We start from the raw sequence: 57671 nt of genomic DNA, 5'->3' as shown, positions 1-57671 counted from the left end.
TTGTTCTTGCCATCAATATTTTTCTCTTTTTTATGCTTTACCTCGCCTTCAGTGATTTCGGGAAACTCCGCATCGGGGGGCAAAGCGCAAAACCCGAGTTTAAGACCATGTCGTGGTTTGCCATGCTGTTCAGTGCGGGAATGGGAATAGGACTGCTCTTCTGGAGTGTTTCGGAGCCCATTTCTCATTTTGTTTCACCTCCGAAGGGTACAGGAAGCAGCGTCGGGGCGGCGCAGGAGGCCATGAACTTCACCTTTCTGCACTGGGGGTTGCACGCCTGGGGGGTCTATGCCCTGGTAGGGCTGGCACTGGCTTATTTTACCTACTCCAGGGGGCTCCCGCTTACCATCCGTTCGGTTTTTTATCCTTTCCTGGGAGACAAGGTCTACGGGATCATAGGAGATATTATCGATATTATTGCGGTGCTCGCCACAGTATTCGGGCTGGCTACTTCCCTCGGGTTGGGAGTACGGCAGATCGCCGGGGGGCTCAACCATGTTTTTGATGTCGCTGCGGGAATCCCCACACAGATGATACTCATCGCCGGGGTTACGCTTATCGCCACCATTTCGGTCGTTCTCGGGGTAGATAAGGGCGTAAAGTTTCTCAGCGAATGGAATATGCGCATTGCGGTATTGCTGCTGCTGCTAGTAGTGGTATTGGGGCCTACCCTGTATATCTTCCAGTCTTTCGTACAAAATACCGGGAGCTATTTTTATAATTTCCTGGATATTGCTACCTGGACGGAGGCCTATACCGGTACCCACTGGCAAAATGACTGGACTATTTTCTACTGGGGGTGGTGGATTGCCTGGGCGCCGTTTGTCGGTATTTTTATCGCCCGTATATCCAAGGGGCGTACGGTACGCGAATTTATTCTCGGGGTGTTGATCGTTCCTGCGCTGGTTACCTTTTTCTGGATCAATGCTTTCGGTAGTACGGCCATACAGGATGCCCTTGCCGGGAACATGGCCGTGGTGAACGAGGTAAAAGTAGACGAAGCCATTGCCATGTTTGTTTTCCTGGAAGATTTTCCCCTGCCCATGGTATTGAATATCATAGCCATTATCCTGGTCGCCGGGTTTTTTATCACCTCCTCCGATTCCGGGTCGCTGGTGGTAGACAGCATTACTTCGGGCGGAAAAATAGATTCCCCGGTGGGACAGCGAATATTCTGGGCGGTCATGGAAGGGGCCGTTGCCGCCGTACTGCTCGTCGGCGGGGGGCTCAAGGCCCTGCAGACCGCTGTCATTGTTTCCGGGCTGCCGTTTGCCATTATCCTGCTCGTCATGTGCTATTCGCTTTACAAGGGACTCCGTGAAGACCACCGCAAACTGCAGCGACGCCTGGAACAGAAAGAACTGGACAATTATAAGGATATCGTTTCCGATATCATGAAACGTAGACAACACAAAGAAAACAAATCATAAAAATCCCTCGAAATCATGATTACCGAAATAAAAAACATACTGGTAGCCCTCGACCTTTCGGAAATAGACGATACACTGATCTCTTATGCCGCTTTCCTGTCTGACGTACTGCAGGCCGACAAGGTTTATTTTGTACACAACATCAAAAAATACGAGATCGGCGAACTCTTTGAAGACGAACTGGCCGATATCAATATAGAAGAAAGCATAGGAGAAGAACTGAATGAAAAAGTAGCCTCGGACTTCAAGGGGAAGGCGGAATGGGAAGTGCTTATCTCCAACGACTCCTATACCGAGTCGCTGATTGCCTATATCGTGAACAAATACGCTATTCACCTCACCCTGGTAGGGAGCAAGAACAGGGTAAAAGGTACCGGGGTGGTAAGTGGTAAACTCCTTAGAATGCTCCGCTGCCATATTCTTTCCATTCCCAGGGAAACCGTACCGAAAATAGAGCACATCCGGGTGGGAACCGATTTTTCCAGTGCATCGAGGCGCAGTTTTTCGATGGCACAGGTGGTGGGGAAAGCCGCATCGGCCCCGGTAAGTGCCGTGCATGTTTATAACGTTCCGCTACAGTTCGCTCCCTACCTGCCCAAGGAAACCCTTGTTCCCGTGGTGGAAAAGCACACCGCGGAGAAGGGGAAGAAATTTATGAAAAAAGTCCCCGGCTCCGAAAATATTCCGCTGGAGATCGTCCCGGGAAGAAGTTCCAGCATTCCCGAAACCCTCACCGAATACGGAAAAAAGAAGCAAACAGACCTGTTTTTTGTGTCTGACAAAGGAGGCAATACCTTTTCTTCCCTTCTCGTGGGGAGTGTTACCGAAGAACTGTTTAATGAAGACATGCACTTTCCGCTATGGGTCTGCAAGTAGGGAAAGCCCGGCTGTTTATTCCAGCACCTCTTCCAGGAACATCAGGGTATGCTGCCAGGCCCTTTTGGCCATGGTTTCATTGTATTCCGGAGATGCCGGGTCGGTAAACGTATGGCCGCTGTCGGCATAAGTAATGATCTGCCAGTCGGCCTTGCCGTCTTTTAGTTCCTTTACCAGGGCGTCGTAGATCGCGGGAGTTACACTCCTGTCTTCAGCCGGGTTTTCGACAAGCACTTTGGTACTGATCGCCCCGTTAGGCCGGCTTTCGTCCTTGCCCAGCCCGCCGTGAATGCTTACCACGCCCTGTACGGGAAACCCCGCCCTCATCACTTCCAGGGCCCCGGTACCGCCGAAACAATAGCCGATCACCGCGATCTTATCCGTATCGGCCCCTGCTTTTTTCAGCTCGTCCAGGGCCAGCGATATCCGGTGCTGGTAGGCGTCGTAATTGGTCTTGTAGTACCCCGAGGTTTCAGCAGCCGAAGCATTGTCTCCGGGGATGTTCCCTTTACCGTAAATATCGGCTATAAAGGCGATATATCCTTCTTTTTCCAGTTCCAGCGCCGCGGTCCGGGCTTCGTCGTCGATCCCTTTCCAGGCCGGAAGGATCAGTACCCCGGGCAGGGTTTTACCCGCATTGGCAGTGACCAGTCCGTCCAGCTGCTGGTCGCCGTCTTTATAGGTTACAGGATCGAGGTTCTGGGAATGGCTGAGGTTTGTGAACATCATTACAGAAAACAGGATTAACAGTATATTTTTCATGGGAAGCAGTTTTTAATACTTCTAAAGATACTGCAAAATAATTTGCAGCGGAAACCGGAGGTGTTAAATCTGCATCGCTCCTCTGGCCAAAGTGCTCAGATTACCTCTTTATGACCACTCCGGAAATGGCACCGTAATGAAGCAGCCGAGGGGGCGCTCCGGGTTTCTGGTACACTATTGGACGGGAGATGACCGGTAAGCCTCACATCAGTTTAAGATAATCCGTAGATCCGTGCCAGTATACCGCGGTGCTTACCAGAAGGGCAAAGGCTATGGCCAGGGGCAGGGCATAACGGTTGTCCGCTCCCGCTACTTTCAGAAAAAGATATAACCGCAAAACCGAATGAAAGATAAACAGGCCCAATGAAGCCAACTCTTCCCCCGGTTCGTATCTGAGCAACATCATGATAATCCAGAAAACGAACAACAGGAAAAGGTATTCCGCGGCGATCACGACACCTGTCAACACCCGGTTTTTAACAAAAAGTAAAGGGATATAAAGCAGGAAGCCGCAAAACAGCCAGGCAAAGTCCCAGTCCATATCAGCGCTGGTAGCGGTCAGAAGGATGACAGTGAGTGCCGAAACGGCTATTAGGGTATAGAAATACGGGTGTAGTGTGTGCTGGTTTTCCATTCGGTGTCATTCATCTGCCTTACTGTATTTTCTTAACAGGACCTTTAAAGTATCGCGACCCATTCCCGGTTTCCACTTTATATCTACCGGTTTGTAACCGTCCTTTTCAAAACGCAATTTCATTCGCGGCCCGAGGGGGTTGTCGATCTTATAGTCCGAAAACCACCCCCGGCCATCTGTTTTCGGCGGCCGGATCACCCCGTAGGGGCCTATGGTATCGCACAATTCCTTTTTCCTGTCATACCGCCTGTACGCCGCCCCGGGGACGGCCTGCCCTGTTTCGGCATCGATCACATGGCCCTGCAGGCTTTGCATGCTATCGCAGCAAATTAAGCCTGAGCACAATGCGGGTAACAGCGACCACAGGCCGGCCCGGACTACCGTTTTCAGCAGCGCGGATACAGGTAATATACTTCTCAGCCTCTTGTTCATTGATAAGTGTCAGCTTAGTACTTGTGTAAACAAGCTCTTATACCTTTCTACAAAGGTAAATTTCGTATATGGAATAGAAGTCGTTGTTTTCAGGGGTTTTTCGCCATCTTTTAATTCCCGTGTTTTCTCTCTGTCTTTTTTTCCGGTTTTTTTATGGATTATTAATGGGCCGATACCGCTTTAAGCCCGACGATCGAAGCGATTAAGGTCGTGATAAAGAGTACCCGCAGAAAAGTGACCGGTTCCTTAAACACAAAAATACCGACCAGAACCGTCCCGACAGCACCAACTCCGGTCCAGACGGCATAAGCTGTTCCCAGTGGCAAGGTCTGGGTCGCCTTGATCAAAAGCCCCATACTCACCGTAAGGGATACCAGAAAACCCGCATACCACCAGTACATTTCACTTCCCGTTGCTTCTTTACCCTTGCCCAGGCAGAATGTAAAAGCTATTTCAAACAGCCCTGCAATAATTAAAATACCCCAGTTCATTTCTTTTTGTTTTTAATTCGTATTACTCACCATCTTCCAATAGTCCGATATTTTCATATCCCTTCTGACCGGCCATATCGCTTTTCATTGAAATAACCGCATCGCCCTCTTTCCCGGACCAAAACGTGATTTCATTAGCGTCGGTATGGGCAAAAGCACGTACCATACCTTTTTGGCAGCAACAATTTTATATTTCGTTCAGCCTGGCCTGTTCTTTAATCAGCTGCCTTATTGCTGCAGCCGGAACTTTTTGGTCAAACCTGATCTGTATTGTTTTTTTACCAGTTTTATACCCTTTTCCTTCCAGTATTCTGCGCACTTCCGCAGTTAGTGAATCTATACCGAAACTAACGTGTTTTTTAGCCAGGGAAAATCCTGCCAGAATACCGTGGTATTTATAAACGGGCACATTCCAGCTTATCCCGCCTTCTGCACGCGGTTCGGCAGCTTCGATCAGCGCTTTAAGCGCATACATGATTTCCTGTGATGCTTCCGGTGACGTCTTGATAAATTCGTCAATGGTTTCCGGTTTTTGATCTTTCATTATACGGGTTTTATCATTTTCTGCTCATGCCTGGCACTCGTTTGCAACGAGTGTCCAACTGTGCTGTCTTTGTATTTCAACAAAAGGCCTTCTAATTAATCTTCTAATTAATCTTCTAATTAATCTTCTAATTAATCTTTAGTAATTAGAACCCATCTGGGCATCTTAAATGTGCCATTATTTTTAATCCGTTGCTTTTTTCTCAATTCAGATAAAAGGTTATTTATTTTAATTTTCTTTTGCTTATCTTCCATCCATTCCGGAAGCTTGTTCCAAAGAAGTTCGTCAATATCCTTTCTGCTTAATTCTGTATGTTCAGTAATAGCTTTAACTATTAGATCGAGATAATATGTTTTATCAAATCCTTTATTTTTAGAATAAGCAGCTTTCTGACCTGTCTTCTGAGCGACTTTTAACCCTATGTAAAAATTTGGTTTTCTCCCTTCGATTAACTTTCTGCTTTTCAAATGTTTTTCTTCAGAATTCGTTAGGGGTAGCTTCTTCTGAACCTTGTCTAACATAATGATTTCTTCTAATGTCAGATTTTTGTTTTGTGCCAAAAGACGGGCATAATCCATATCCAGAATTTTACCTGAAATGGATACTTTTACTTTATCATCAGACAAATCATAATCGGGGAGAGGAAAAAAGCGGGCTCGCTGGAAATTGAAAATCTTTTTAATACCTCCTCCCGCAGTATCTACCATCTTCAGGTTGAACATAGCAGTAGCCAAAAATCTGTTTCGATAAAATTCTTCGGGAGCATCTTCAATAACCACTTTTTCTACACTACCCGGAATAAATGATCCCTGGTTTGTAAAAACCAGCTGATCCTGCATTTCTATGACATTGATACGGGCATTTTTAGTATAATCCTGATGGGCAATACAGTTATTGATTGCCTCGCGAATAGAGAAGGGTTCATATTGGGAAACTTCGGCGGGGAAAATTGTTCCTTCCTGCATATACCGGTATTTGATGTTCCGTATTTTGGCAAAGACCTTTTCAACAGAAATAATTAATGGTATCCCAAAAATTTCATAATCAATATCATTGTTATTTTCATCGACAAGTTTCCAGCGAATTTTTATCTCAGCAGGACTTAAAAAATGTTCCGACTCATCTTTACCTAAAAGAATTATAGCGGTCCTGGTCATCTTTCCTTTGATGGTCACTTTAGCTTTATTGAGAAAAGTAGTATCGTCCCACGTATTTACGTCTTTCACTTTATCAGGAAATTTGTTCTTAAAGTTTTTTCTTGCCAAAGCAATAGCGTCCTCATCCAAATCTTCAATTGTTGCTTCCTGTACAATGGCTGCGCTCCAGTCTTCCTTGGTTGCCTGTGCCCTTATTCTTTCTATTTTTTCAATATTTAAAGGGGCCAACTCTTCTCCGTCGCGCGCATAATAATGTCCATAAAAAGCTGTTGGAATACCTTTTGGAGCAGCCGGAATCTGAAACATAATTACACGACCTTTGGAAGAAGATACTTCATGAATATTGATAAACGAAATACGGTTGGTGGTTTTGTTTGCTATTTCCCCCTTCAGTTTATCCAGTTCTTTACGTATTGGCCGATATTGTGTACCTATAATTTCATGTTTCTTGTCTTTCACACCGAAGATTAACCAACCGTAAGGCTTACCACATAGGTTGGCTTCATTACTTATCGCAGAAAAATATCTCCCGAGTTTATCGAAATGGAAATTATTCTTTGCTTCTTTAAACTCCACAATTTCGTTTTCCGCTTCGAGATTACGGAGGTTGTCCAATATTTCCTGAAGTTGTTTTGCTGTCATTTCAATAGTTCAATTACTTTTTTGGGGGAACTACAGTTTCTTAACGATTTGTCACCATGATGCCAAGTCTGATTTTCACAATTGTTTGTGTTCTTTGGTTGAAGAAAGTCATCCGGTTTAAATGATTTACAATATGTAAATATACACAATCCTTTCTTCCCGTGATATCCTGGATTTTCTTCTGTTCACAGATGTTCGCAGAACAAAGTAGGGTAACTGTCAAAAAGGAATTCAGCTGTAATAAACCAGGTAGGAAGCCGTTAATAAAAATACATGCACACCACGATAAGATCCCTTTATAAAAGCGGCTTAACCTTGTTATGGCCCCTGATCATCACAGTTGTCCTTTCCGGTTTCACCAACCACAAGGCTTCCGGGCAAAGCATTACCCTGGAGGTTACGGCCATGGCGTATAATTCGGTTAAGAGCCAGACCAAGGCAGGAGACCCTGCGATAACCGCCTGGGGCGATAGGCTAAAGCCGGGGATGAAGGTCATTGCCGTTTCCCGCGACCTGATAAAGATGGGCCTCAGCCACAATACCGAAGTCAAGATCGAAGGCCTGGACGGCGTGTATGTGGTGAAAGACAAGATGAACAAACGCTGGAAGAAAAAAATAGACATCTATATGGGGCATGACGTAAAAGCCGCCCGCCGGTGGGGAAGGCGAAAAGTGACCATCACCTTTCGTCCCGATCCCGGCCCTTAGGAGAAGGTGCATCGGGAGTAAATTCCATTACAAAATGTTTGATACAAGAGACAGCTGTTTTTGACCTCTTCTTTTTGCATCCAAAATCAGAATGCCATGCTATACCAAAAAGATGTACTTGGACGGATGGATACGAATTGAGCTGGCCGAATGACGAGTAGCGTAATTATGCAATGTTCTATACGTTTTAACGTATCGGAATAAAGGTTTTTACTTATCTTTCTGCGGTTTGTATAAAACGGCCTGGCGATGGTAAGTTTTATTACACTATATACAGAGTTAAAAATGCAGTAAAAGTTATGAATAAACTATTCTTGTCTTTTTTAATGGCCATTTTTTGTGCGCAGGGAGTCATCGCGCAGGAACAACTTGGCGCGACCGAAAAGCTGGCGAGCACAGCTCGGATATGGGGCTTTTTGAAATACTACCATCCCAATGTGGCAGATGGAGCATACAATTGGGATGAGGAGCTCTTTAAAATCCTGCCAAGGGTTAAACAGGCTACAGACAAAGAAGCGTTATCGGAAGTCTACCTGGAATGGATTGAAAGTCTTGGACAAGTAAAACCCTGTGAACAATGCAAAGCCAATAAGGAAGGGGTGCTGTATTTTGATAAAAATTTCGATTTAAACTGGCTGGATGACGAGCAGTTGTTTACTAAGGAACTTTCCGAAAAACTCCGGTATGTCGAGGAGAACAGGCATCAGGGAGAAAAATATTACGCAAAGACAAGAGAGGGAGTAGGAGGGGGTGCCCTCGCTGTTGAAAATGAAATTGACTATGAAGACTTCGATTGGAATAACGAGAACCTACGGTTGTTATCGCTCTTTCGCTATTGGAATATCGTGGAGTATTTTTTCCCGTATAAATACCAGATGGATACGGATTGGGATGTTACCTTATCAGAGATGATCCCCCGGTTTTTAAACCCGGAATCGGAAGAGGATTTTTCGTTAGCTATGTTAGAACTGGTCATCAGCATAGATGACAGTCATGCCAATTTATTTACCAAAGGTACACTAAAGTATTTTGGCAGGTATTATCCTCCGTTTGGAATTAAGTTATTTGATGACGGGGCCGTGGTTACGGAGATTCTTAACGATTCTCTGGCAAAATCGGATGATATAAAAATCGGTGACATTATAACCGAAGTCAGCAATCGAAATATAGGAGATGTCTTTGAGGAAAGGAAAAAATATATAGCCGGGTCTAATATCTCAAGAAAAAGATTCAACGCCAAGTATTATATTTTTAATGGATCTGATGATTCGTTGAACCTTACGTATATAAGAAACGGTAAAAAGCAGGAGAAGACCATAAAAAGGCACTTAAACAAGGACATATGGGGCGCAGAGAAGAGCGACAATAAAAAAGAAGCTTATAAAATCTTCGATGGAAATATAGCCTATGTAGATCTGGCGTTATTGAAAGATATCAAAATTCAGGACATGATGGAGACCCTAAAAAATACCAGGGCCATTATTATCGATACAAGAGAGTCTTCTTCAGCATCTATTTATGATATTGTGAATTATATCACCTCTCCTGAAAAAGAATATTTCAAGATCATTTTACCTGATTTTGATTATCCGGGAAGATTTTTTTGGATGGAAGAAGGCTTGGGCAAAGGGGGTAGTAATAAAAAATTACAATATGAAGGTAAGGTGGTCGTATTGGTGAATGAACGTTGTCAAAGTCAATGTGAATTCAGGGTGATGTGTTTGCAGACTGGAAATAATGTCACCACTATAGGAAGCCAGACTTCCGGAGCAGATGGAAATGTCAGCAGGTTTAATATAGTAGGTGGTGTGGAAACGCAAATTACAGGTGTAGGGATATTCTATCCGGACGGTACCGAAACGCAGAGAAAAGGAGTTAAAATTGATATTGAAGTGGAGCCAACACTCCAGGGAACGGCTAATGGGGAAGATGAAATACTGGAGCAGGCTATTGAGTTTGCGAAACAGTAGGATGTATTACCGGAGGGCATCTGACCTTTTCAGGCTTATCCTTTCGTAGTGCTCGTTTGGATCATGTGGGTTGGAAACCGGAAATTTCGGAGAGCGGGGCATGTCTATTTTTTTTCCGGACAATGAAAGTTCTTTATGGTCTTCTGCCTGTATTCAAGCATTAATTGGTCTAAAAACCGGAAGAGATCAGCATTCATCTCCGTGAAGTCATTACTTCTGATCGCTTCAGGTTTTTGTACAAACCTGTGGGTCGTATTATGGGTCAGGAAGTCCTCATCTTCCGCAATCAGCAAGTCCACAACTTCCGGCGTCAGCTCCATATGACACTGAAATCCGTAAACCAAACCGGAATATGCAATTATTTGCCTGGGACAGCCGGTGCTTGAAGCCAGTATCCTGCTGTCAGCAGTGAGTCCCGGCATGTCGCTATGCCAATGCCCCACCGGTAATGACGGACCGAAATGTCGTATTTTCCCGTCTTTCAAACCATCGTCCGTCAATTTTACGGGAAAGACACCGATTTCCTTTTCAGGACTGCGTTCTGCTTTAGCTCCCAGGGCCTCTCCGATGAGTTGCGCGCCCAGGCAAACACCAAAAACGGCTTTCCCGGCCTCCATACATTTTTGAATGAAAGCCATTTCTGCCCTGGCGTCAAAATAAGAGCACTCTTTCCTGGAGGTCCGAGGGCTTTGCGGTCCGCCCATAACTACCAGCATATCCGTCCGGTCTGTCGATTGAGGCAGAGACTCATATTCAAACACCTTCGAAATGGTGGTATGGTAATTTCTCTCTTTTGCCCATTCTGAAATCGCCCCGGGTGCCTCAAAGACTTCGTGTTGTATAATATGGATGTTCATCATCGATCATTTTTAGAAAGGATTGAATAGTCATTAAGACTGCTGTAAAATCAGATAGCGAACCCGGCCAGGTTTTTTTAACAGACAGCGGAAAGCCTGATTTTATGCTTGCGGTTCTAAATAAAACATTCTGAAAACAAAGATAACGTCAACCTGCATTACATCCAAAATCTGACTACGACCTGAAAATGACTTTCTTAACCAAAATTATCCATTCGGATAACGATTTTAACTTTTTTTTGAATTTCGTTTTTTTTAATCAAAATTCGCTTTAAGGTCAAAAAAAACAATATATCATGCGGTTGTGTTGCAAAAAAGTACGTGTTTTAACAAAAATATTGATTTTTATATTGTGTTCTGTGTTTTCTTCATACGCGCAAAATAGTGCAGGAACTCATACCGGAGATGCCTTTGCGGTAAGACATGAGGCGGCACCAGAAGTAAACGGGCTTCCTTTACAGGGAGAGAGAAGCATCAGTATACACACCAGGGAAGGAACCTGGCTTGCCCTTGATGTAAGCCCCGATGGTAAACACCTTGTTTTCGCCATGTTGGGAGATCTTTACGAGTTACCGATAGCAGGAGGCAAAGCCCGGCAGCTGACCAGTGGCATCGCTTTTGACTGCCAGCCAAAGTACAGTCCGGATGGTACGCAAATAGCTTTTATTTCGGATAGGGATGGTGCGGAGAACATTCATCTCTACGATGTGGCTGAAGGAAAGGTGAAAGGGCAGTTAACCCACAGTACGGACGAATATTACCAGGGGTTGAGCTGGTCGCCGGACGGAAATTACCTGGTCATTGCAAAAGGAGTAGGCCTTCCTAAACTGAATCTCTACCATAAGGATGGAGGAAGCGGCCGTCTGCTTACCGCAAAACCTGAAGATATCAAAGCTATAGAACCGGTATTTGACGGGGAAGGGAAACGGATATGGTTTTCCAAAAGGAATGGAATGTGGGATTACAATGCCCGGTTTCCGCAATACAGCATTGCCTCGTATAGTCTGGGATCGGGAGCAATAGAGGAGCAAATATCCCGCTATGGTTCCGCATTCAGTCCTACGCCGTCCCCCGATGGTAAATGGCTGGTATACGGTACCCGGTATGAGGAGGAAACCGCACTGGTATTACGCAATACAGAAACAGGAGAAGAAGAATGGCTGGCTTATCCCGTACAGCACGATGACCAGGAGTCGCTGGCATCGACGGGAGTACTTCCCGCCATGAGTTTTACTCCCGACAGCAAAACCCTGATCGCGAACTATGGAGGTAAAATATACGCCATAACAATAGCCACTAAAAAAGTACGAGAAATACCTTTTGAAGTAGATACTGATATCAGGATCGGGCCAAAACTGGATTTTAAATTTCCCATAGAAGACACCCCTGATTTTAAACTTACCCAGATCAGGGATGTGAGCTTTTCACCGGATGGCAAAACCATAGCGTTTACAGCTCTTGATAAACTGTATACTGCAAAGTACCCGGAAGGTAAACCCGAAAGAATGACGGAAATGGAAGTGGTGGAGGCGCAGCCCGCCTGGTCTCCGGATGGCAAACAACTGGCCTTTGTAACCTGGGATGAAGAAGAAGGTGCCATATATACCGTGAATATCGGTAATTCTGCAGTAAAAAAGCTGACGACCTCTCCTAATGGTTTTTACCAGGAACCGGTATGGTCTCCCGACGGTCAAAAAATCGTTTTCTATAAGGGATTTGCGAATGGATACAAACAATCCACCCACAACGGTAAAGAAGCAAAGCAGTATTTATCCTGGATATCTGCCGGGGGAGGGGAAATACACGATATAATGAAAGCTAAAGGGGCAAATCCTCATTTTTCCGAAGACGCTTCCAGGATATACCTCTTTGATCGTCAAAAAGGGTTAATATCTGTCAACTGGCAGGGAGAAGACGAAAAAGAGCATATACAGCTTAAAGGCTTCACTTCTTATGCCTTTAAGAACAATCACGGGGGTGAATTTCAGTTTTACCGTACCGATGCCAAACCCTCGCGTATTATAAAATCTCCTGTGGGAAACTATGCCCTGGCCCAGATCTCCAGCCAGCTATACCTGGTCACCATTCCGGAAACCGGGGGGGAAGCACCGCTAATAGCTGTAAAAGACGTTAAAAATGCTGCTTTTCCAAGTTGGAAACTGACACAGACAGGGGCAGAATTTCCGTCCTGGTCTGCAGATGGCAAAAAAATATACTGGGCATTGGGTACTTCTGTCTTTTCCTATGAGGTTTCACAAAAAAACGAAGAAAAGTATGCGGCCATTGAAGAAGAAATTCCCTTTCGCGTACCGAGGGATATTCCACAACAGGAATTGTTGCTGCAAAATGCGAGGATCATTACCATGAATGGTGATGAGGTCATACCGCATGGAGATATCCTGATAAAAAACAATCGCATCACTACAGTAGGTGCAACCGGAACGATACCGGTATCTTCCGGGATCACTGTGCTCAACCTCGAAGGAAAGACGGTGGTACCCGGCTTTTTCGATATGCACGCCCATATGCCTGTTGCCCGTGGAATACACAACCTTCAGCCTTTTGCCTATGCTTCCCAGCTGGCTTACGGTGTCACTACCATCAGGGACCCGCAATCGGGAACATCAGATATATTTACATACAATGACCTGGTACGTACCGGAAAAATGCTGGGCCCCAGGCTCTATACCACCGGGCCGGGCGTTGGATACTGGGGATATAATGTGGAAAGCCTGGATCACGCCCGGCAGATACTCCGGCAATATTCGAAGTATTACAATACCAAGACCCTTAAAATGTATGCCGTAGGAAACCGTAAACAGCGGCAGTGGATTATCATGGCAGCAAAAGAGCAGGGCCTTTTACCTACTACCGAAGGCAACCTCGACATGAAGCTCAACCTTACCGAAATACTCGACGGCTATCCGGGGCACGAACACGCATATCCCGTATTTCCGTTCTACAAAGATTATATCACCTTCGTGGCCGAATCGGGTATAGCCTTTACATCGGCACTTTTACTGGGATACGGAGGGCCTAATGCAGAAAATTTGTTTTATGAAACCGAAGATGTCCTGGGAGATAGCAAGTTAAAGACCTTTTCCCCAAAAGTGTATATAGATCAGAAAGCAAGAAGGCGCAGGAGCTGGTTCGCCCGGGGCGAGTATGTTTTCAAACGGCAGGGGCAGGTAATCGGTAATGTGCTTCATGCCGGCGGACTACCCGCAATCGGAGGACATGGAATGCTACAGGGACTGGGATATCACTGGGAACTGTGGCTTAATAAAGCGGATAATATAAGTAACCTGGAAGTATTGCAAATGGCTACCATAAACGGGGCCAGGGCTATCGGGCTGGATGAAGACCTCGGCTCGGTGACCGAAGGAAAAATAGCCGATTTAGTCGTTATGAATAAAAACCCTCTGGAAGATATACGAAATACGAATACCATTGAATACGTCATCAAGAACGGCAGGGTCTACGAAGCCGAAACGCTGAAGGAAATCATGCCGGATACACGTAAAGCCCCCACATATTACTGGCTGGATAGCAGCATGCCCTGACAGGCTCCCGGTCTCAAAAAGTACCGGAAGTCGCTTTCGGATATGCTGTAAGGCAATGACAACTAATTCTTCCTAACGCATGAGAAATAATCTAATTAACTAAAAACACAGCCATGAAAAAGAAAACGTTACTGTTCGTTTTTGTGTTGATGATTTCCTGGCAAACAAACGTCTTTGCTCAGGAGAGACAAGTCACCGGAACCGTAAGCAGCACAGAAACCAATGATGTACTCTTAGGGGTCACCGTACAATTAAAAAACACCAGTGTGGGAACAGTCACCGATCTGGACGGCTCGTATTCCATAACGGTTCCCGGCAATGAAAACAATATATTGGTATTTACCTATATGGGGTTTGAATCCAGGGAAATTGAAGTAGGCGACCGGAATGTGGTAAACGTCAGCCTATCCGAATTTGTAGAATCTCTGGATGAAGTACTGGTAGTAGGTTATGGCACCCAGAAGCGCAAAGAAGTTTCCGGGGCCATTTCATCCGTAAAAGGAGAGGAAATAGCCAAAATTACCACACCGGGTTTCGATCGTGCCATCCAGGGGAAGGCCGCCGGGGTACAGATAAATTCGAGCAACGGAATTCCCGGCGGAGCCACCGAGGTGCGCATACGGGGTACAGGATCTATCAACGCCGGAAACCAGCCCCTGTATATTATAGATGGTGTACAGGTCACTTCCGACAGCCGCACGGCAAACCTGGCGTCTTCCAATCCCCTGAGCGGACTCAATTCGGAGGACATAGCGTCTATAGAAATATTAAAAGATGCCGCGGCGGCGTCTATCTACGGAGCACAGGCCGGTAACGGGGTCATTATTATCACCACTAAAAAAGGAAGTACAGGCAAACCTGTCATTTCCCTCGATGTATATACAGGGATTACCAGTATGGCACAGGATATAGATTTATTGAACGGACCGCAATGGGTGGTGCTCAACCGTGAAGCACAGGTAAATACCGGGAATGTTCTCGCAGGGTACTATGCGGATGCATTATACGGAAGTCCTGAAAGCGCCCCTACTTACGACTGGCTCGATGCCATTACCAGGAGCGGGAAGATATACAATGCACAGCTTTCCGTGAGCGGCGGAACCGAGAAAACAAAATACTACCTCTCCGGTTCCTACAACAGCCAGGAACACCAGTTCAAGGGATATGACTTCGCCCGCGGAACATTCAGGGTTAATATGGACAACGAGCTTTCTGATAAAATATCCCTGCAAACCAGGATAAACCTGAGCTCTGTAAAACAACATTCCATGGATGTGCCTTCGTTCCAGACCTATAATATTTTTATTTCGGGGCTGGCCGGTGTGCCGGTAGAGCCGATATACAATGAAGACGGAAGTATTAATACCAACCTGAGAAGCGGATGGGATAACCCGCTATTCAGCATAGCGAATAACAAAAATACCGGAATTACCAATCAGGTGGTCGGCAATTTTGCGCTGAATTACGATATTATTCCGGGACTGCGATTCAAGTCTTCTTATTCTCTGGAATATACCACGGTTAAGGAGGAGCTTTTTTACGATCCCAGAAGTACTGCCGGTATAGCCCTTAACGGGGTGGTACGGTTTAACGAGGCCGAAGTAACCAATTGGCAAACCGATCAGACCCTTACATTTAATAAGCTCATTAACGACAAACACAGTATTAATGCTTTGCTTGGTTTTAACTATCGCAATGAGACATTCACAAACCTGAATACGCAAGGTAACGGGGTGGCCATACCTGAATTCGGTGAAACACTTACCGGAACAACACCGGCGGTCTTGTCTTCTGCCTATAATCAGTTCATCACTGTGGGAGTATTCGGCCGGGTGGGATATACCTTTGACGATAAATACATAATTCAGGCAACGCTGAGAAGGGACGGGTCGTCCAGGTTTGGCAGTAATAATAAATTCGGATGGTTTCCGGCCATATCGGGGGCATGGCGTATAGCACAGGAAAGCTTTATGGAAGATACCGGTTTTATCTCGGAGCTCAAGTTGAGGGCAAGTTACGGAGAAACGGGTAACAGTGAGATTTCCTTTTATCCGGGGCTCTCCCTCTTCGCCTCCAATGCCGATGCCTCATATAACAGCAATGCCGGGATACTGTTCAACCAATTAGGAAATTCCGATTTGGGGTGGGAGCGTAACGTAACCACCAATTTCGGGCTGGACTACAGCTTGTTCCGCGACCGGATATCCGGTTCTTTAGACTATTTTGTACGTACTACCAAAGACCTGTTACTCAACAGGCCGCTTCCCAATACTTCCGGATTCTCCAGTATAGCTGAAAATATCGGTTCTCTCGAAAACAGGGGTTGGGAAATAGGGCTGAATACCGTAAATCTTGACGGTGATTTTAAGTGGACCACCAATTTTAACATCACCTTTATCAAAAACGAAATACGCTCCCTGCTCAATCCCGGAGAAGATCTTCCCGCCAGCAATTTGTGGATAGGAAGGCCGATGGGGTCACGTTTTATGCCAAAATGGGCCGGAGTCAATCCCGCAGACGGAAGGGCCATGTGGTACACTAAAGATGGAGATATAACCTATACCCCGACCCAGGAAGACAGGGTCTTCCTCAAAGACAACCTGACCACTCCCGATTACTATGGAGGTATAACAAACACCTTTGGCTATAAGGGGCTGGAACTCTCCATGTTTTTCCAGTACCAGGTGGGAACCATGCAACAGGATCAGCCCAGGGCGTGGTTGTTAAGTGATTTTAAATATAATGGAAACCAGTATGTGGAAGCCCTGAACCGGTGGACGACTCCCGGGCAGATTACAGATACCCCGCGATTGTATCCCGGTTCGCAGGCCCCGGGAACTTCCAGTTCTGTTTTCGGATCGGGCGGAGGGACGGATCGTTTTTATTCCGATGCATCATACCTGCGTTTAAAATCACTTTCTCTGGGGTATACCCTTCCCGAATCCCTGACCTCCAGATTGCGGTTAGATCATTTAAGGGTTTATATTCAAGGGTATAATCTCCTTACATGGACGAACTATACCGGGCTTGACCCGGAATTTGCAGCAGGATCCTATAATATGGGGTCCGTACCACAGAGCAGATCATATACCCTGGGCATACAAGCCAGCCTGTAACTAAAAAATAGACCATTATGATACTTCGTTTGCAAAAATATATACTATTAAGTGTAGCCGTCACAGGTATGCTGTCCTGTGAGTCGATGCTCGACACCGAACCCAGAACTTCCATAGCCGCCGGAACGGCACTTAACACCTACCTTGGAGTAGAAGCCGCCCTGAACGGGGCATATGCGGCCCTCAGGGGGCCTGAAGGTTATACCGGGAGCCCCGGTGCCGCAACATATTACGGCCGGGAAATGGTCATATACCCGGAACTGCTCGCAGATAATGTACGCAATGTAAATCCCGGCACCTGTAGTTGCAGGGGCAGCGCCCAGCTGGTAAACCAGGCCGGATCGCACCTGGATATCTGGGAAGCCGCGTATGCCGTAATCACCAAATCAAACCTGGTGATCGATGCTGCAGATCTGCTTGAGGAAGCCTCCGATGCTGAAAAAGCAGTATTAAAAGCACAAGCGTTGTTCCTGAGAGGTTATGTCTATTTCGACCTGATCAAAACCTATGCATATAACCCCAATCATATCCAGAATGGTTTTGATCTTGGAGTGCCGCTCATTCTGGAAGGGGTAGACGATTACGGGAAGGTAGAATTTCCGGAAAGAGCAGGGGTTACAGAAGTATATGCCCAGATAGAAAAAGACCTGTTGCAGGCGCTCGATCTTTTTTCTGCAGAAGGAGTGGAGTCTCCCGCTTCCCCCGTTTATGCGACTGAAGGAGCTACCCATGCCCTGCTGAGCCGGCTGTACCTGTACCTGGGAAATGACAGGTATGAAGACGCCATTATACAGGCCGATGCGGCCCTGTCTTCCGGGGTGGGAACATTTCAGGAAACCCCGGAGAGCTATGTGAGTATGTGGGAGCAGGCTTCCAATCCCGAATCCATGTTCGAGCTGCAGTTTGCCTCGACGGCAGAGTTGCCCCAGAACCCTAATGACAATACCATACAGGCCAATTATCAGCAGATCAATACGGGAACCACAAGAATAGGTTTCGGAGACATTGTCGTTGCCGATAATCTTCTCGAAGAATACGAAGCCGGAGATGCGCGTCGTGAAGTGATGGTGGATTATGTGCGAAGTGATGGTGAACAGGTGATAGAAACCAATAAATTCCAGGGAAGCAAGGGGTCTTTCGGTTTTGATAATGTCCCTGTGATACGTGTTTCCGAAGTATACCTGAACCGTGCAGAATCGTATGCACGGTCAGGAAACGAGGGAGAGGCGTTGAACGACCTGAACAAGATCAGGAACCGTGCGGGATTACCGGATGCAGAGGCGTCGGGGAATGAGCTTATAGAGGCCATTTTAAAAGAGAGAAGACTCGAACTCGCCTTTGAAGGGCATCGTTTTTTTGATCTTACCCGGCTTGGCAGGAATATCCCCAAGGAAACGATCCCGGCCATATCGTTTGGCGATTACAGAATTCTGGCACCGCTGCCACTGGCCGAGCTGGATGTAAATCAGAATTTGGAACAAAATCCTAAATATTAAAAGCGATGAAGATTAACAGTTTGTTTTCGGCTTTATTTGCTGTACTGGTTTGTGCTTCGTGCTCCGAAGAAAGAGATCTTACCTATCAGGGAGAGGATGTAGTGGAGTTCAGTAATCCCATTACCGGTCTGAACGAAAAATTAACAGGACCGTCCATAGGAGGAAAGTCCAGGGAAGGAGATAATCCCGATATTCCGATAAGGGGCACACAAGATAGCGTGGTGGTTCAACTGGTAGGCCGCCAGAAAGATTCTCCTGTCATTATTCATTACACTATCGAAGGTACGGCCGTAGAAGGAGAAGATTTTGAAATCATCGGCGACAAGGGAATAGTCGCTATCCCGGCCAATTCCAGTTCGGCAGCGATCAGGTTTAGCCTGCTGAATCATTCCGAAGATCCCTCCGATATCAGGGAGGTCACCTTTACCATGGAAAGCGTTGAAGATGAAACCGCAGGGATCAGTGAAAATTACCATAGTTTTACAGTGAGTATCTTTCCCATGCTGGCCTATGTAGATGCTGGCGTATCAGAAAGCGAAGCCTTTTTTTCTACGCGAAACGGCGAAACGTATTCCGGGATTTCTGCACCGGAGACAGTGGATGTGGCTTTTGGATTCGGTGAAGATCAGATATCATTGGTCTCACCTCTGGTACATAGCGGCGATGTAACCGCCTCCGACACAAAATATTCCGAACGCGTATTTACGCCACCCTCTGATGCCCCGGATTACTTGCTGGCGGCCTATGCTACCGATCAGTTGGGAGATATTACTTCCGAAGACGTGGCTGAAATTCCCGTTTCCGGCACTACTGCAGGAGCGGCTGTACATACCGAAACAGCTATTGAAGTAAACGGTATATACGGTTTTGTGAACGGAGCAGGTAAAAAAGGATATATCCGCATTAAATCAGTAGAAGGAGACCAGGTGATATTTGATGTCATGGCACAACCGTAATATAAAAAAGCAACATATGATAAAGCGAAATATAGCCGGAATGGTTATTTTAACCGGGATGATGTGCAGCATAAGCAGTTGTACCGATAGCCTTCCGGCCGACCGTATCGTATATGGCAATATCTGGACCGCAGACACGCTTAATCCCCGGGTAGAAGCCATGGCGGTAAAAGCCGATACTATTCTGGCTGTCGGAACTGAAGACGAAATAGAGCGGTATCGGGGAAGCGAGACCGTTATCACCGATTTGGCCCCGGGCAACATGGTAGTTCCCGGCTTTATAGACAGCCACACCCACTATGTAGACGGCGGGCTGAAATTGTCTTCCGTACAGCTTCGGGATGTAAAGTCGCCCGAAGAATTTATTCGCAGAATAGCCGCATACGCAACTAAAGTGAAGCCTGGAGAATGGATTATCGGTGGTAGCTGGGACCATCAGAACTGGGGGGGAGAACTACCCGAAGCAAGGTGGATCGATTCGGTGACTCCCGAAAATCCCGTATGGCTGAACCGCCTCGACGGACATATGTGTCTTACCAACAGTCTGGGCATGAAACTGGCAGGAATAGATAAAAACACCCCCGAGATGGAAGGAGGAAGGGTTTTCCGGAAAGAGGGGGCGCCTACAGGCCTTTTCAAGGATAATGCCAAAACCCTGATAGTAGACCGTATTCCCATGCCTTCCGACGCACAGCTGGACAAGGCCCTGGAAACCGCGATGGATCAATTTGCCGCTCAGGGTATAACATCGGTGGTAAGTGTTACCGGTACCGGTTTCGGTGCGTATTTTGATGTTTACCAGAGGGCCAGGAGAAAAAATGCGTTAAAAACACGTATTTATGCCGTAAAGGAACTGGAGGAATGGAAATCACTGGCAGAAATGATTACAAAAGAAGGAAAAGGCGATAAGTGGTTGAAATACGGAGGCGTAAAAGGTTTTGTAGACGGCTCCCTGGGGTCACATACAGCTGCCTTTACCGAACCTTATCACGACGCTCCCCGCGATTCCGGTTTTTTCGTGACCGACAGGAAATTGTTGTACAGCAGGATCAAATCTGCCGATAGTGCAGGATTACAGATACTGGTACACGCCATAGGCGACAGGTCGGTACACACCCTGCTCAACATGGCAGAAAGGCTGAATGAAGAATCCGGGAAAAAGGATCGCAGGTTTCGCATGGAACACGCCCAGCATATCTTGCCGGAAGATTTCAGTAGATTTGCGGCACTGGGGGTTATTGCCAGCGTACAACCCTATCACGCCATTGATGACGGTCGCTGGGCAGAAAAGGTGATAGGCCCCGAAAGAATACGGCGTACGTATGCTTTCAGGTCGCTTCTCGATGCAGGTGCCACGATTGCACTCGGCAGCGATTGGTTTGTGGCGCCGTCATCGCCTTTGCTGGGTATTTATGCGGCAACGACGAGGAGAACCATAGATGATGCCTATCCGGACGGATGGGTGCCGGAACAAAAAATAACACCGGAAGAAGCGCTTTACGGGTATACCCTGAATGCCGCATATGCTACCTTTGAAGACCATATCAAAGGCTCTTTGGCCAAAGGAAAACTGGCTGATTTTGTTGTTCTGGAAAAGAATATACTGGAAACAGCGCCGGAAGATATTAAAGATATAAAAGTACTGGAAACGGTAGTAGGGGGCAGGACCACATACCAGCCTTAAAACCAAAAGATCTGTCATTATGTATATTCCTGAACACTATAAGATCACCGATGAAGACCTTATAGATGAATTTATCCGGTATAACGGATTTGCCACCATCATATCGCCAAATACCGAATATGCTCTAATAACCCATATCCCGATGGAACTGGAATACGATGATCAGGGGAACCGTTTATTAAGGGGCCACCTGGCAAAAGCAAATCCGCACGGGAAGTATTTGCTCGAAAACCCGGGAGCAACTGCAGTTTTTCTGTCCGATTTTAATCATTATATATCTTCATCCTGGTACAACTATGCAGAAGCACCGACCTGGAATTATATGAGCGTACACGTTTCGGGCCCCGTACGGATACTGGATGATCGTGAAACTGCCGACTCCGTAAGAGATCTTACAAAGCGCCATGAGAAAGATATCGGGGGAGATCTTGATTTCGACAAGCTCCCTTCAGGGGTTTTAAAACAATTGAGATATGTAACCGGAATTGAGATGAAAGTGGAAAAAACAGAAGCTGTTTTTAAACTGAGTCAAAACCAGGACACCATTAATTTCGACAGGATTGTTCAGAAACTCAAGGCGACCGGCAGCCCTAAATCCGTTAAAATGGCAGACGCCATGATGAAGCTCAGGGATTTGTTTTATAATGGATAATCAATTATTTCAAGCCGAAAAGATGCATCGAAGAAAATTTCTTAAAAACACCTTGGCGATGAGCACATTGCTTACTCTGCCATTACCTGTCACCAACAAACTTTTTGCGGCCCGTCTCGCTTCCGATATAACCGATCTCAGCGCCACAGACCTGTCGATGGCCATAAAGGCAAAGACGGTGAGCTGTGTAGAAGTAATGCAGGCTTATTTGGCCCGTATTCATCGCCATAACCCGGTATATAACGCCATTGTAAGTATGGTGAGCGACGATGAGCTGTTACTTCAGGCGCGTGAAGCAGACCGCGCTTTGGCCAGAAATGAATATTGGGGATGGATGCACGGAATGCCCCATGCCGTAAAAGACCTGACCCCGGTAAGAGGGATGATCTACACAGAGGGGTCTCCCCTATATGCAAACCGCATAGCCGGGGAAGACGGGGCCATAGTCACCAGGATCCGCAATCAGGGTGCCATCTTTATCGGGAAAACAAATACTCCCGAATTCGGCCTGGGCTCTCAATCCTACAACCCGGTATTCGGAACTACCGGAAGCGCTTTCAACCCTGCCCTTACCGCAGGAGGGAGTAGCGGTGGTGCGGCATGTGGTTTGGGCACCCGTATGTTGCCGGTGGCAGATGGCGGAGATATGATGGGGTCTTTAAGAAACCCTGCCGCATATAATAATGTCATCGGGTTCAGGCCGAGCACTAACGTGGTGATGGATGAAGGAGATGCCGGAAACAGGCTGCTCTGGACTTCAGGGCCAATGGGGCGAACCACCCGGGATACCATTCAATTATTACAGACCTTAGCGATAAACCCCTCTTTTGGTGCCTGGAACCCATTGAATGTCAGGAATGTTAAAATTGGATGGATGGGCAACCTGGATGGTTATCTGCCCATGGAAGAAGGAATCATGGATCTGTGTGAAGATAGTTTGGGCACTTTAACAGATGCCGGCGCCATAGTCGAGTCGATACAGCCCGGGTTCAAACCGCCGGAGATATGGGAGAGCTGGACCACTCTGCGTCATCACAGGCGTTTAAATATGCTGAATTATTACGAAGATCCGCAAACCCGTGATGCACTCAAACCGGAATTGATCTGGGAAATCGAACAAGGTCTGAAATTGAGTGAAGATGATGTGGAGCGGGCCCAATCAATTCGTGTAGGCTGGTATGCGGAGTTGGACCGGCTATTTAGCAGGTATGACTACCTGGTCTTACCATCTGCACAAGTGTTTCCGTTTTCAAAGCATATCCACTGGCCCCGGGAAATCAGCGGGCAGAAGATGGATACCTATCACCGTTGGATGGAAGTGGTTATTCCGGGCAGTCTCGGCGGTATCCCCGTGGTGAATGTCCCTGTCGGGTTTGATGCGCAGGGAAGGCCGATGGGGATGCAGATCATGGGTAAATTCGGAGATGATAAAAGAGTACTGGAGTTTGCGCTGGCTTATGAACAGATAACAGATCATTTAAGTGTAAGACCAGACCGCGGGGCATAAATAAATACCACCTCATAATGTATCCGGATACTACCCGGGTTAAACCTTTTCAGGCATAACTTTTCTGATTGCGGTGTTTCCGGATATAATCGCTCGGAGATACTTTAACTACCTTTTTAAAGACCTTGTTGAAGTTTACCGTACTGTTGAACCCGCAGCTGTAAGCCAGCGAGGTCATGTTTTCAAAATCTCCCTGTATGATCTTGTTACAAGCCTTGCTAACCCGGATTTCATGTAAAAAGTTCATATAGGTCTTACTCGTGTGTTTTTTGAAAAACTTGCAGAACGCCGGCTGGGTCATGGAACATATTTGCGAAACGGTTTCCAGGGAAATGGGGGTGTTGTAGTGCTTTAAAGTAAACTGGTAGACCTCTTTAATCCTGGGATTTTCAGAAACTGTTCGCAAATGATTTTTAACTCCCGAAGAAAGATCCCTTACTTCGTGCAACTCGCCGGTGAAATAGTGTAACAGCCTTACAAACCGGTAAAGCCGCTCAAAACCCGAACTGTTCTTTATTCTTATCACCTGTCGTTTTACATATGCTTCATTTTTGTTGGGTATTTGTATGCCGTGTTTAACAATATTCAGTAAGCGCCGTATGTTGTTCATTTCCGGCAGGTAATTATCCGGGATCAGTTTTTTCTCGTCAAAATAAATATGAATGGCATGAGCGCTGTTTTCTTTCTGGTGGTCGAAATAAGAAACATCCGAACAAAACAGGTGCGGGTTACGGGCATTTATAAAGTAAATTTCACCGGGAGTAAAACGTTGTTTGTAGTGATCCACAATAAGAGTCCCTTCTCCCTTGAGGATTACGGTGAGTTGCATATCGTTGTGATAATGCAGGTATTCGTAGAAATAAGGAAGCCTGTCTTCTTCAATAACTATGGAATCAGCGGATACCGGAACGGAATATCGGACTACTTTCATAGCGTGGCGTTGTTTGATCTTAATGATATTTAACAAAAATCATTTCTTAATATAATGAAAATAACCCTTAAAGGCTATGTTTATAATCTGTTTTAACATATTAAAGAGTGATTTTTAAAAATCTATAATGTTTGGCCACCACTTTTTAAAATACAACCTATGGATATTGAAAATAAAAATCCCGCTAAGACCGGGCTATATTGCATATTCCGCTGCACACTTCATAGATCGGCCATACTGCTTTTTCACAGTAAGGTATTTATACCTGATCTTTCCGGGTGGCACCATTCAACCCGAAAGAAATGGTAATTGTTCCGGGATATCCGGGTCCGTGTTGGAAATCGCTATAAAACACCATGCGCCGCCGGAGCTGGTGTGCGTTTGAGACGGATACTGTCTGCCTATGCCATTAATACAAGTACAAAAGCAATGAGCGCCGGAAGTCCCTGCTTGAAAAAAATTGCCCGATCTGCCGTCATGGCGGCATACAAAGCCGCCCTTTAGGGTTGCCTTTCATGGCGAACCTATGCTGTCCCTAAACGCTTAACACCCATCTCACATCAAAAGCATCGGTTACCTCAACCAGTTTTTGGTCATCGTCATTATTGACAAAAGGAATCTGCTTATTAAATTTCAGTTTTTCAATAAGCACTTTTCTATGATGTGTATTTCTGCAGTGCAGAAAAATAGACATATAATTTCCAAGTGTTCTCCCTTCGTCGTGTACCAGGTCCGAACCGTGAATGACTATCCTGTCGGAGACCAACGATCCGCTGACGACGGGTATTTCGGCGTACCCTTGCAATTTCCTTCCGAAAGTCTCGAATTGCAAGGTGCCGCCAAAACAGGTCTGGTAATAGGTGAGTGCCTTTTTACAGTTCCCGGAAAACGTTATAAAAACCGCACTCACAAATTTACCGTTATCAGAGTCAGTCATAATGAGATTAAATTAATGCCATCCTTGTTTCTGAAACTCCGGATCATTTTCTGTTTCAGCATCAAATGTGGTTGCTATGCTGGTTTTGCCATTTTGCTCGGCAAACAAGGTGGTGGCCTTTCTTCCGTGTACCCGAGTATGGCGTTATTGAAGCCGTTACACCGCCATTCAGAACCTTCCAAACCGCTAATGAGTTTTTAACCACATTTGGAAAAAAGCCCGTTTTCGAGGTCGAGTATGTGGGTTTAAGAGCGTATGTACCCGCTAACAATGGCGAATACATGATAAAAACCGACAGGTTGCTCAAAGATGGTCAAACCTTTTTGAATTTACAAGTTCAAGATATTGTTCAGGTCTGCCGTCCTTGAAAAGTCTTGTCCCATTACCGATCAAAACAGGAACAATCGAAATAATAAATTCGTCAATCAGGTCGCTTTTCAAAAGTTCATTCACTATTTCTGCCCCGCTACCGCACGATTGTATCGTGTGGCCTGCCCCCCCGCTACCGCACGATTGTATCGTGTGGCCTAAACTATCTATAACGTTTTTTTCTTTAACCAAAATACTGAAAAACAATAATATTATCCAACAGCCCTTTTCCTCCTGCATAGTCCGTCGCACTGCTGTAAACATAGTCCTGTGGCTTGAAAACCAAGCCCGCTTCCACCGGATTGTTATGGACATAGCTTACCTTTTCCTGTATAACCTTGTTGCTCCACAATTCAATGGGCTTGTTGTCATGTCTCCAAAACTGATGACTGTCTACATTGGACGATTTTTCCGCCGCTTTTTTAAACTGTTCCAACAAAAACTCTTTTCTGCTTTCCCGTGGGTTATTCTGTATGGCCTTTACCACGGCTTTGCTTGTAAACCGCTTAAAGTCGCCCAACAGCAAGGCAGGATGTTGACCCTTTACGCTCCTGAAGACCAAATGCACGTGGTTGGTCATGATGCACCAGGCTATTATTTCCATACCTTTTTGCTTTTGGCAAAAAGATAGGCTATCGAGCAATATGTTCTTGTATTGTTTTCTTGTGAAAACGTCCAGCCACTCCACTACGGCAAAACTTACAAAGTACAGGCCTTCGGGATTGTGGAATTTGTAGTTTCTGCTCATAGGTTAAATGTACAGATTTTTCATTTTCGGAAAAATAGGGCCATGAGGAAAGTTCAGGGAATTAAAGATACCACACGATACAATCGTGCGGTAGCGGGGCGGGGATACAATCGCCCAACTTTCGCCAAAACCCGGGCCGGTATAAGCTTTGTTATTTCTTGCTTGTTGACATTCTTCTACCGACACCCCATATGTTTATGAATATCTGCAGTCAATTCCCGAAAATAGGCCATAAACAGGTTTACGTTTACACGAAACAGGGTTACGTTTACCGTATACGCATTTCGGTACGCGGTGTAAGTGATAATGTTTACCGCTTAGGGCGTTATGTTTACCGTATACGTATTTCGGTATGCGGTATACGTTATAATGTTTGCCGTAAAAGTAAATACCTATGCACAATAAGCGACTACTTTTACCGCTTAGGGTGTTACGTTTACCGTATATGTATTTCGGTATGCGGTATACGTTATAATGTTTGCCGTAAAAATAAATACCTATGCACAATAAGTGACTACTTTTACCGCTTAGGGTGTTACGTTTACCGTATAGGTATTTCGGTATGCGGTATACGTTATAATGTTTGCTGTAAAAGTAAATACCTATGCACAATAAGTGACTACTTTTACTGCTTAGGGTGTTACGTTTACCGTATAGGTATTTCGGTATGCGGTATAAGTGATTACGTTTACCGTGTAAGTATTTACGTTTGGCGTAAACGTAACTCTGTTTGGCGTAAACGTAATTGCCTAAACGACCCCGAATATGTACAAAAAGGTGTGTCCATCCGTGCAAGTACACTTATGCTTTCCGGTATGCGGTGGGTAGAACCAAGGTTTCCTTGGCCTTGTAGGTGCATGCGTAATATTTGTTTGACTTAAAATCTAAGGGGTCAGCATCCGCGACAATGGCAGTCGCTATAAGGTTACAATCGCAACCCCGGAAGAGGGGTCAGCTTTAAAAGAATTAAAATTAGTAAAAAAGCCACCCTCCCGGATGGCTTTACCCCAAATTAATTCAATCTACTACTAACCAACTTAGTTTGAATTACAGTAAATGTAGGAAAATTTATTAAACAATCAAAGCGAATGTTTAAATATTAAGAAGTAAATATTTTCTTATGCAAGAAAAGTGCTTATGTATTAAGCGCCGCCATTTCCCTCTCCTTATAATAATCAAGCCAGGATTTTATTCTTCCAACAAACATTTTGAGGTAGTTTTCAGTCAGGAATATGTTTGACCAATCAAATCTCTGTGCCTGTACTCCAAGATAAAAAACAAAAACAGAAGCTCCGGCTTTAGGTATTAACCTGAGTTCATTATCTGATAACGCTCTAACTTTTTGGTAGCCGTTTAGAAAACTTTGAACCTTAGATTCATATTGTTTTTTGTCAGATTCTATGAAAAATAATTGTTTACAGAAATATGCAATATCTAAAACCTGCCAGCCATTTCCACAGAAATCAAAGTCGAAAATTGTAATTTCCTTTTCATTTACTACAGCCATGTTATCATACCAAATATCCATATGTACGACTCCCTCCCCAATATTGTCAAAATCTGAATCCCGGAAAGACTCCCCAAACGCTTTAATAAACTCCATTTCTGTTAATTTCTCGGGGAAGAATTGTTTTAAATACTCATATGGCAGTTCTATAAGCGATTGTTTGTTATAAGAAATTCGGTCAATAGGTTTGTTTAAGGGGAGGGTATGAATTTTTGCCATTAGCGAACCAATAGAAGAACAAGTTTCTTTGTCCATAAATCGAATTTTGCCACCTTGTGCAAATGAAAAAAGCACTACATATCTACTTCCTTCGGGGGCATTTATTTCCTGAATGAAAGCTCCGTTTTTATCCTGAATTGGAAAAGAGACCGTTATTTTCTTTTCTTTTAGAAGATTTAGCAGTTTTATCTCCTCGGTAATATCATCTTTAGACCTCCAATTGTGACTATAAACCCTTATGACATATTTTGTTTCACCTGAAGAAATGAAATAAGTGTGGTTCATTCCTGTCCTGAATAATTCACACGTAAAATTTTCGTTCAACTGATATCGGTCTTTTATAAACTCTCCTAATTCTTTTGCGGAAAGTGTAGACCTCGTAACTGGAAATGCTGTCATTTTTCACTTATTAGATCATCCATTGATAAAATGGCATATTCAAAATTGTCAGACCAACCATCTTTAAGTGGCAATACCTTTCTCTTTCTTCCTTCTCTTGTCATTCCAACTTTTTCTAAAACCCGGATACTTCCTATGTTGTCCACTGCACATCCGGCCTCAATCCGGTGTAGTTTAAGTTCGTTGAATCCGAAATCCAAAATTTTATGTAAGGATTCCGTTGTATAACCCTTATTCCAAAAATCAGAGTGAAATTTATACCATACTTCGGCAGTTTTAAATTTCGGCTTGGTCAGTTTTTTGTTCCGTTTGAGCCAAAGTCAAATCGGAAACCAGAACAGCTAATATTATTATCAATTTTTTCATCAATACCCGCTACCGCACGATTGTATCGTGTGGCCTAAACTATCTATAACGTTTCTTTCTTTAACCAAAATACTGAAAAACAATAATATGATCCAACAGCCCTTTTCCTCCTGCATAGTCCGTCGCACTGCTGTAAAGATAATCCTGTGGCTTGAAAACCAAGCCCGCTCTCCCACCGGATTGTTATGGACATAGCTTACCTTTTCCTGTATAACCTTGTTGCTCCACAATTCAATGGGCTTGTTGTCATGTCTCCAAAACTGATGACTGTCTACATTGGACGATTTTTCCGCCACTTTTTTAAACTGTTCCAACAAAAACTCTTTTCTGCTTTCCCGTGGGTTATTCTGTATGGCCTTTACCACGGCTTTGCTTGTAAACCGCTTAAAGTCGCCCAACAGCAAGGCAGGATGTTGACCCTTTACGCTCCTGAAGACCAAATGCACGTGGTTGGTCATGATGCACCAGGCTATTATTTCCATACCTTTCTGCTTTTGGCAAAAAGATAGGCTATCGAGCAATATGTTCTTGTATTGTTTTCTTGTGAAAACGTCCAGCCACTCCACTACGGCAAAACTTACAAAGTACAGGCCTTCGGGATTGCGGAATTTGTAGTTTCTGCTCATAGGTTAAATGTACAGATTTTTCATTTTCGGAAAAATAGGGCTATGAGGAGGGTTCAGAGAATTAATTAAAGATAAAAGATACCACACGATACAATCGTGCGGCAGCGTGGGTGGTGCTTGCCGAAATTAGATACCTTCGCTGAGCTTGCAACACTTCAAAGAACAGGTGAATAGATTATTGAAATGTAGCTTCTTGAAGATGTTTCATAGTCATATTAATATATTTTGGATTGGAAAACATACTACGTTTTCTATCGTTCCACTCCTCTAGTTTTTGAAAGACAATTTGCTTGTCGAAAGTTTTTTGTTCATTAATTATATAATCTATGGAAGATAATAGTTCAAGGGCAAAGTCTGAGTAAAAACCATTTAAAAAGTTAATCGTTTTTTTTGCAATATTCAGAAGATCGGGATTACTTTCAATATGGTTTTTAACAGTTTCATAACCGTCTGCGACTAAGGTTAACGGTTCAAAAGGCTTTTTATTCATATCACTATACCCCATGATGTAACTTCCGTTTAAAGCATTCAACACAAATCTTACTTTACCCGAATAAGGCCCGTAAAAATAAGGGGCAAATTCAAGGTTAAAATATTTTTGTGCTCCAAATCTTTGTAGAAAATAACAAACCTTTTCACTTGAGAATTCAGAGGCATATTCACCATTTTTCACCAAATCATAAAGCATATAAAGGAGTAAAGCTCTGGCGTCGGTCAATTTTACTCTTTCCTTTTTCAAATGCTCCTTTATTTGCGTCGTTGGCTCATATACGAAAATATCGATATTAAAATTTTGTAGTTTAGTCTCTATTATTTTTTTTACCTTTTCCCATTCCAACCCTCCATTGCCTGCACCGAGAGGAGGAATTGCTATACTTTTAATTTGCTGCGTTCTAATTATCCGAATTAGATCGTCCAGTCCTTCTTCTATGTATACATATTCCGAAGGCTTCCGCCAATGTTTTTTTGTTGGAAAATTGACAATGATTTTTTCTCCTGTATCCAGGTTGGAATCCTGTGTGACAAATAATTTACCAACTTTAATTTCACCATTTTTACAAGCTTCGACATAGGCTTTAAAATTATTCGGATATGCTTTTTTAAATTGTAGCGCAATGCCCTTACCCATAATACCAACAGTGTTTACAGTATTCACTAAGGCCTGTGCACTGCTTTCAAAAATATTTCCTGTTGTATACTTTATCATGGTCTTTTGTTTTAATGATAATAAGCTTTGGGGATAATCTTAATTTTTTCTTCTTCAACTCCCATAACTATTAACCTTTGTTTGGCAGTTTCATTATAACAACCAAAACCAATCAAATAGTTGGGAGAAATGTCGTCTGCTACTAAAAATTCTGCTTGCTTTTTCCGCTTTAGATTTAAGTTATCCTGTCCTCCCCAAAACTTAGCCTTCACGGCTTTCCAATCTATCGAGGATGGAAGATCCTTTATTTTACTTCCGTCAAAAAAAGTAGTTAAATTATCAGTGGCATGTCCATCAGTAAAATAAATGGTGTTATTTGATTGAACTATATCGTATATTGAACAAGCCAAATATACAATATCTTCTGCAGGTGTAGCCGTCCTCACAAAATTTCCCCCGTTTTGCATAACGTAAAGCATAGGCATTTTAACCCCAAAATAAAAAGGAATAAAATCGCCTAAAACAATTGTTGGTGCATTAAGGTTAGGAAAATCACCGTTATCTACACTAACTCTTTTAGTATTTCTGGTGTCAATTAAACTGATATCCCCTATAGTTACAAAATTGTCGTTAGAATTGGGAGAATCTTTATGAGTAACACCATGTTGTAGAATATGTGGTATATTCTTAATGTGGGTCATACGGTATATTTTTATTTGCCGCAATTCCATCTGTTTTGTTTTACACAATTGTACTTTTAAAAGTACTAATTTTATATCAGGATGTTGTAAAAACCAAAAAGCACCAACCAATAGCCATCAAGGTTACAGAGACTCAACCGTCCAACAAATATTATTTATACGCTTTTCCCCTCGTTTCAACGGGCTCCACTTTTGCCACCTACCCGGCTTTCTCTTTCGCCTCCGCCAAAACCCGGGCCGGTATTTCCTTTATAAGTCGAAAATAATACGGTTTACAGTCTTTCCGAGTTCTTAACATTTTCGTCAATGGGCACGTATTGGCTGGTCATGGATGTGCTATGGGCTGTAAAGTTAGAGACAATGAACACTTCGTTGAGCGGGTTTAAGGTACAATCGTGCGGCAGCGGGGGGCTGCAAAGCCAGAGACATTCGCATAGCTTGCAACACTTCGAAGAGCAGGGAATAACTTTATCCTGTTTATTATTCCATAATTTTTATTTTTCCTTTATCTAAATCCACAGTATATTTCAGTTCAAAAGTTTGTCCCTTATCCAAATTATTGACATCAAAACTATACAACAGGAATTCATACTTTTCATCGCTCAATTTATGGAGTTTCGTATAATTTTGTCGCTTGCTTTTTCTCCATTTTTCAAATAATTGAATAATATTTTTGTGCGAATTCGAAATTTCTACAGCGTTTTGTATCCGCCTGATTTCCGCCAGCAAATCCGCTTCAAACTTTTTCTTAGAGTCCGTATGTCCGTTGGCATCCAGATAGCTCCAGACTTGATTGTTGTGGGTTTCCACAGCATCAATCATGTCTTCCGGAAATGTGTCTCCTGCAATCCCCTTTATTCTAAAAGGCCATTTTTGCTCCACAATGCGTTCGGCATTTGAGTTGACAAAATTCCCGATACTGAACAGTGTCCAGATTTCAAGCGTGTCAGTTTTTTGTTCCGTTTGAGCCAAAGTCAAATCGGAAACCAGAACAGCTAATATTACTATCAATTTTTTCATCAATACTCACAATGCTATTATAGGGGGTGGTCCCAAATACATCATGAAGATGGAACCGATGATGTCAACGCGTTTTATTTCATTGTTTGTGTCAGGTACACTATGCCAAAAATCCAACCTGTATAGAGTATAGTATAAGCCAGCGAATACATTGCTGAAATCCCAATGTCTCCCTTCGTTTCCGTTGATTTATTAAAAACAAACTTTAAAGCCCTGAAAAAAATCCAATACAACATGGCGAGGATTATAAAAATCGAAAACCAAAATACAGCTTCTAATACGACCAACAGGACAATAAAAAGTATCGTAACCCCAATCCAACATAAGATGGAAATGATCAACCCGCTAATTCCATCCCCGACAGAAATACCCGGTGTGTCAAAAGTGGGTGCTGTATGTCCGATAATATCCCCTTTTTTAAAATTCCTGAACTTTGGAAAATTGTCAATCAGTCCGATTCCTTTATAAAGCCCGTAAGTCATAAACAGGAAAAGCGTGGTTGCAATGATCCCTAAGGATAAATACAGGTTTGAAGTCAAATTCCGGTTGTAATTTATTCCGGTTAAATAAACGGTCAGTATGGTAATCCCGATGACGATCAAAGAAACTACAAAAACTGATTTTCCCTTTAAATATGTCTGTTTAGCTTTCAGTGGTGTGTGTTTTTGCTTGTCGGTAAACGTTAAAAATGCTTTTATATGTTAGATTCTCGTTTCTGATGTGCTCAAACGAGGAATAGTTGGGTGTTATTAGAACCTTTTTATAATGCACCTCCGTCCGGCCAGTTTTTCCAATGGTTATTGGGGGCATTTGACGGCTTATAATGTTTTGTTTGTCCGGTTTCCAGAACCCTGGCTATTTGTTTAAACGTTTCATTATTACCTGGAAGTTCGGAAGCAGCACAGTCCGGATGATTCCATTCGGTCAATTCCATAATCCTGGGTAAATCTGCTGGGACCCTTTCCCTGATTTCTTTTTCGGTGGCAAAAAAATCATGGTTGCGTTCCGGCACTAAACCTCTTAAAAATTCCCAGATAAAAATCTTATTTTCTTCTTTCAACTCAATTCCCTTTTTAAGATAAAAGTCCCTGTTATGATTAACCGGAATTTCCTTTTCCCGCAAAGTCATGGTTTTGGCATTGGGATTTAAACTTTCCATATATTCTTCATCGAAAGTTGGTATATCCGGACTATTGCCCGTTATATAAAGGAAATTGGCATTGGCCATTCCCGGTTCGGTGTTTATGCAATTCCCAAAAACGTGGAGCGCGTTGGTAATTCCATTGTGCCCACCACCGCGATAGCTAAACCCGACTACTTCTATGATCAATGCCCATCTTTTATCGTCCCGGTAAGCGGTCAGTTTAGAGGTCACTGGATATACATATCCATTGTCGAGCATCGGGAAGGTAAAATCCTTGGCACATTTGTTCAACTGCCTTAAAATATCCCTGGCTGAATATTCCTGTTTTTTCTTGAATTTAAAGATATTCATTTGTATATATGGTAGTGGTCTCGTATGCTCCTCAGTTTTGGGATAGGTTCCAAATCAATCCACTCTTTGACATGGTCAAATTCCTCTTATCGAATAGCTCCTTCATGATCATCCAGACCTGATCGGTCAGTACGAATGACCTTGTCTGGCTTTGATCGGTCCTGGAAACAAATCCGGTTATCGCAATCTTTTCTATAGCAATTTCCTTATCTCTGAGCCTCCAGAACAGCTTTCCGGTGAAGGGAACGTTTATGGTAGCAGCCTTCAATAATTCTCCTCGATCTTTCAGCTCATTAGAATATATTAGGATGTACTTGCTAAAGGGAATTTCCCTGCCGTAAGAATCATAAAGTTTGGCATAGCACATTGCCATGACCTCTTCTTTTCCAGTGATAACCTGACTGCCAAAATCAATACTTGTAATGTTTGCTCGCTCCAACATGATGTTCGAACGGATATCCAGGATTCCCACCTCAAAAGTCCTTTTAAAATCCCTGTCATTCTCTTGGGCCTCCCACAGCTCGACCAGTTTTATGCCCTTGTGCGCGGCATACAAAAGCGTATTCTTCGTAAATCCCGTTTTACAAACTATGATCCCATTTTCAATTCCAGCATCCTCCATGACACCCCAGAGCTTTATCACAGTATCATTTGTTACTTTTTTCTTTATAAACTTACATTCGATGGCAGTCTGGTGTTTTTTCTTACCATCCGACTGCTCTGTCAGTACATCTATCTGATAAGTTGCTCCAGATTTGCCTTTGACCTTGCAATTCCGGCCATACCCTATCACCTTGATACCGTATTTTTCGCCCATCGCCCCGTAGATGTATTTAGTGATGGCCTCATATTCCTCCCAGTCTAGCTCGTTTTTATCGGACATTGTTTTCAAATTTAGGATATAGCCTGTGTTTTTACTGGATTGCAAATATACTATTGAGGTTATGCGAAGAGGAGGTAAAGAGTACTGCCTTAGCATAACCTTTTTTCTAGTGTTATACTTGGGGGCTGTTTCCGTCAGACTCAAACGGGGGCTGGGGCTGCAAGATTTCGAAGAGCGAGTTTCCTAAACTCCACTGGCGGTAGCGGGGCGATACAATTGCGCACCAGCGGGGGCGGTAGCTGGGGTTTTCTTCCGGCTCTAATATTTTGGTCAGAAATATGTTTTGTTCCGTACTGATCCATTTCCTTACAGGTTATGAATTCTTTCGAGTACTCTTTTTTTGATTCCAAATCTTATCAAATACAAAGTCTAAATACTGGCGTTTGAAATCTGGGTCATCCGTGAATTTTTTATACAAATCGGTGAATTGGAAAATCACATCCTGCATCAAATCCTCTACCTTTTTATCAGAAGTGATTTTTGCGTTTTGCTTGTCACTGTTTTTAACTGCGTTGACTGTGGCCTCATCACGGGCAAAATCGGCGGGTAATTGCTCGAACAGGAATTTCTTTACCTTATCATCATCCGTCCAGTTATCAATGCCAAACTTTGTATTGAACTCTTTGAGGATAGCATCCAACTCATTAAAGCCAAGTTCCCCTTTTTTGCCCTTCATTACTGGTGGAGTAGGGTCTAATTCTTCATCACCACTTAGTTTGATGTTCTCTTGTGTTGTTCGGGTCAGTCTGTAACTATCCAGGTCTATTGCTTCCAGAATGCCCTTGGCTAAGTCCTCAATTTCCTCCGGCTTGATTTTAGGAATCAGGAATTTCAGAAACCAATACAGTCTTTCCCAATAAGAATTATTGAAGGATAGCAGCTTAGAAAGGAATGCATACGTTCTAAAGAAGGATTTCGCCTTTACATAGAAATCAATCTGGGCATCTTCATTTAGTTCAGTTTTATACTCCGCAACGCATTTATCAATGATCGGGTCTAATTCCTGCCTGTCTGCTTCTTTGAAATATAAATCGGTGAAATTGACTACATCATCCTGAGAATAGACCTGAGCATTGTCTAAGGCATCTTGTAAATCATTGAGTTTATTGGCGTCTGTTTCTTCACTTAGGACGGTGGTAGTATAGAAAGGCTCAAATGCTTTTTTAATATCCTCGGTGGTATTGAAGAAATCCATCACAAAGGTGTCTTCCTTGTAAGGTTTGTAAGCTCTATTGAGTCTTGATAAAGTTTGTACCGCCTGAACATCCGCTAATTTTTTATCTACATACATGGTATGCAATAGTGGCTGGTCGAATCCTGTTTGAAACTTATTAGCTACTATCAGGAAGCGGTATTCCTTTTTCTTGAACTCAGTTGGAATGTCATTGCTTGGGAAACCGTTTAATCTGGCCTCATCCCAATCTTCTCCGTCTATTTCTTTTGTGCCTGAAAAAGCTACAATGGCTTTGTATGGTGAGTTGATTTCTTTCAGATACTCGTTGAAAGCCTGATAGTAAAGAATGGCGTTTTTGATGCTTTTACAAACTACCATTGCTTTTGCCTGACCATTGATGAGCTTTCTAATGTCCGCATGAAAATGGTCTAACATGATTTTAGACTTTTCCATAATGGAGAAAGGATGGCTTTCTACATAAGCACGTAGCTTTTTGTTGGCTTGACGGGTTTCAAACTCCGGGTTGTCTTCAACAGCTTTATCTAATTTGTAGTAGGATTGATAGGTGGTGTAATTCTTTAGCACATCAAGAATAAATTCTTCCTCGATGGCCTGCTTCATGGTATAATTATCAAAAGCCATGAATTTACCCTCGGCTGTCTTTTCACCGAAGGTTTCCAATGTCTTGTTCTTGGGGGTGGCGGTAAATGCAAAATAGCTCCCGTTTTTCAGCATTTTGCGGTTCTCTATCAATTCATTGATAATATCCTCAGAGGTTGGTGGTTCAGGTTCATCACCGTATGGTACTTCCTTATCGGACAGCACCCAATTCATTTTACTGGCCGTTTCACCGCTTTGGCTGCTATGAGCTTCATCAATGATGATGGCGAATTTCTTTGCCTGTAAAGCTCCGATTTCATCTATGATAAAAGGGAACTTCTGGACTGTGGTAACAATGATTTTCTTCCCGTCTTCGAGAGCTTGTTTTAATTGTCTGCTCCCTTTATCAATAGCTTCAACGACACTACTTACCTGAGCAAATTGCTTGATGTTGTCTCTGATTTGCTTGTCCAAGACACGCCTGTCCGTTACTACAATAACACTATCGAAAACGGTCTCTGTATTCTCACTATCGTGTAAACTCACCAACTGGTGTGCTAACCAGGTAATAGAGTTTGATTTGCCTGAACCAGCTGAATGCTGAATAAGGTATTTTTGGCCAACACCGTTTTCTTTGGAATGGTGCAGCAGCTTTTTTACCGCTCTGAGTTGGTGGTATCGGGGAAAAATCAGTTTGCGCTTAACCTTTCCTGTGTCTTCGTCTTTTTCTTCAACAATTTGAGCAAAGTTTTCGACTATGTTGCTCAGGCTGTCTTTGGTCAATATATTTTTCCAGAGGTAATCAGTTTTTAAACCTTCGGAGTTTACCGGATTGCCTGCACCATCATTATTTCCCTTGTTAAAGGGGAGAAAAAAGGTTTTTGTACTGTTGAGACGTGTGGTCATATAAACCAAATCGGCATCTACAGCAAAGTGAACCATACATCGGCCAAAGGCAAACAAGGGTTCTTTCGGATCTCGGTCTGTTTGGTATTGGCGAATGGCGTGTTTTACATTCTGACCCGTCCATTGGTTCTTTAATTCAAATGTGCTCAATGGCAAACCATTGATAAACAACACCATGTCTAAAGAGTTGCTGTTCTCCAGACTGTAGTACAACTGTCGGGTAACAGAAAAAATGTTGCTGCTATAATGCTTCTGAGCTTTATCGTTAAGAAGAGAAGTTGGCTTTTTAAAGTAGAGCTGTACTCTTAAATCCAAATCCTTGACCCCATTGCGAAGTATTTCAATGATACCTTTATGGCGAATTTGGTCTGAAAGACGTTTCAGGAATTTGTCTTTGCCTCTTTTGATGATGGTATCATGGGCATTGGGTTGCGTTGCTGCCAAAAACTCGAACAACAGCTTTTCATTGATGCAGAGGTCACGATCATAGTCGGCACTATAGCTTGCAATAAAGCCATTGTGGTTGATTAAATGCTTTTCTATGATCGTTTCTAAGCCCTTTTCTGATGTATCTGTTGTATGCATACTAATGGAATTTATAGTGGCCTTTGCAAGCAATAAATGTTACCACGTTATTTTCTACCGTGTAGCTTAACCTGTCCCCATCAGGATAGCTATTCGATATTCTTTTGGAGGCTTCTTTGCCTCGATTCTTTAAATTTTCTGTCTGACCCATGCCACCAGTGAACGGATGTAGCTCAACATCTTTCATAAGTGCCAAAGTGTATTTATAAAGCTTTTGGTTTTCTTTTTTCCAACCCATAAGTTGAGTAAAGAAATCATCCTCGAAATGAGCCGAATACTTCGTATATCCCAAATATTTGCCCAAAGCTTCTTTGTCCTCAATTTTACCTGCTAATGAAACACTGACCCAATCTTTGAATTGTTGAGATTCAAGATGATCTGATTGACAGATATTGTTGACTGAAAAACTTGCGCTTTCAGCTTCTTCTGCTCCAATCCTTGTTAGATTGATTTTCAGGTTATTCCAAAACTCATGAGTGTTTAGACTGATGGTTGGAACGGTTTTAATATGAGCTATCGGAAAACCGTAAGGAGCTTCTGTAGTTGGGCAACCCTCATCAGTTATACGATATTCACTTGAATAAAATTCTTCTAATTCAGCATCTGTCAAGTCATCCAGATAAGGAGGATTAAGAAAAGTTATTAAAGCCCTTTTCAAGTCTTTATTTTCCAATAAGTCTAAAAGCTGAACGAAGTTTATTTGCTCTATCACCGCTTGGTTGGATAGATTATTCTGGAACAAAATATTCTTAAACCCAACAACTTCTTTAGCCTTTTTAAATGTGCCAATCATTGTCCTAAAGTTCATTTCAGCAACTTGGACAGACTCGGTTAGAGGAAGCAGGGAAAGCTCATTAAAAACTAACTGCATCCTCAAAATAATTTTAAAAGTTGATTACCCCATTCGTCAAGCAAGCCTTCTGGTTCTTCGGAAAGCGTCCCATTCTTATCCAAGACAATGTCGGTTATGGCTGAGTATTGCTCTTGCTCCTCCACAATCTTTTTGAAGTAGAAAAGTCTTGCCTTGTCTTTGCTTAATTTCTCTTCCTTTATGCCTACACGAATACCGTTTACAATATGGTCGCTATGAGTCTCTATGATAATTTGCACATCGTTTTGTGCTACCAAGGCAATCAATTTTCCTAATTCTGCCTGACCTCTTGGATGGATGTGGCTTTCAGGGTTTTCGATAATAAGCAGGTCACCTGATTTTGCTTTTAATAAAGCTGTTACTACATGGAGAACATACGAAATACCGAAACCTACATTTTCAGGTTTAAATGCATTTGTTTCTCCAAAGGTTGGTTGTTTGTATTCAAATGCCAACTGTACGAAATCTGAGGTAAGATCTGTTGTTTTAATTTGTACTTCTGGGCTTATTTCACTAAGCCATAAATTTACTTGATGAATTAGCCTTTTGTCTTTAAACCTCTCATTCTTGTTATTTACTGAAATAATCGTGTCTGGGTGTATGCAATTTTCAAAAGCGATATTTTCATCTCCATTTACTTCCAAAAAATGCACAGTGTACTCTCCTTTTTTTCCTATGTTTCTGTCTATAGTTATTGAAGAATAACTTTTACTGTGTAGTGATTTTGGTTCTACACGTTCTGCGTTTAAATACTGAAAGTTTTTCGTAAATAGAGCTTCATCCATTGGTATATTCAAGCTTTTAGATGAATCTTTGACTTTCATTATGTCTGAGTCAGATTTATACTCAAAAACCAAGTTTAAAATCTTGGATTCTGAAAATTTAACTTCAAAAGACATATCTTCTTTTGCATATTGATAGAGTGCATCTTTTGCCTTCCCGATTCTTATTAATTTTTCATCATTCAGATTAATGTGCTCAGTTATATGCCTTTGACTTTGTCTCAGTAATAATAGACTTTGAGTGAAAGAGCTTTTGCCCTGTCCGTTGAGCCCCAAAAGCACATTCAAATTCCGAAGCGCAAACAATTTGGACTTGATGGATTTGAAGTTTTTAATTTCTATACTACTAATCATGTTGAATCGCTTGATTAATTAATTCCCTGATTTTGTTGTGGCGTGTTGCAACCTTGGTTTTATCACCTGTACCACTGGTTACTGCTGAAAAGAAAACCTCATTATTGGTGAGTTCTTCTTTTAGCGTGGTTTTAAATGCTGCTTTGTTCTCCTTTAAGCGGGTGGCTTCATCTTCTGATAGCAATGCCAGTTGAGTAGAAAGCGCATCAAATAGGGCTTTGTTGATGGGAGGGAGCCTTTTATTGCCTGTGCGCACTTTTCTGAATGCTTCGTCCCCGAATATGGTTTTTGCCAGTTGCATGGATGCTTTAAAAGCATTGGATATTCGCTCTAATTCCTCCTCGGATTTGGAGTAAATCTCTGCCATTGCCTTGCTCATGTAGGAGTCTAAATCATAGCCAAATTCTTTTGTGCCATAATTCTCTACACCCAACAGGTAAAATCCTAAGAAACGATTGGCAAAATCTCTGTCGAGCATCCTGTCCGTTTTGATTTTATTTGCGGTGGCATCCTTAAACGCTTTGATGTTTGCCAATTCATAAATAAAAGTGGCTGGTCGCCCTTGGAACAAGGCGTGGCGAATCTCCTGCGCTTCCAGAATGAGACCGCCCGTATTGATTCGTTTGAAGATATTGAACTTCACATCGGTTGGTGTGCCCGGCATGATTTTGTAAATCACAACCTGTGCTTCTTCAATTACTCGTTGAAGGTCTTCAGGTAAATCATCCCAATACTTGCCGTTGAGATGCGTTAAAAATTCCAGATTAGTTAAAGCCTGACTTTTATCTACTACAAAGTTGCGAATACTGCTTAAGCGTTGTAATCCGTCCACCACCAACCAGTTATTATCATCGCTTGCATCGAAAAAGAAGGCCGGTAGCGGGAAGCGAATAAGTATGGATTCTATCAGGCGGCTTTGCTTGGTTTTATCCCAAAGGTCGTCTTTGCGCTGAAAGTAAGTTTCGGTATTCATTTGAATACTTTTCCTTTCAATGCGCTTGATTAAGGTATCTAATGAGGGCGTTTTGGTTTCTATCTTGATGAGCGTAGGGTCGAATGGCTTATCCATCAACAATACCTGGTCATCCACCTGCTCTTTCTCTGTACCATCACCAGCGTCAATGATAGTGTTATCTACCTCTTCTTCTGATATGTTATGAATGTTATCCATTTTCGATTGCTAATTTTTTCTGTTGTACTATTTACTACTTGTCTTTCGATTTTCCTTTCTTCAATCCCTTCACCATTTTATCAAAATCGGATTCTATTTTCTGGGTTTTGTTAAACTTGTCGTATTCGGCATGGGCTTTATTTTCGGCCTGTTTTTTTGACTTTTTGCCTGGGCCTTCTAACACTTTGTACTCATTAAATTCCAAGAACTTGTTGACACTCAATGCCAACTGCTCCATCGTGAAGGTATTCTCTCGTTCTATCAGCCCTTCTATATAATCAAAATAGCCGGTTACCGTACGTTCCAGTTGTTTGATTTCTTTTTCCTGCAGGTAGTTTTTGGCAATGCTGGTATCTGATTTTAGGATTCTGCCTTCGGGAGCATTTTTCCAGGTGGTTAAGCCCATGTTTTCTTTTTTGCTGTCGGCTTTCAAGAAAATGATTTCGGCTGCTGTTTTGCCTGTGATGGCAAAGTGAAATTTGTTTTGAACCGTGGCGTAAAATTCTTTGGTAATGGGCGATTGCGGGTCGTAATCGATGCTACACTCGGCAAAGATGTCGGTTACCTGCTGGTAAATTCTGCGTTCGCTGGCACGGATGGAGCGGACACGCTCCAATAACTCTTTGAAATAATCTTTGCCAAACAGTGTTTTGCCTTGCTTGAGGCGTTCATCATCGAGGGTGAAACCTTTAATGATGTACTCTTTTAAGGTTTTGGTAGCCCAGATACGGAATTGGGTGGCCTTGGCAGAGTTTACCCGGTAACCCACGGAAATAATGGCATCTAGGTTGTAATATTCTAAATTACGGGCGACCTCCCTGTCGCCTTCTGTTTGAACTGTTCGGAATTTCCGAACAGTTGCCTCCCTGTCCAACTCACCACTGTCATACACATTGCTAAGATGTTCACTGATAGTAGATTTGGCTACCCCAAAGAGGTCAGCTATTTTTTGTTGTGTAAGCCAAACGGTTTCGTTTTGCACATAAATCTCCACCTTCACTTCACCCGAAGGAGCAGTGTATAAAATGAACTCACTCAGCTCATTATTTGATTTTACAGGCTTGTTGCTATTCATTGTCTTGAACTATGATTTTATGTGATTTTTTGACGGACTTTGATTGGGCTTCATTACTCTTTTAAACTGTAAAGAAGTATTACCAAAATTGATTAGCAGACCTATTTCCATACCATAGGCTTCTAAATAATTGATGGCTTGAGCCAAATGCACATCTTCCAATTCCTTTACTGCTTTTATTTCTAACATTATTCTGTTTTCAATAAAAAAATCTACTCGCCTTGTTCCTATATCATACCCTTTATATTTTAAATCCATTTCTTGTTCTCTTACGTGAGAAAGGTTTTGCATATTCAACTCTATGGACAATGCCCTTTGATACACGACTTCTTGAAAGCCATTTCCTAAATGCTTATGCACTTCCATCGCACAGCCTATTATTTTGCCTGTTAAATCGGAATATTTATACTTTTCATTAATCATAGTATTCAGACAATCATTTTAAAAATCATAGTTCAGACACTTTTAACTTCCCCAACACCGCTTCGGCTATCATGGCTTCCCGATACTCTTTGATGAGTTCTATTTCTTTCTCTGCTTTCGCAATGGCCTGGTCTATTTTGGCGGTTTCAGTTTTGATATAGTTATAAATCATTACTTGTTCTTCGATTGGAGGCAAAACAATTGGAAGGCTTTTCAATAAATCCTGACTCATTGAAGCACGTGTTATGATATTCATTTCCTTCACGAAATACTCTCGCAATAATTCATTTCTAAAGTAGTATGTACTATAACCTTCAAAAAGAAGGTTTTCTGTAGGTCTGAAACGAATTAAAAACCCTGAAAAAGTTGCATTAGGAATTGTTTGGTGGCAAGTCGAAGCGATGGCGATTTCATCTACAATTTCTGATGTTCGTGTAAAAAAAACGTCTCCTTTTTCAACCGAACAGTTAGCTTGTTCTTCTTCTGTGGATTCGACTAAACCTGATGGGATTTGAGGTAAAATCTCATTGTTATATATATCTCCGTAACCGAAAAAGGGGAAGCCTTTTCCAAAAAATTCCCCTCCTTTATTTAGCCCATTTTGACATTGCCCGCAGTATCTTAATTTTCTTACCTCCCAATGCTCAGGAATATCCCCCAACCATTGAATGCCGCTATCCTTTAAGGTTATGTCGGGGTTAATACCTTTAGTAACTGCACGGCTAATAACCGCCTGCCGTTGCTCTTTGAGTAGCTCAATAAAAGCTTGCTTTTTCCGGATGAAGTGTTTTATTTTTTTGGATTGCCTGTCTAAATAATTGGCAATGGCGATTTGCTCTTCTAAAGGGGGCAAAGGAATTTTAACAGCACCAAATTGGCTATTTGTAAGAGTTGTCCGAACTCCTGTTCCTTGTACCATTAAAGACTTATTATAATCTTGCTGTAAGAAAAAATAGTAGTAGAATTTTGAATGAATATTTTTCTTGGGTATAATGTTGGTGTATGCAGAAGTAATAATTCCTTCATTTTCACAATGTCCAACAATCCGTGGTGTTACATCCATATCAAAAAGACAAAGTACAATGCTGTTGGGTTGAATAATCATGTATTTATCCATGGAAAGTGAATGTTTTCCTTTTCTACTTTCCATATCTCGAACAATTACTCCATTGCCTTTTACAGATAATGAAAGAACTTTGAAATCATTGTAGTTTTCTCCAACAACTTCACATGAGAAGTTGAAATAATTCTTTACTCTCTCCAATTTCCAATGAGAGGGTAATTCAGGCATCCAAGGTATATACGTTTTATATGTATGTTTCATCTCCATTTACGCTTCAACAATTTCTTTTAATAGATGCTCGGTTTCTTCCTCAATCTTGAAAATATCGGCAGATATTTCCTCTAAACTCCTTGGGGCTTTGTGCTGGTAGAAGTACTTGGCAAAGTTTATTTCATAGCCAATTTTGGTTTCGCTCTTTTTATACCAGGCACCCGCCTGCCGTTCAAAAGACTTTAATTTTTTATCTTCATATTGTTTTTTTAGCCAATCTCTACCTCTTCCCGTCTTTAAATAATCTTCCCTCTCTACGGCATCTTTTCTTGTTTGAAATATTTCCCAATGTATAATTTCAACAGGCAAATTCTTTGCTGTCCAACTAACCTCACCATTTTCATGTTCTTTCATTCTTCTTGGGAAATCTTTCGTTTGGCCTTTATAGAATGAACCATCCGCACATTTCAATACATAAACACAAAACTCTCCTGAAATTGGCTTTTGGGCGGGCAGGTCCGGCACAAAAGGGGTGACCTCTTTGGCAAAAAAAGCATCAATATCATCCTTCAAAGGAATGTTTTCCTTGTCTTTTAAGGAAGTATCGCTTTTGGGGTTGCCTCTTGAATCCTTGATGATATGGCCTTCTTCATCACGCTGCGGGCGGTGCACGGTTATCTGGCTGTAGCCAAAATCTTCATTATCGAGAATAATGCTATGTTCGTTGTTCTCGAAGTGCAAAAACAGGTCGGTAATCTTGCGGATATGGTCTTTGCTAAACTCCACCCGCTTTTTACCCAATGGCTTGCGCATTTTGCTGTAGAATTGCTCAGAGGTAACATTGATGAGTTGCAGTTTCCCTTTTCGTATTTTCTCCTTCTTGTTGTTCAGGATAAAAATGTAGGTGGGAATGCCGGTGTTGTAAAACAAATCGTTGGGCAGAGCAATTACCGCTTCCAATAAATCATTCTCAAAAAGATACTTGCGAATTTCGGTTTCTCCTTGCCCTGCATCTCCTGTAAACAATGCCGAACCATTATGAATAGTTGCTGCCCTGCTACCCAATTCGCTGTTGGTTTTTAGCTTGGAGACAATGTTCATGACAAACAGTAATTGACCGTCATTTACTCGAGGAACGCCTACTGTGAAGCGAGGGTCAATGATATCTTTTTTATCAAGTATAGCATCTTTATCTACTTTCCATGTTTTCCCATAAGGTGGGTTACTAATCATGAAATCAAATTGCAGGTTAGGAAAGCCGTCTTTGCTCAAAGTAGAGCCGAAAGCAATCTTCTCCGGGTCTTCATCTTTTATGAGCATGTCTGCTTTACAGATAGCATAAGTTTCCGGGTTTACCTCCTGACCGTATAAGTGGAAAGTAGCTTTTGGGTTAAGTTTTTTGGCAAAGTGTTCTGCTTCTGTAAGCATACCACCACTACCACAAGCAGGGTCGTAAATCAGATAAGTACCGTCTTTAATCTTTCCTTTGAGGGGTTCAAAAATCAAGTGGGTCATTAAACGAATAATCTCCCGTGGGGTAAAGTGTTCTCCCGCTTCCTCGTTGTTCTCCTCATTGAACTTTCGTATCAATTCTTCAAACACATAGCCCATACCCAAATTGGTCAAGCCTTCCATCACCACATTGCCGTCTTTATCAGTCACCGGAACCGGGCTTAGGTTGATGGTGCTTGAGCAGAACTTTTCTATCAGCGGAAATGTAATGTTGCCTTCTTCTAAGGTCTCCAACTGGTTTCTTAACTTAAACTTACTGATGATGTCCTGCACATTGCTGCTAAAGCCATCTAGGTACGTTTCTAAGTTTTGGCGGATGTTCCCCGGCTCGTTAAGCAACCTTTTGAAGGTGTAGTTGGAGGTATTGTAAAACACATAACCGCTGGTTTTGCGCAATTGAGCAGATTGGTTGTCAATCTTCATTTCATTCAGTTTTTGGTGCATCTCCAAAACTTTGTCTTTTGTAGGCTCCAAAATGGCATCCAGTCTGCGCAGTACGGTAAACGGTAATATTATATCTCTGTATTTTCCACGTGTATAGACATCACGTAACACATCATCAGCAATACTCCAGATGAAATTAACAATGGCGTTATGTTGTACTTGATTCATTCTTATTTAATAACAGATTGTTTTAATTCTTTTTTAGCAATTTTTAAGGCTTCTAGCGCCAGATCTTCATTTTCTATTAATTTATAAATTTGATCAGCCAGCCATAAAGAAAATAATTGATTATAATCCAATTCAAAAATCTTTGCTAACAATGTAATATATTCCCGTTTAGCGGTTTTTTCACCCCTTTCTATCTTGCTGAGCAAAGCTGTGTCAATATCCAATTCGGCAGATAAATGCCTGAGTAGCATTTCTTTTTCCTCTCTTTTAGTCCTGATAAGCTCTCCAAACCTATTCATAAAGATATTTGTTAAAAAATGATTTGTTAAATATAGACAAATAGGAAATATACAAGAGTAAAAAATACAACTCTTTTGTATAGGGTTGAGCGGGCAAAATGGCATGATTTAATATCGTGTGATTCTTTTAGAAAGAAGGTAAGAGGATGATGTGTATTAAAAGAGTATAGAGAATGTCTAAACACCTATTATTATTAAAATTGGATAACCTTACTTTTTCTTCCCGGTATCCATATAAGGCTCAAAAAAAGGCAAATCAACTTCATAAATGATTTTGGGAGTGAGCCCGAGTTCTACTTTCTGAAACATCTCCACAAGTTTTTCCCCGTCCACCAGTTCTACCTGAGGGGCGCCGTCTCTGTTGGCTTCCCTGACGGCATCGGATGAAAAAGTACCCGTAGTCATAATAATTCCTTTTTCGGCCCTTCCTATCATGGCGTTTCTAAAATCGCCTACCTGGGCTCTCGAAACGGTTCCTTTATACCGCTTGCATTGAAACAATACTTTAAAACTTACAAAAGGGTTCATCTCCAAAGTACCGTAGCCGTCAATACCGCCATCGTGAGATTGCCCGGTGACGACTACATTTTCAAATCCTGATTCCCGTAACAACCTTTGGCAGATTTTCTCGAATCCGTGGGGCGTTAAACTCTGTAATACTTCCAGTAAATCCGTTTTATTACTGGTTTGGGCTTCATCCGGTTCCGTTTCTTCCTGTTCGTTGATAATTTCTTTTTCGGACTTATTTTTTCTGGCTTTTCTATGGATATCCACCCATTTTAAGAAAATCTCCCTGGCCTGTTTTTCGTTAAGCTGCGTCTCTTCTCCTTTGGGAGTCAAAGCCCAAATACCGTGCTTGGAAGAATCTAAATAGCCTTCCCAAACCAGGTACTGCCTGGCCCAAGCCACCTGATTATGAAATTTGTTTTGTCCCGAACTCAAAACTTCTTCCAGTTTTTTGTCCGGAATATGGAGATTTTCGGCAATTTTCTCCGAAACCTCTCTGGGCTTTCCAGAGCCTCCCAAATGCCGTAAGGCATCTAGTAAAGGCCCAAACCATTTCACAAATTCTGCTTGTCCACTTCTTTTCTTTGCCATTTTTTATTGGTATTTCTGCCAAGCCATAAATATAGTGAAGTAATAGATTGTACAGGATAATTAGATAGCTGTTCTAATTCGCATAATTAACTATACACAAAATTTTAAATGCTGTTTATTCGAACATTTTTTGCTGTCTGTCCATTTCGCCTTTGATAGGAACAAGTTCTAAAAACCTTATTCTTGGCCTTTTCTCTATATACTCTCCTTTTTTATCTTTTCGGTCAATGAACCCTTTGATTGTACAATTTGTAAATAACTTATTTTTGTCCTTGCTGATATTCCCATGTTCCGGGTAACAGGTTAAAATGTGTCCAAAATATTGAAATCCGATAGTGTTGGAGTTTTCATTTCCACGAGTTACATGTCCGGTGATTTCGACATACATGCCGTGTTCGAATTCTGGGAACAAGATTTCATCTTCCTCCTCGGGCTGGTAGAAAATTGCTTTATCGATATATCCTATGGTAACTTTATCTGCATCGTCTCTGTCATTTTTTTCGTCATCGGCAAAATCTATCACGAACTCTCTATCTGGTTCAATTGGTTTTGCAATCTTCGAGAATAAATTTGATGGTAATTGAGAAAATAAATCAAGATAGGTTTTAGGAATAAATAATAGCTCTCCGTTTTCATTGGGAACTCCTATAAATTGAACTCCGTTTTCTTCTTTGAAAGTCACATTTTCAAAGGTTTTCTTTCTAGTAGTTCCAAGGTGTTTTGCAAGTTGAATACACCATTTAATTGATTTGATAATTCCTTTAAATACGGTTTTGAAACCAACATCCTTAAAATCAGATTTTGCCATTTCTTTTACTGCTGTCACAGTATAAGTAGTGGCACCTCCTCCCATTATAAGATAAAGCCATTCTCCTATATTTTCCGGGATCAGCGCTTCCCAACTCCCTTTCCTGACCCGTGCGGGTATTTCAAAATCAATTTTTGCTAAATCAGGGTTTTGTCGATAAAGGAAATATCTAAAAAGTTCATCAATTCCAAGTAGGGCGTCTGCCGATTTTCTCAAATCTAAATAACCATTTTCGATAGCTTCTCCTGAATATTTGAAATATGCTAAATAATCTTCCTCCATTGGTTGGTTTTGGTTAGTCGGTGTATAATGATTAGATTAAATATACTGCTATTTTGTAATATGCATTTAATCAATATACTTATGATTGATATATCTGAGGTATTCCATAGACAATTATTCTCCTCAGTTTGTAAAATAAAATGGTACTCGCTAATGACAGTTTAACGGTTAACAATTATCACAACCCGCTCTTTTTCCCAAACACAGGTCTTAACTCATCCCAAATCTGCTGCTCAATGATTTCCACAGCGAATCTTTCAAGTTTTTCATTATTTGTCGTTTTGATTTCATAGGTTTCGATGTTTACATTATAATTAAAACCTTCATCCCATTTGCATAAATGAAGACTATAAACCCTTGTCCCCATAATCCCTAAATGATTTTTTATTCTGGTTACGAAATCGGTTGTAGAACTTCCTACATAAATGGTGTTGGAATTTATGTTTTCCCTGTTGAATCTTGATAAATTGACCCTATCGACGTTCTTTGTTTTCAGGTCATTACTCTCCCTAAAGCACTTAAATTTCCTTATGAGCTCTTTCCTGGCCTTATCATCGGGAATGCTGATAATATAGATTAGAGGATACTCGTTTTGTTTTATCTTTTTTACCGGACCTCCTAAAGTATTTTTATCCCTGAATTCCGAAGAGCTAAAAACAATGGTTTGAAAATGTTCTAAACTGGAGTTGGAAATTTTATCGTTTAGTGTTTTAATAAAACTTAATGATTTGGTTTTTATTTCTTTCAGGTTGATTGCCATTCTTTTACGACTATGGATTAAAATGTTGTCAATTTCCTTTATGGTTTACAGCAAATGTAAATCTCTGCTCCGACTTCGTAACAACTTGAAACGAGAGAAGAAATAAACCAAAGTATCTGAATAACTTCATTTCGTTCAGCAAAATCTTCGGCATCCCTCAATTTATTAAGTCTGTCTTCGAGTTCTGCTTTTGAGATGAAATTGATAACTAAAATAACTTTCTTTTTTAGGTTCGGATATGTTTTCAACGTTTTGCAGTATTCGATTGCTTCTTCTACACCATTACCTTTTCTTAGTCTTGTTATTCGGGTTTGGATATGGTTATTTCTATATGTCTTTGACCAATGGTTTTGTTTAAGTGGCCATTGATTATCCGAAGGGCTAAGATTTCCTAAATTCTTTTGAGCTTGCCCTATTATGTCTTGAAAGGCTGAAGCTGAAAAGCTAGAATCTTTATATTTTGAATGATAAAATGTAATACTTTCCTCATTTAATGCAATATGATCTGCCCACTCTTTGCTTAAATCATCACAAATGAAATATTCTGACTCTACCATAAAAGTGTTCTCTACAAACCCAAAAATGGAATCATCAGTAAAAGCTGTTGATTCAGCGAAGAAGTCTCCTTTTTCGGATGTGACGTGTTCCAATTCTTGATAAGGAATGAAGACTTTCAAAAAAGAATCTATATTGCTTAGGAGTCTGCTGTCTTTAAATAATTTTCTATTACTATATACCAAATCAGGTGAATCAAAAGTGACAATAAAACTATTGGTCCAATTGAAATAGTGAAGTATAGGATAAACAACATCTTCTGATAGCTGAATACAAAGATTAGCTAATTTTCTTGATCGAAGTGTTATGGATTTGGGATTGAGTGATATCTGCAAATCATGGATAGATTTATTCTCAATTTTATACTGTATTACACCGCCTTCCTCTACAGACACAATTTTTAAAAGACGTTCAAAGTTATTTAAGACTTTTAGAATATTGACAGGCCTTTCTTTTTCGCCATTTACTATAAAACATCTTTCAATTCTGTTATCTTCAAAATCAGCATATAGCTTGGATAAGGTAATTAAAATTGCTATTGGTTGTAAATTATTCTTTTCCTCTGAATAATCTAGAGGGGTAGCAAATGAAGAAAGAAAACTTGATTTAGGTTCAAAGGCTATAATCCGATTAATAATCTCATGAGACCAATTAATGAAAGTGTCTAGATTGTTTTTAGTTCCGAATTTATTTATTCTTGATGAGTTTAAAGAAAGAGAAGTTTTACCATCTTCATTATTGACTCTTAAATTATTAAGAATATAACTCTGTAACCCTAATGTCGACAGGTTTTCCTTTAAGTCTATGGATTCCAAACTCTTTTGGCGTATGGACTTGTCAGAAATATTCATGTTATTCATTGATAATTTCTCGAAAGTCGTATCGTCATTGGTAAATATTGAGGTCAATACATTATAATCGATTGGTAAGAACATTTTCAAAAAATCCTTAATTCCGGAGATATTTCTTTTTGCTATTACTAAATGATCTTTAAAATCAATTAAACATATATAAGCTAATTTCCTTTCCTCCCATCCTTCTACAGCATCATCTATAAAGGTGGGCTTTTTTTCATATTTGAATACTGCTATAGAATAGTAGACAAACTCATTTTGGTTTATTTGATGTCTGATTTTTAGTTCATTTAGAAGAAAATTTCCCTTTTTTTCTCGTGAAGCATCTTTAAATGTACTTTTTATTAGCCGCTTACTGATAAATCCTTCCCTTTCTTTCAAAAAGAAATAAGCATTTTCATTTAGAATAATATTTTCTATTAGCTCTTGTTTTTGCATAGGCATGATGTTTAATGATCCTAGCGTTTAATGCACGTTTCATTTCGTTCAGTGTGTAAATAGATATTGCCATAAAGAAAATAAATGTTTGTACAATTGCTTTGTGGATTCCCGTAAACTCAATCATTTTTCCCAAAAAATCAACCAACAAAACCAACAAGAAAAACCATCCAAAAACAAAGAATCTCATTCCGGGCAAAAGTAGGGGGGAGTGCATTGCTACTTCACTAAAAAGGTAGCAATACGCTTAAAAATATAGTAAAATATCAATAATATAATGGCAGACTATGAATTTTTATGCAATCCCTCAGTCTCTCCAAATCACTTGGATTATCCATTGTATGTATCATACTCTATGGCAATTGCTACACAAAACAGCAGCTGCAAGACTTTGTAGGGCACGGAATCGGGAAGGCTTCTAAAGATAGCGTTGGAGCCCCTCAGAGAGGAGTGTAGCGTATAAACCCTGTTATGGATGTAAAGCTACGAAGTCGGAGACGTTCGCAGAGCTTGCAATACTTCGAAGAGCGGGGGTTTTATTTATACTTAGTAGCTTTAAAGATGTTTATGTGTATAAAAAAGTTTTTCTTTTAGATTATACTAAACATGAATTAATTAAGAGACATGTAATGATTTTTAGGCTAAAAAATGATTAGGTTAGTATTTACTCATAACTATTAAAGCAAATTGATGTATAATTATATTTGTGTATATTCACAAAGACAAAATTTTTGAATGGACTATAGATTAGAAATACTTAATGAAGATACTTTTGAAAAATTAGTAAATAGAATTTGCCAATCTTTATTTGGTATTGCTACTATATCATTTGCGAAAGGTAAGGATGGAGGCCGGGATGGTAAATTCACCGGAACTGCTACAAGATTTCCATCAGATAAATCTCCTTGGAAAGGAAATTTTATCATTCAGGCTAAACATACTAGTAACCCAATTGCTTCTTGTAATGACAGTAATTTTAAGAAAATTCTTGATGAAGAAATTGTAAAAGTAAAAAAACTAAAAGATAACGGAGAAATAGATTGTTATATAATTTTCACCAATAGAAAATATTCGGGTGTTTCAGGAGAAAAATTATTAGAAAAAATTAAAAAAGACTCAGGGCTTGAAAATGTTTGTATCATTGGTAAAGAAACTTTGAATGACCAATACATTAAACCTAACAAAAGTATAATTTCTGAGTTTCAGTTGGATTTAAATCATATTCCTTTTGAGTTTTCTGAAGATGATATCAAAAATATTATTTTAGAATTTCATAATGAATTACCTAGAATCAAAACAAACTTGGAGGCAGAGGTGAACAGGGTAAAATTTAATTTTGATAAAATAAAAATTGAAGAAAAGAATAAAAAAAATGAATTAGGACAAGAATATTATGAAAATGAAATTTTATCTCATTCTCTTCAAGATTTCGATAAAATTGAATCCTTTTTATCTGATCCGAGAAATGAAGATTTAAAAGAGCAATATTTTGATATTGCTGCTGAATTAAGAAACGTGATCCAAATAAAAAGAAGTAATTTTGTACTGTTTGAAGAGGTTTTTGTATTCATCTATAAAAAAATATCAGATGGCAATACAATAAGAGGAAAAAGACATATTTATAAGCTATTGCATTTTATGTATTATGAATGCTTAATAGGAATTAAATGATTAGACCAGACAGACATACCAATCCCGAGTTCTCCGTACTAAACATTAGTTCTATTATTTTATCAGAATTAAATACCTTTTATCCTATTCAATATGATACTTTGTTGAAAAAAGTTACTGAAGTATTGGGTGAAGAAGCAAAAATAAATTTCCCGTATGCATTGAATTTCTTGTTTTTATTAGGAAAGTTAAATTACGAACAATCGACAGATTCTTTTAAGTCAAATGAAGCTTAGTAAACTTTACTGCAACGATGATAGGTTTAAAAATGTTAGGTTTAACCTCAGAGGATTAAATGTAATCTATGCTGATGTTGTTACTAACTTGAAAGATAAAAAGAATTCTCATGATTTAGGTAAAACTAAACTGGCTGAATTAATTGATTATCTTTTGATAAAAAAAATAGACAAATCCAATTTTCTGTTAAAAGCTATTGATGAGAAAGGAAAACAATTATTTAAAAGTCACATATTCTATTTAGAAATTCTTTTGAATTCCGGAAAATTTCTAACCATAAAAAGAAGTCTAGAGACTCCTACTAAAACATCTATTAGTATAAATGAACAGACCATAAATGGTTATATACCTCCACTCAATTGGGAATATGAAAATTTAGGGATTAAAGCTGCTAAGGAAATACTTGAGTTCTACTTCAACTTTGACTTTTTTAAAAACAAACCTTATGATTATCGAAAGGCAATAAATTATTGCATTCGTATGCAACCTGATTATGAAGATGTTTACCGACTTTCAAAGTTTAAAGGAGGCAAAGATGTTGATTGGAAGCCTTTTATGTTTGATTTGCTGGGATTCGATGGTAAAATTCTCAGAGAAAAATATATTAATAACAATAAACAAGAAGAGATTGATAATCACATAAAGCAATTAAAAAAAGATTTTTCCGTAAATGATGCCGACAGAGATGAAATAATAGCTCAGATAGGATTACAAGAATCCAAAGCTAAAGATGCAGAAAACAAAATAGACCAGCTCAATTTTTATGAGCAGGATAAGCATTTGATTGAAGAAGGGATTGATCAGATTGAGAATAAAATTTCTGAACTCAATAGCTTGTCATATAATCTAAATTTTGATATCAGTAAACTTCAAAACTCAATTAAAAATAATTTTTCATTTGATCTTCCAAAGATAGAACGTGTTTTTAAAGAGTCAAAAGTCTATTTTCCAGATGATTTAAAAAAAGATTACAGTGATCTTATCAAGTTTAATGAAGAATTAACGAAAGACAGAAATAGACTTTTAAAAAAAACAATAGCGGAGAAGAGTAAACAATTACATGAGATAAATGCTGATCTAAAAGAATTGAGTCTCAAAAAAGAAAATTTATTGGGATTTCTGACGGATACAGATACTTTCAGGAGGCTTAAAGATTATCAAAAAATATTAGCGAGAATTGAATCTGAATTAATTCAATTAAAGGAGCGTTTAAGAATAATTGATAGAATTGTAGAATTAAATAACGAAAAAGAAGAGTTAAAAAAAGAAATTGAAAATACAGTTAAAGAATTAAAAAACATAAGTAACCATACCGAAAAAAACAAAAAATACAATTTGGTAAGAACCTTGTTTTCAAACTTCTTTAATGAAGTAATGGACGAGGATACTTATATTTCCTGGTCCTTGAACTCTAGCAATAATGTTGATTTCAAGCCGCCTACCATAAAAACAAAAGATCAGTTTTCTAAAGATACGGCAAAAGATGAAGGAAGAACTTATAAAAAAATCCTTTGTGTAGTATTTGACTTAGCTATATTGGTAGCTTACAATAAAGAATCTTATTTCAGATTTGTTTATCACGATGATGTTCTTTCTCAACAGGATAACGGTATAAAAATAAGGTTGTTAAAACTAATACATGAGGTTACATCAACCTATGATATTCAATACCTCTTATCTGTTATAAAGTCTGATTTACCAACTAATGAAAAGGATGAACCAATTTATTTTGATCAAAAAGATATCGTTCTTGAATTGAATGATAAGAACGCGTCAGGAACTCTATTTGGATTTGAATTTTGAGTTGTGTGCACTTTTTCAGGAAGATTAAATTAAATACAATCTTTTAATTCTTCATTAATTTTATCCTTTTCTTTTTTTATAACCGAAATGGAAGTTTCTTTAATAAATCTCCATTTTTCAATATGATGTTCAACAGAAAAAGCACCATGAAAATCAGTATATAAATGGAGCCTATTGCGTTTTAAGTTTATCTCCTTCAGGTAATACACTAATTTTTTGTCCAGATTAAGTACAGACTGATATTCCTCATTAAGCGTATGAGAAAAGTTTATAGTAGCCATACTTTTTGCCAAACCATTAAACTCTGTTATATTCCTGCGTACCGTTATTTCCGGATAACCGTCTAGATAAAAATCGGATATTTTCACTGGTTTCCCCGCTGATTGTTGTTTATATAGTTCCTTATTAAGCTTACTGTGCTCTATTTTATGAATGAGTATTCCTTTTTTTACCAAAACAGCCTTGTTCAGCGTTTCAAAGGCTGTTATAATTTTTATATAATCAATTAATTTTTCGTAATAGGAAGCATTCCAGTAAATCTCCTGTTTGTCTTCTTGTTTATCCGAGCGAAGTTGTCTGCAATACTCATCAAAATGTGTAAATATGTAAACACTCTTTATTATTCTATATGCATTTGTTATCAGGTTCCAAAGTGATCTTGTTTTAGGGTAATCCTGATTTGAGTATAGCTTGTGTGCTACATTGAGTTCATCGGATGTATTCATAAGAGTTAGGTTATATAGACAGGTGATTTTGTATGTCTAAAATTAAACAGCTATTATTTTTATACATTGTTGCTACCAGTATTTTGTTCAGTAATTATTCTTTCGACTTTCTTAAATATACTCGATTCATAGTTGTCAAATGAATTTTTAATTTCATTACTTCTTTCCTCATTTTCATAATAATCAATAATGGAAGAAGGTACTCCAAAATCACTTGCAATTCTACCTTTTTCCGTAAATGCATTGTATTCTAGTTTTGTTAATAATCTATCTAATCCACTTACTTCATCGATGGGTTGTCCTGTCTTTTGAAAAATGAAGAATTTATACATAATATTAAAAACACCTAGGTACTTGACTACTTGGTATTTTAGTGTACTATATACAAATTCAGAAGTTTCAGAAATAGCCTTATCAACCGGTAGCCCTTTGCCTAGTTTAAAATTTACAGAACCTCTGAAACCACCTTGTAAATAGAAATGTACCAAGTGCGTAAGTGTCGAATAACCCCCATTTTGACCTTTATATTCAATTAAAAATTTCAACTTTTGGTTTTTAACTAGTGATTCAAGAATGTCAAGAATTATTTGAAATCCATCATAGTCAATATCCATTCTAAAATTGATATATCTAATCAACCTTTTAATAGCTTCTAATTCAGCTTTGCCTAATAAGGCAATTTTGTCGTAAATCTCAATTTTATCTTTCCTACCTATAACTTTATATAAATTAAATACTTCATCTGGAATGTTTCTATCCTGTTGAAGTTGGTTAATATCCATTATTTTAGTTTTATCGTGTTCAGTTAGATATTCTTCGTCAGTATAGAATAAATCCACTTCATCTTTTGGGGAATTTATATCATAATTTTTATGTTTTATCCCTTCTGATTCAGAATGTATTATTTTCATAAAATCGTTTTTGAGGATTATAACCCTACCGTTGTAATGATGTAAAAATCTACCAGCTCGACCAGCTATATTTTTAGCATCAAACTTTTTTAAAGGTTTATTCCCTTTTTGGTTATGAAGGACGATTAAATTTTTGGCAGAAGTGTTAACTCCTTCGGTAATTGTTGTTGTTGAAAGTAACACCTTTAGTAATCCTTGGTTAAAAAGTGAAACTGTTTCTTTTTGAATATATTTAGGTACAAGTCCGTGATGTATTCCAATCCCTTTTCTTAATGCATTTATTAATATCCATTCTTGGTTGAAGTTCTCAGATATATGATTTATGAATTCATCATAACCTTCGTTGCTGTGGTTGTTTAGTAATCCTGAATTTATTATTGTCTTAGCATAGGCTTCTACAGAACTTCTCGAGTAACAATAAATTACAGTGTTTTCATTAATGTCAAAAATTTGATTTAAGATTTCAATAAGTCTGTCGTTTTTCGAACTTTTTTCAAATGTCAAATCAAAATTGTAATCCAAAACATAACTTTTTTTACCTTTTACATCACTATAGGTCTTGTTTACTATCTCATAGTTATTATAATCAATCAATACTATTTTATTCTTTTCTAAGAATCTATCAAAAGAACGATTATAAACTTCGTCATTAGGTTTTGAAAATTCAATATATGGACCTGCTAAAAGTGTATCAACATCTTTTTTTAACGAATAAAAGACTGCTAATCGGTAAGCAACATCTCTTTGATTTTCTCTAACTTCTTCGTCAATGATATAATCGTTATCAATTTTGTACACCTCGTCAACAAATGCGAAATTGAAATCTATTTCACCCTCTCTTTTTTCGATAAAGGACAAATAACGTTCAGGTGTATAAATGAATAGATTTTTATCATCCAAATTTTCAACTTCACTTAGCGTATGAATGGAATATTTTTCAACGAAATATTTATAATTTTCGTCAGAAATTAATCTTTCAAGATTTTCCGATTGTAGCCTTCCCTCTTTTAGGACACCGCTAAATTCGATAAATAATTATTATTTAGTTCAGATTTGATGAAGAATTT

51 protein-coding genes (1 of these 51 running past the window's edge) are annotated in these 57671 nt (G+C 40.6%); 14 read left to right on the top strand and 37 right to left on the bottom strand.

Annotated elements, in window-relative coordinates:
- Together DN748_RS15425 and DN748_RS15420 are read left to right on the top strand one after the other, a co-directional pair.
- On the top strand, positions 1-1430 hold the 3' portion of the coding sequence (locus DN748_RS15425; RefSeq protein ID WP_112372729.1) for a BCCT family transporter. 190 nt of this gene lie to the left of the window's left edge; only the last 1430 of its 1620 coding nucleotides appear in the window; the start codon falls outside the window, past its left edge; it ends in the stop codon at positions 1428-1430.
- Positions 1431-1445: 15 nt separating this feature from the next.
- Positions 1446-2306: a universal stress protein gene (locus DN748_RS15420; RefSeq protein WP_236636892.1), complete on the top strand. Its 861-nt coding sequence runs from the start codon at positions 1446-1448 to the stop codon at positions 2304-2306.
- A gap of 15 nt (positions 2307-2321) precedes the next feature.
- Here DN748_RS15420 and DN748_RS15415 read toward each other — a convergent pair whose 3' ends face one another.
- The 7 genes from DN748_RS15415 to DN748_RS15390 form a co-directional block, all read right to left on the bottom strand.
- A complete protein-coding gene (locus DN748_RS15415; RefSeq protein WP_112372728.1) occupies positions 2322-3068 on the bottom strand; it encodes a dienelactone hydrolase family protein in 747 nt (248 codons plus the stop codon).
- 202 nt (positions 3069-3270) lie between these two features.
- A complete protein-coding gene (locus DN748_RS15410; RefSeq protein WP_112372727.1) occupies positions 3271-3702 on the bottom strand; it encodes a hypothetical protein in 432 nt (143 codons plus the stop codon).
- A gap of 6 nt (positions 3703-3708) precedes the next feature.
- Positions 3709-4134 (bottom strand): hypothetical protein, encoded by a 426-nt coding sequence (locus DN748_RS15405; RefSeq protein WP_146746626.1) that lies wholly within the window; start codon positions 4132-4134, stop codon positions 3709-3711.
- A 161-nt stretch (positions 4135-4295) separates the two neighbouring features.
- Positions 4296-4625: a DMT family transporter gene (locus DN748_RS15400; protein WP_112372725.1), complete on the bottom strand. Its 330-nt coding sequence runs from the start codon at positions 4623-4625 to the stop codon at positions 4296-4298.
- Between the two features lie 22 nt (positions 4626-4647).
- Entirely contained in the window at positions 4648-4791 is a 144-nt protein-coding gene (locus DN748_RS19140) for a hypothetical protein (protein WP_161554578.1), read from the bottom strand.
- 21 nt (positions 4792-4812) lie between these two features.
- A complete protein-coding gene (locus tag DN748_RS15395; RefSeq protein WP_112372724.1) occupies positions 4813-5169 on the bottom strand; it encodes an iron chaperone in 357 nt (118 codons plus the stop codon).
- A 131-nt stretch (positions 5170-5300) separates the two neighbouring features.
- Positions 5301-6968 carry an RNA-binding domain-containing protein gene (locus DN748_RS15390; protein WP_112372723.1) on the bottom strand — a complete coding sequence of 556 codons (1668 nt, stop codon included), beginning with the start codon at positions 6966-6968 and terminating at the stop codon, positions 5301-5303.
- A 273-nt stretch (positions 6969-7241) separates the two neighbouring features.
- Between DN748_RS15390 and DN748_RS15385 the strand changes: the two genes are divergently transcribed.
- Entirely contained in the window at positions 7242-7676 is a 435-nt protein-coding gene (locus tag DN748_RS15385) for a 3D domain-containing protein (protein ID WP_112372722.1), read from the top strand.
- A gap of 299 nt (positions 7677-7975) precedes the next feature.
- Entirely contained in the window at positions 7976-9646 is a 1671-nt protein-coding gene (locus tag DN748_RS15380; protein WP_112372721.1) for a S41 family peptidase, read from the top strand.
- A 104-nt stretch (positions 9647-9750) separates the two neighbouring features.
- On the opposite strand, the gene DN748_RS15375 is transcribed toward DN748_RS15380, so the two are convergent.
- The gene (locus DN748_RS15375) at positions 9751-10506 is read right to left on the bottom strand and encodes a glutamine amidotransferase-related protein (RefSeq protein WP_236636891.1); all 756 of its coding nucleotides are present in this window, start codon (positions 10504-10506) and stop codon (positions 9751-9753) included.
- A 356-nt stretch (positions 10507-10862) separates the two neighbouring features.
- Here DN748_RS15375 and DN748_RS15370 point away from each other — a divergent pair, with 356 nt between their 5' ends.
- The 7 genes from DN748_RS15370 (at position 10863) to DN748_RS15340 (ending at position 23477) form a co-directional block, all read left to right on the top strand.
- Positions 10863-14066, top strand: a complete 3204-nt coding sequence (locus DN748_RS15370; RefSeq protein WP_236636890.1) for an amidohydrolase family protein — start codon at positions 10863-10865, stop codon at positions 14064-14066.
- Positions 14067-14179: 113 nt separating this feature from the next.
- The gene (locus DN748_RS15365) at positions 14180-17182 is read left to right on the top strand and encodes a SusC/RagA family TonB-linked outer membrane protein (RefSeq protein ID WP_112372719.1); all 3003 of its coding nucleotides are present in this window, start codon (positions 14180-14182) and stop codon (positions 17180-17182) included.
- Positions 17183-17199: 17 nt separating this feature from the next.
- A complete protein-coding gene (locus tag DN748_RS15360; RefSeq protein WP_112372718.1) occupies positions 17200-18678 on the top strand; it encodes a RagB/SusD family nutrient uptake outer membrane protein in 1479 nt (492 codons plus the stop codon).
- A 5-nt stretch (positions 18679-18683) separates the two neighbouring features.
- Complete coding sequence (locus DN748_RS15355) at positions 18684-19634, top strand: hypothetical protein (protein WP_112372717.1); 951 nt, start codon at positions 18684-18686, stop codon at positions 19632-19634.
- A 16-nt stretch (positions 19635-19650) separates the two neighbouring features.
- Positions 19651-21318 (top strand): amidohydrolase, encoded by a 1668-nt coding sequence (locus tag DN748_RS15350; protein WP_161554577.1) that lies wholly within the window; start codon positions 19651-19653, stop codon positions 21316-21318.
- A 19-nt stretch (positions 21319-21337) separates the two neighbouring features.
- Positions 21338-21970 carry an FMN-binding negative transcriptional regulator gene (locus tag DN748_RS15345; protein ID WP_112372715.1) on the top strand — a complete coding sequence of 211 codons (633 nt, stop codon included), beginning with the start codon at positions 21338-21340 and terminating at the stop codon, positions 21968-21970.
- A gap of 58 nt (positions 21971-22028) precedes the next feature.
- The gene (locus DN748_RS15340; protein WP_236636889.1) at positions 22029-23477 is read left to right on the top strand and encodes an amidase; all 1449 of its coding nucleotides are present in this window, start codon (positions 22029-22031) and stop codon (positions 23475-23477) included.
- A 49-nt stretch (positions 23478-23526) separates the two neighbouring features.
- On the opposite strand, the gene DN748_RS15335 is transcribed toward DN748_RS15340, so the two are convergent.
- From DN748_RS15335 to DN748_RS15190, 27 genes are all read right to left on the bottom strand, one after another.
- On the bottom strand, positions 23527-24408 hold the full coding sequence (locus DN748_RS15335) for an AraC family transcriptional regulator (RefSeq protein ID WP_112372713.1): 882 nt from the start codon (positions 24406-24408) through the stop codon (positions 23527-23529).
- Positions 24409-24809: 401 nt separating this feature from the next.
- On the bottom strand, positions 24810-24899 hold the full coding sequence (locus DN748_RS19445) for a hypothetical protein (RefSeq protein ID WP_201741500.1): 90 nt from the start codon (positions 24897-24899) through the stop codon (positions 24810-24812).
- Positions 24900-24943: 44 nt separating this feature from the next.
- Positions 24944-25345, bottom strand: a complete 402-nt coding sequence (locus tag DN748_RS15320; protein ID WP_112372711.1) for a VOC family protein — start codon at positions 25343-25345, stop codon at positions 24944-24946.
- A gap of 303 nt (positions 25346-25648) precedes the next feature.
- Positions 25649-25954, bottom strand: coding sequence for a dihydrofolate reductase family protein (locus DN748_RS19270; RefSeq protein ID WP_236636888.1), 306 nt, complete (start codon positions 25952-25954; stop codon positions 25649-25651).
- Positions 25899-26462, bottom strand: a complete 564-nt coding sequence (locus DN748_RS15300; protein ID WP_112372710.1) for an REP-associated tyrosine transposase — start codon at positions 26460-26462, stop codon at positions 25899-25901. Before DN748_RS15300 ends, DN748_RS19270 begins: the two co-directional genes overlap by 56 nt.
- A gap of 1135 nt (positions 26463-27597) precedes the next feature.
- Positions 27598-28587, bottom strand: a complete 990-nt coding sequence (locus DN748_RS15295; RefSeq protein ID WP_112372709.1) for a phosphotransferase — start codon at positions 28585-28587, stop codon at positions 27598-27600.
- Positions 28584-28883, bottom strand: coding sequence for a GNAT family N-acetyltransferase (locus DN748_RS15290; RefSeq protein ID WP_112372708.1), 300 nt, complete (start codon positions 28881-28883; stop codon positions 28584-28586). Before DN748_RS15290 ends, DN748_RS15295 begins: the two co-directional genes overlap by 4 nt.
- A 69-nt stretch (positions 28884-28952) precedes the next feature.
- Positions 28953-29579: a transposase gene (locus DN748_RS15285; RefSeq protein WP_317047436.1), complete on the bottom strand. Its 627-nt coding sequence runs from the start codon at positions 29577-29579 to the stop codon at positions 28953-28955.
- Between the two features lie 175 nt (positions 29580-29754).
- Positions 29755-30786 carry a type II toxin-antitoxin system antitoxin DNA ADP-ribosyl glycohydrolase DarG gene (gene darG / locus DN748_RS15280; RefSeq protein WP_112372707.1) on the bottom strand — a complete coding sequence of 344 codons (1032 nt, stop codon included), beginning with the start codon at positions 30784-30786 and terminating at the stop codon, positions 29755-29757.
- A gap of 11 nt (positions 30787-30797) precedes the next feature.
- Positions 30798-31427, bottom strand: coding sequence for a type II toxin-antitoxin system toxin DNA ADP-ribosyl transferase DarT (darT, locus tag DN748_RS15275; RefSeq protein WP_236636887.1), 630 nt, complete (start codon positions 31425-31427; stop codon positions 30798-30800).
- A 480-nt stretch (positions 31428-31907) separates the two neighbouring features.
- The gene (locus DN748_RS15270) at positions 31908-32447 is read right to left on the bottom strand and encodes a hypothetical protein (RefSeq protein WP_146746625.1); all 540 of its coding nucleotides are present in this window, start codon (positions 32445-32447) and stop codon (positions 31908-31910) included.
- A gap of 74 nt (positions 32448-32521) precedes the next feature.
- On the bottom strand, positions 32522-32986 hold the full coding sequence (locus DN748_RS15265; protein WP_236636886.1) for a hypothetical protein: 465 nt from the start codon (positions 32984-32986) through the stop codon (positions 32522-32524).
- A 221-nt stretch (positions 32987-33207) separates the two neighbouring features.
- Positions 33208-33942 carry a DUF7003 family protein gene (locus DN748_RS15260; RefSeq protein ID WP_112372703.1) on the bottom strand — a complete coding sequence of 245 codons (735 nt, stop codon included), beginning with the start codon at positions 33940-33942 and terminating at the stop codon, positions 33208-33210.
- A 31-nt stretch (positions 33943-33973) separates the two neighbouring features.
- Positions 33974-34825 carry a restriction endonuclease gene (locus tag DN748_RS15255; RefSeq protein WP_161554576.1) on the bottom strand — a complete coding sequence of 284 codons (852 nt, stop codon included), beginning with the start codon at positions 34823-34825 and terminating at the stop codon, positions 33974-33976.
- 313 nt (positions 34826-35138) lie between these two features.
- Entirely contained in the window at positions 35139-38090 is a 2952-nt protein-coding gene (locus DN748_RS15250) for a type I restriction endonuclease subunit R (RefSeq protein ID WP_112372701.1), read from the bottom strand.
- A 1-nt stretch (position 38091) separates the two neighbouring features.
- Complete coding sequence (locus DN748_RS15245; RefSeq protein ID WP_112372700.1) at positions 38092-38961, bottom strand: type II toxin-antitoxin system YoeB family toxin; 870 nt, start codon at positions 38959-38961, stop codon at positions 38092-38094.
- Positions 38962-38963: 2 nt separating this feature from the next.
- On the bottom strand, positions 38964-40097 hold the full coding sequence (locus tag DN748_RS15240) for an AAA family ATPase (protein ID WP_112372699.1): 1134 nt from the start codon (positions 40095-40097) through the stop codon (positions 38964-38966).
- Complete coding sequence (locus DN748_RS15235) at positions 40090-41268, bottom strand: DUF262 domain-containing protein (protein ID WP_112372698.1); 1179 nt, start codon at positions 41266-41268, stop codon at positions 40090-40092. Before DN748_RS15235 ends, DN748_RS15240 begins: the two co-directional genes overlap by 8 nt.
- Positions 41269-41302: 34 nt before the next feature.
- A complete protein-coding gene (locus DN748_RS15230) occupies positions 41303-42343 on the bottom strand; it encodes a virulence RhuM family protein (protein ID WP_112372697.1) in 1041 nt (346 codons plus the stop codon).
- A gap of 9 nt (positions 42344-42352) precedes the next feature.
- Positions 42353-42766, bottom strand: coding sequence for a GxxExxY protein (locus DN748_RS15225; protein WP_112372696.1), 414 nt, complete (start codon positions 42764-42766; stop codon positions 42353-42355).
- Positions 42767-42791: 25 nt separating this feature from the next.
- On the bottom strand, positions 42792-44090 hold the full coding sequence (locus tag DN748_RS15220) for a restriction endonuclease subunit S (RefSeq protein ID WP_161554575.1): 1299 nt from the start codon (positions 44088-44090) through the stop codon (positions 42792-42794).
- 6 nt (positions 44091-44096) lie between these two features.
- Positions 44097-46163: an N-6 DNA methylase gene (locus DN748_RS15215; RefSeq protein ID WP_161554574.1), complete on the bottom strand. Its 2067-nt coding sequence runs from the start codon at positions 46161-46163 to the stop codon at positions 44097-44099.
- Between the two features lie 2 nt (positions 46164-46165).
- Positions 46166-46462, bottom strand: coding sequence for a helix-turn-helix domain-containing protein (locus DN748_RS15210; protein ID WP_112372694.1), 297 nt, complete (start codon positions 46460-46462; stop codon positions 46166-46168).
- Between the two features lie 210 nt (positions 46463-46672).
- Positions 46673-47560, bottom strand: a complete 888-nt coding sequence (locus tag DN748_RS15205) for a restriction endonuclease (protein WP_112372693.1) — start codon at positions 47558-47560, stop codon at positions 46673-46675.
- Between the two features lie 115 nt (positions 47561-47675).
- Positions 47676-48650 (bottom strand): hypothetical protein, encoded by a 975-nt coding sequence (locus DN748_RS15200; RefSeq protein WP_112372692.1) that lies wholly within the window; start codon positions 48648-48650, stop codon positions 47676-47678.
- 178 nt (positions 48651-48828) lie between these two features.
- Positions 48829-49410 (bottom strand): hypothetical protein, encoded by a 582-nt coding sequence (locus tag DN748_RS15195; protein WP_112372691.1) that lies wholly within the window; start codon positions 49408-49410, stop codon positions 48829-48831.
- A gap of 38 nt (positions 49411-49448) precedes the next feature.
- Positions 49449-51257 (bottom strand): hypothetical protein, encoded by a 1809-nt coding sequence (locus DN748_RS15190; RefSeq protein ID WP_112372690.1) that lies wholly within the window; start codon positions 51255-51257, stop codon positions 49449-49451.
- A 735-nt stretch (positions 51258-51992) separates the two neighbouring features.
- On the opposite strand from DN748_RS15190, the gene DN748_RS15185 reads away from it, so the two are divergent.
- Genes DN748_RS15185 through DN748_RS15175 form a run of 3 tightly spaced genes read left to right on the top strand, consistent with a single transcriptional unit; the run spans position 51993 to position 54968 of the window.
- Positions 51993-52928: an ABC-three component system protein gene (locus DN748_RS15185; protein WP_112372689.1), complete on the top strand. Its 936-nt coding sequence runs from the start codon at positions 51993-51995 to the stop codon at positions 52926-52928.
- Positions 52925-53164 carry an ABC-three component system middle component 8 gene (locus tag DN748_RS19440; RefSeq protein WP_112372688.1) on the top strand — a complete coding sequence of 80 codons (240 nt, stop codon included), beginning with the start codon at positions 52925-52927 and terminating at the stop codon, positions 53162-53164. Before DN748_RS15185 ends, DN748_RS19440 begins: the two co-directional genes overlap by 4 nt.
- Entirely contained in the window at positions 53154-54968 is a 1815-nt protein-coding gene (locus DN748_RS15175) for a DUF2326 domain-containing protein (protein WP_112372687.1), read from the top strand. The genes DN748_RS19440 and DN748_RS15175 overlap by 11 nt, the downstream gene beginning before the upstream one ends.
- Before the next feature lie 29 nt (positions 54969-54997).
- Here the strand turns inward: DN748_RS15175 and DN748_RS15170 are convergent, their stop codons facing one another.
- Together DN748_RS15170 and DN748_RS15165 are read right to left on the bottom strand one after the other, a co-directional pair.
- Entirely contained in the window at positions 54998-55693 is a 696-nt protein-coding gene (locus DN748_RS15170; RefSeq protein WP_112372686.1) for a hypothetical protein, read from the bottom strand.
- A 59-nt stretch (positions 55694-55752) separates the two neighbouring features.
- Positions 55753-57504 (bottom strand): helicase-related protein, encoded by a 1752-nt coding sequence (locus DN748_RS15165; RefSeq protein WP_161554573.1) that lies wholly within the window; start codon positions 57502-57504, stop codon positions 55753-55755.
- Between the last annotated feature and the right edge of the window lie 167 nt (positions 57505-57671).

It is taken from the genome of Sinomicrobium soli, from assembly GCF_003285545.1.
Taxonomy (GTDB): domain Bacteria; phylum Bacteroidota; class Bacteroidia; order Flavobacteriales; family Flavobacteriaceae; genus Sinomicrobium.
This window is presented reverse-complemented; position numbering and strand designations above follow the sequence as displayed.

Excerpts from the sequence above, each read along its gene's own strand:
- DN748_RS15420 (WP_236636892.1), top strand. The coding sequence starts at position 1,446 with ATGATTACCGAAATAAAAAACATACTGGTAGCCCTCGACCTTTCGGAA.
- DN748_RS15415 (WP_112372728.1), bottom strand. The coding sequence starts at position 3,068 with ATGAAAAATATACTGTTAATCCTGTTTTCTGTAATGATGTTCACAAAC.
- DN748_RS15410 (WP_112372727.1), bottom strand. The coding sequence starts at position 3,702 with ATGGAAAACCAGCACACACTACACCCGTATTTCTATACCCTAATAGCC.
- DN748_RS15405 (WP_146746626.1), bottom strand. The coding sequence starts at position 4,134 with ATGAACAAGAGGCTGAGAAGTATATTACCTGTATCCGCGCTGCTGAAA.
- DN748_RS15400 (WP_112372725.1), bottom strand. The coding sequence starts at position 4,625 with ATGAACTGGGGTATTTTAATTATTGCAGGGCTGTTTGAAATAGCTTTT.
- DN748_RS19140 (WP_161554578.1), bottom strand. The coding sequence starts at position 4,791 with ATGGTACGTGCTTTTGCCCATACCGACGCTAATGAAATCACGTTTTGG.
- DN748_RS15395 (WP_112372724.1), bottom strand. The coding sequence starts at position 5,169 with ATGAAAGATCAAAAACCGGAAACCATTGACGAATTTATCAAGACGTCA.
- DN748_RS15390 (WP_112372723.1), bottom strand. The coding sequence starts at position 6,968 with ATGACAGCAAAACAACTTCAGGAAATATTGGACAACCTCCGTAATCTC.
- DN748_RS15385 (WP_112372722.1), top strand. The coding sequence starts at position 7,242 with ATGCACACCACGATAAGATCCCTTTATAAAAGCGGCTTAACCTTGTTA.
- DN748_RS15380 (WP_112372721.1), top strand. The coding sequence starts at position 7,976 with ATGAATAAACTATTCTTGTCTTTTTTAATGGCCATTTTTTGTGCGCAG.
- DN748_RS15375 (WP_236636891.1), bottom strand. The coding sequence starts at position 10,506 with ATGATGAACATCCATATTATACAACACGAAGTCTTTGAGGCACCCGGG.
- DN748_RS15365 (WP_112372719.1), top strand. The coding sequence starts at position 14,180 with ATGAAAAAGAAAACGTTACTGTTCGTTTTTGTGTTGATGATTTCCTGG.
- DN748_RS15360 (WP_112372718.1), top strand. The coding sequence starts at position 17,200 with ATGATACTTCGTTTGCAAAAATATATACTATTAAGTGTAGCCGTCACA.
- DN748_RS15355 (WP_112372717.1), top strand. The coding sequence starts at position 18,684 with ATGAAGATTAACAGTTTGTTTTCGGCTTTATTTGCTGTACTGGTTTGT.
- DN748_RS15350 (WP_161554577.1), top strand. The coding sequence starts at position 19,651 with ATGATAAAGCGAAATATAGCCGGAATGGTTATTTTAACCGGGATGATG.
- DN748_RS15345 (WP_112372715.1), top strand. The coding sequence starts at position 21,338 with ATGTATATTCCTGAACACTATAAGATCACCGATGAAGACCTTATAGAT.
- DN748_RS15340 (WP_236636889.1), top strand. The coding sequence starts at position 22,029 with ATGAGCACATTGCTTACTCTGCCATTACCTGTCACCAACAAACTTTTT.
- DN748_RS15335 (WP_112372713.1), bottom strand. The coding sequence starts at position 24,408 with ATGAAAGTAGTCCGATATTCCGTTCCGGTATCCGCTGATTCCATAGTT.
- DN748_RS15320 (WP_112372711.1), bottom strand. The coding sequence starts at position 25,345 with ATGACTGACTCTGATAACGGTAAATTTGTGAGTGCGGTTTTTATAACG.
- DN748_RS19270 (WP_236636888.1), bottom strand. The coding sequence starts at position 25,954 with ATGCAGGAGGAAAAGGGCTGTTGGATAATATTATTGTTTTTCAGTATT.
- DN748_RS15300 (WP_112372710.1), bottom strand. The coding sequence starts at position 26,462 with ATGAGCAGAAACTACAAATTCCACAATCCCGAAGGCCTGTACTTTGTA.
- DN748_RS15295 (WP_112372709.1), bottom strand. The coding sequence starts at position 28,587 with ATGACAGCATTTCCAGTTACGAGGTCTACACTTTCCGCAAAAGAATTA.
- DN748_RS15285 (WP_317047436.1), bottom strand. The coding sequence starts at position 29,579 with ATGAGCAGAAACTACAAATTCCGCAATCCCGAAGGCCTGTACTTTGTA.
- darG (WP_112372707.1), bottom strand. The coding sequence starts at position 30,786 with ATGATAAAGTATACAACAGGAAATATTTTTGAAAGCAGTGCACAGGCC.
- darT (WP_236636887.1), bottom strand. The coding sequence starts at position 31,427 with ATGACCCACATTAAGAATATACCACATATTCTACAACATGGTGTTACT.
- DN748_RS15270 (WP_146746625.1), bottom strand. The coding sequence starts at position 32,447 with ATGAAAAAATTGATAGTAATATTAGCTGTTCTGGTTTCCGATTTGACT.
- DN748_RS15260 (WP_112372703.1), bottom strand. The coding sequence starts at position 33,942 with ATGAATATCTTTAAATTCAAGAAAAAACAGGAATATTCAGCCAGGGAT.
- DN748_RS15255 (WP_161554576.1), bottom strand. The coding sequence starts at position 34,825 with ATGTCCGATAAAAACGAGCTAGACTGGGAGGAATATGAGGCCATCACT.
- DN748_RS15250 (WP_112372701.1), bottom strand. The coding sequence starts at position 38,090 with ATGCATACAACAGATACATCAGAAAAGGGCTTAGAAACGATCATAGAA.
- DN748_RS15245 (WP_112372700.1), bottom strand. The coding sequence starts at position 38,961 with ATGCAGTTAGTTTTTAATGAGCTTTCCCTGCTTCCTCTAACCGAGTCT.
- DN748_RS15240 (WP_112372699.1), bottom strand. The coding sequence starts at position 40,097 with ATGATTAGTAGTATAGAAATTAAAAACTTCAAATCCATCAAGTCCAAA.
- DN748_RS15235 (WP_112372698.1), bottom strand. The coding sequence starts at position 41,268 with ATGGATAACATTCATAACATATCAGAAGAAGAGGTAGATAACACTATC.
- DN748_RS15230 (WP_112372697.1), bottom strand. The coding sequence starts at position 42,343 with ATGAATAGCAACAAGCCTGTAAAATCAAATAATGAGCTGAGTGAGTTC.
- DN748_RS15225 (WP_112372696.1), bottom strand. The coding sequence starts at position 42,766 with ATGATTAATGAAAAGTATAAATATTCCGATTTAACAGGCAAAATAATA.
- DN748_RS15220 (WP_161554575.1), bottom strand. The coding sequence starts at position 44,090 with ATGAAACATACATATAAAACGTATATACCTTGGATGCCTGAATTACCC.
- DN748_RS15215 (WP_161554574.1), bottom strand. The coding sequence starts at position 46,163 with ATGAATCAAGTACAACATAACGCCATTGTTAATTTCATCTGGAGTATT.
- DN748_RS15210 (WP_112372694.1), bottom strand. The coding sequence starts at position 46,462 with ATGAATAGGTTTGGAGAGCTTATCAGGACTAAAAGAGAGGAAAAAGAA.
- DN748_RS15205 (WP_112372693.1), bottom strand. The coding sequence starts at position 47,560 with ATGGCAAAGAAAAGAAGTGGACAAGCAGAATTTGTGAAATGGTTTGGG.
- DN748_RS15200 (WP_112372692.1), bottom strand. The coding sequence starts at position 48,650 with ATGGAGGAAGATTATTTAGCATATTTCAAATATTCAGGAGAAGCTATC.
- DN748_RS15195 (WP_112372691.1), bottom strand. The coding sequence starts at position 49,410 with ATGGCAATCAACCTGAAAGAAATAAAAACCAAATCATTAAGTTTTATT.
- DN748_RS15190 (WP_112372690.1), bottom strand. The coding sequence starts at position 51,257 with ATGCAAAAACAAGAGCTAATAGAAAATATTATTCTAAATGAAAATGCT.
- DN748_RS15185 (WP_112372689.1), top strand. The coding sequence starts at position 51,993 with ATGGACTATAGATTAGAAATACTTAATGAAGATACTTTTGAAAAATTA.
- DN748_RS19440 (WP_112372688.1), top strand. The coding sequence starts at position 52,925 with ATGATTAGACCAGACAGACATACCAATCCCGAGTTCTCCGTACTAAAC.
- DN748_RS15175 (WP_112372687.1), top strand. The coding sequence starts at position 53,154 with ATGAAGCTTAGTAAACTTTACTGCAACGATGATAGGTTTAAAAATGTT.
- DN748_RS15170 (WP_112372686.1), bottom strand. The coding sequence starts at position 55,693 with ATGAATACATCCGATGAACTCAATGTAGCACACAAGCTATACTCAAAT.